Annotated in this window: 54 protein-coding genes, 1 tRNA gene and 1 riboswitch (2 of these 56 running past the window's edge); of the genes, 17 read left to right on the top strand and 38 right to left on the bottom strand. The window is 74.0% G+C overall.

The window, feature by feature from the left end:
* Positions 1-66, top strand: partial view of a PTS transporter subunit EIIC gene (locus ACIOHG_RS20315; protein ID WP_400952426.1) — the 3' portion only. 1,185 nt of this gene lie to the left of the window's left edge; 66 of the gene's 1,251 nt are visible here — the last part of the coding sequence; the start codon falls outside the window, past its left edge; it ends in the stop codon at positions 64-66.
* A 25-nt stretch (positions 67-91) separates the two neighbouring features.
* Here ACIOHG_RS20315 and ACIOHG_RS20310 read toward each other — a convergent pair whose 3' ends face one another.
* Complete coding sequence (locus tag ACIOHG_RS20310; RefSeq protein WP_400952424.1) at positions 92-1,039, bottom strand: LuxR C-terminal-related transcriptional regulator; 948 nt, start codon at positions 1,037-1,039, stop codon at positions 92-94.
* A gap of 194 nt (positions 1,040-1,233) precedes the next feature.
* On the opposite strand from ACIOHG_RS20310, the gene ACIOHG_RS20305 reads away from it, so the two are divergent.
* Positions 1,234-2,151 (top strand): branched-chain amino acid transaminase, encoded by a 918-nt coding sequence (locus tag ACIOHG_RS20305; RefSeq protein WP_400952422.1) that lies wholly within the window; start codon positions 1,234-1,236, stop codon positions 2,149-2,151.
* On the opposite strand, the gene ACIOHG_RS20300 is transcribed toward ACIOHG_RS20305, so the two are convergent.
* The 9 genes from ACIOHG_RS20300 to clpS form a co-directional block, all read right to left on the bottom strand.
* Entirely contained in the window at positions 2,139-2,891 is a 753-nt protein-coding gene (locus ACIOHG_RS20300; RefSeq protein WP_400952420.1) for an MBL fold metallo-hydrolase, read from the bottom strand. The two genes, ACIOHG_RS20305 and ACIOHG_RS20300, sit on opposite strands and share 13 nt — an antisense overlap.
* Before the next feature lie 164 nt (positions 2,892-3,055).
* Positions 3,056-3,244 carry a MarR family transcriptional regulator gene (locus ACIOHG_RS20295; RefSeq protein ID WP_400952417.1) on the bottom strand — a complete coding sequence of 63 codons (189 nt, stop codon included), beginning with the start codon at positions 3,242-3,244 and terminating at the stop codon, positions 3,056-3,058.
* A 219-nt stretch (positions 3,245-3,463) separates the two neighbouring features.
* Positions 3,464-4,432: a PLP-dependent cysteine synthase family protein gene (locus tag ACIOHG_RS20290; RefSeq protein ID WP_400952415.1), complete on the bottom strand. Its 969-nt coding sequence runs from the start codon at positions 4,430-4,432 to the stop codon at positions 3,464-3,466.
* Positions 4,432-4,710 (bottom strand): MoaD/ThiS family protein, encoded by a 279-nt coding sequence (locus ACIOHG_RS20285; protein ID WP_014135950.1) that lies wholly within the window; start codon positions 4,708-4,710, stop codon positions 4,432-4,434. The genes ACIOHG_RS20290 and ACIOHG_RS20285 overlap by 1 nt, the downstream gene beginning before the upstream one ends.
* A 114-nt stretch (positions 4,711-4,824) precedes the next feature.
* Entirely contained in the window at positions 4,825-4,938 is a 114-nt protein-coding gene (locus ACIOHG_RS20280) for a putative leader peptide (protein ID WP_400717638.1), read from the bottom strand.
* Positions 4,939-5,079: 141 nt separating this feature from the next.
* Entirely contained in the window at positions 5,080-5,511 is a 432-nt protein-coding gene (locus ACIOHG_RS20275) for a Mov34/MPN/PAD-1 family protein (RefSeq protein WP_400952413.1), read from the bottom strand.
* 20 nt (positions 5,512-5,531) lie between these two features.
* Positions 5,532-6,983, bottom strand: a complete 1,452-nt coding sequence (locus ACIOHG_RS20270; RefSeq protein ID WP_400952410.1) for an amino acid permease — start codon at positions 6,981-6,983, stop codon at positions 5,532-5,534.
* Between the two features lie 162 nt (positions 6,984-7,145).
* Positions 7,146-7,718, bottom strand: a complete 573-nt coding sequence (locus ACIOHG_RS20265; RefSeq protein WP_400952408.1) for a DUF2017 domain-containing protein — start codon at positions 7,716-7,718, stop codon at positions 7,146-7,148.
* 42 nt (positions 7,719-7,760) lie between these two features.
* Entirely contained in the window at positions 7,761-8,054 is a 294-nt protein-coding gene (gene clpS, locus ACIOHG_RS20260) for an ATP-dependent Clp protease adapter ClpS (protein ID WP_400952405.1), read from the bottom strand.
* 177 nt (positions 8,055-8,231) lie between these two features.
* Between clpS and ACIOHG_RS20255 the strand changes: the two genes are divergently transcribed.
* Positions 8,232-9,545 (top strand): nicotinate phosphoribosyltransferase, encoded by a 1,314-nt coding sequence (locus tag ACIOHG_RS20255; RefSeq protein ID WP_400952403.1) that lies wholly within the window; start codon positions 8,232-8,234, stop codon positions 9,543-9,545.
* A gap of 142 nt (positions 9,546-9,687) precedes the next feature.
* On the top strand, positions 9,688-10,278 hold the full coding sequence (locus tag ACIOHG_RS20250) for an isochorismatase family protein (protein WP_400952402.1): 591 nt from the start codon (positions 9,688-9,690) through the stop codon (positions 10,276-10,278).
* A 22-nt stretch (positions 10,279-10,300) separates the two neighbouring features.
* Here ACIOHG_RS20250 and ACIOHG_RS20245 read toward each other — a convergent pair whose 3' ends face one another.
* Complete coding sequence (locus ACIOHG_RS20245) at positions 10,301-11,329, bottom strand: hypothetical protein (RefSeq protein ID WP_400952400.1); 1,029 nt, start codon at positions 11,327-11,329, stop codon at positions 10,301-10,303.
* A 317-nt stretch (positions 11,330-11,646) separates the two neighbouring features.
* On the opposite strand from ACIOHG_RS20245, the gene ACIOHG_RS20240 reads away from it, so the two are divergent.
* Entirely contained in the window at positions 11,647-12,150 is a 504-nt protein-coding gene (locus tag ACIOHG_RS20240; protein ID WP_400952398.1) for a hypothetical protein, read from the top strand.
* Between the two features lie 187 nt (positions 12,151-12,337).
* On the opposite strand, the gene ACIOHG_RS20235 is transcribed toward ACIOHG_RS20240, so the two are convergent.
* Positions 12,338-13,537: a cation diffusion facilitator family transporter gene (locus tag ACIOHG_RS20235; protein WP_400952395.1), complete on the bottom strand. Its 1,200-nt coding sequence runs from the start codon at positions 13,535-13,537 to the stop codon at positions 12,338-12,340.
* A gap of 240 nt (positions 13,538-13,777) precedes the next feature.
* Between ACIOHG_RS20235 and ACIOHG_RS20230 the strand changes: the two genes are divergently transcribed.
* Together ACIOHG_RS20230 and ACIOHG_RS20225 are read left to right on the top strand one after the other, a co-directional pair.
* Complete coding sequence (locus ACIOHG_RS20230) at positions 13,778-14,230, top strand: hypothetical protein (RefSeq protein WP_400952393.1); 453 nt, start codon at positions 13,778-13,780, stop codon at positions 14,228-14,230.
* Positions 14,231-14,506: 276 nt separating this feature from the next.
* Positions 14,507-15,598: a DUF2332 domain-containing protein gene (locus ACIOHG_RS20225; RefSeq protein ID WP_400952391.1), complete on the top strand. Its 1,092-nt coding sequence runs from the start codon at positions 14,507-14,509 to the stop codon at positions 15,596-15,598.
* Between the two features lie 7 nt (positions 15,599-15,605).
* On the opposite strand, the gene ACIOHG_RS20220 is transcribed toward ACIOHG_RS20225, so the two are convergent.
* On the bottom strand, positions 15,606-16,145 hold the full coding sequence (locus tag ACIOHG_RS20220) for a DinB family protein (protein WP_400952388.1): 540 nt from the start codon (positions 16,143-16,145) through the stop codon (positions 15,606-15,608).
* Positions 16,146-16,342: 197 nt separating this feature from the next.
* Here ACIOHG_RS20220 and ACIOHG_RS20215 point away from each other — a divergent pair, with 197 nt between their 5' ends.
* A complete protein-coding gene (locus ACIOHG_RS20215; protein ID WP_400952386.1) occupies positions 16,343-17,293 on the top strand; it encodes a lytic transglycosylase domain-containing protein in 951 nt (316 codons plus the stop codon).
* Between the two features lie 4 nt (positions 17,294-17,297).
* Here ACIOHG_RS20215 and ACIOHG_RS20210 read toward each other — a convergent pair whose 3' ends face one another.
* From ACIOHG_RS20210 to nfi, 6 genes are all read right to left on the bottom strand, one after another.
* A complete protein-coding gene (locus ACIOHG_RS20210) occupies positions 17,298-17,855 on the bottom strand; it encodes an HIT family protein (protein WP_400952383.1) in 558 nt (185 codons plus the stop codon).
* A gap of 22 nt (positions 17,856-17,877) precedes the next feature.
* On the bottom strand, positions 17,878-18,075 hold the full coding sequence (locus ACIOHG_RS20205) for a hypothetical protein (protein WP_400952381.1): 198 nt from the start codon (positions 18,073-18,075) through the stop codon (positions 17,878-17,880).
* A 170-nt stretch (positions 18,076-18,245) separates the two neighbouring features.
* Entirely contained in the window at positions 18,246-19,637 is a 1,392-nt protein-coding gene (locus tag ACIOHG_RS20200; RefSeq protein WP_400952378.1) for a S8 family serine peptidase, read from the bottom strand.
* Between the two features lie 92 nt (positions 19,638-19,729).
* A complete protein-coding gene (locus tag ACIOHG_RS20195) occupies positions 19,730-21,136 on the bottom strand; it encodes a WXG100 family type VII secretion target (RefSeq protein ID WP_400952376.1) in 1,407 nt (468 codons plus the stop codon).
* Between the two features lie 61 nt (positions 21,137-21,197).
* Entirely contained in the window at positions 21,198-21,647 is a 450-nt protein-coding gene (locus tag ACIOHG_RS20190; RefSeq protein WP_400952373.1) for a hypothetical protein, read from the bottom strand.
* A gap of 140 nt (positions 21,648-21,787) precedes the next feature.
* On the bottom strand, positions 21,788-22,465 hold the full coding sequence (gene nfi, locus ACIOHG_RS20185; protein WP_400952371.1) for a deoxyribonuclease V: 678 nt from the start codon (positions 22,463-22,465) through the stop codon (positions 21,788-21,790).
* Positions 22,466-22,827: 362 nt separating this feature from the next.
* Here nfi and ACIOHG_RS20180 point away from each other — a divergent pair, with 362 nt between their 5' ends.
* Entirely contained in the window at positions 22,828-23,178 is a 351-nt protein-coding gene (locus ACIOHG_RS20180) for a hypothetical protein (protein ID WP_400952368.1), read from the top strand.
* A 93-nt stretch (positions 23,179-23,271) separates the two neighbouring features.
* On the opposite strand, the gene ACIOHG_RS20175 is transcribed toward ACIOHG_RS20180, so the two are convergent.
* Entirely contained in the window at positions 23,272-23,940 is a 669-nt protein-coding gene (locus ACIOHG_RS20175) for an RDD family protein (protein WP_400952366.1), read from the bottom strand.
* Between the two features lie 115 nt (positions 23,941-24,055).
* Entirely contained in the window at positions 24,056-25,927 is a 1,872-nt protein-coding gene (locus ACIOHG_RS20170) for an RDD family protein (RefSeq protein WP_400952363.1), read from the bottom strand.
* 463 nt (positions 25,928-26,390) lie between these two features.
* On the opposite strand from ACIOHG_RS20170, the gene ACIOHG_RS20165 reads away from it, so the two are divergent.
* Positions 26,391-26,810 (top strand): SsgA family sporulation/cell division regulator, encoded by a 420-nt coding sequence (locus ACIOHG_RS20165; RefSeq protein ID WP_014135973.1) that lies wholly within the window; start codon positions 26,391-26,393, stop codon positions 26,808-26,810.
* Positions 26,811-27,075: 265 nt separating this feature from the next.
* On the opposite strand, the gene ACIOHG_RS20160 is transcribed toward ACIOHG_RS20165, so the two are convergent.
* From ACIOHG_RS20160 to ACIOHG_RS20150, 3 genes are all read right to left on the bottom strand, one after another.
* A complete protein-coding gene (locus tag ACIOHG_RS20160) occupies positions 27,076-28,485 on the bottom strand; it encodes a glycosyltransferase 87 family protein (RefSeq protein WP_400952361.1) in 1,410 nt (469 codons plus the stop codon).
* Between the two features lie 324 nt (positions 28,486-28,809).
* The gene (locus ACIOHG_RS20155; protein WP_400952649.1) at positions 28,810-30,183 is read right to left on the bottom strand and encodes a sensor histidine kinase; all 1,374 of its coding nucleotides are present in this window, start codon (positions 30,181-30,183) and stop codon (positions 28,810-28,812) included.
* A gap of 17 nt (positions 30,184-30,200) precedes the next feature.
* A complete protein-coding gene (locus ACIOHG_RS20150; RefSeq protein ID WP_400952358.1) occupies positions 30,201-30,905 on the bottom strand; it encodes a response regulator transcription factor in 705 nt (234 codons plus the stop codon).
* A 178-nt stretch (positions 30,906-31,083) separates the two neighbouring features.
* Between ACIOHG_RS20150 and ACIOHG_RS20145 the strand changes: the two genes are divergently transcribed.
* The gene (locus ACIOHG_RS20145; RefSeq protein WP_400952356.1) at positions 31,084-31,629 is read left to right on the top strand and encodes a hypothetical protein; all 546 of its coding nucleotides are present in this window, start codon (positions 31,084-31,086) and stop codon (positions 31,627-31,629) included.
* Positions 31,630-31,712: 83 nt separating this feature from the next.
* Positions 31,713-32,195: an Lrp/AsnC family transcriptional regulator gene (locus ACIOHG_RS20140; protein WP_400952353.1), complete on the top strand. Its 483-nt coding sequence runs from the start codon at positions 31,713-31,715 to the stop codon at positions 32,193-32,195.
* An 84-nt stretch (positions 32,196-32,279) separates the two neighbouring features.
* Here ACIOHG_RS20140 and ACIOHG_RS20135 read toward each other — a convergent pair whose 3' ends face one another.
* The 5 genes from ACIOHG_RS20135 to ACIOHG_RS20115 form a co-directional block, all read right to left on the bottom strand.
* On the bottom strand, positions 32,280-33,086 hold the full coding sequence (locus tag ACIOHG_RS20135; RefSeq protein ID WP_400952351.1) for a hypothetical protein: 807 nt from the start codon (positions 33,084-33,086) through the stop codon (positions 32,280-32,282).
* A gap of 99 nt (positions 33,087-33,185) precedes the next feature.
* Positions 33,186-33,836, bottom strand: a complete 651-nt coding sequence (locus tag ACIOHG_RS20130; RefSeq protein WP_099899485.1) for an IclR family transcriptional regulator — start codon at positions 33,834-33,836, stop codon at positions 33,186-33,188.
* A 363-nt stretch (positions 33,837-34,199) separates the two neighbouring features.
* A complete protein-coding gene (locus ACIOHG_RS20125) occupies positions 34,200-34,589 on the bottom strand; it encodes a DUF2752 domain-containing protein (protein ID WP_400952647.1) in 390 nt (129 codons plus the stop codon).
* 100 nt (positions 34,590-34,689) lie between these two features.
* Positions 34,690-34,926, bottom strand: a complete 237-nt coding sequence (locus ACIOHG_RS20120) for a TM2 domain-containing protein (protein ID WP_400952348.1) — start codon at positions 34,924-34,926, stop codon at positions 34,690-34,692.
* 188 nt (positions 34,927-35,114) lie between these two features.
* Positions 35,115-36,938 carry a DEAD/DEAH box helicase gene (locus ACIOHG_RS20115; protein ID WP_400952646.1) on the bottom strand — a complete coding sequence of 608 codons (1,824 nt, stop codon included), beginning with the start codon at positions 36,936-36,938 and terminating at the stop codon, positions 35,115-35,117.
* 393 nt (positions 36,939-37,331) lie between these two features.
* Here ACIOHG_RS20115 and ACIOHG_RS20110 point away from each other — a divergent pair, with 393 nt between their 5' ends.
* Positions 37,332-37,778 carry an SsgA family sporulation/cell division regulator gene (locus tag ACIOHG_RS20110; protein ID WP_400952345.1) on the top strand — a complete coding sequence of 149 codons (447 nt, stop codon included), beginning with the start codon at positions 37,332-37,334 and terminating at the stop codon, positions 37,776-37,778.
* A 74-nt stretch (positions 37,779-37,852) separates the two neighbouring features.
* Here ACIOHG_RS20110 and ACIOHG_RS20105 read toward each other — a convergent pair whose 3' ends face one another.
* On the bottom strand, positions 37,853-38,473 hold the full coding sequence (locus tag ACIOHG_RS20105) for a class F sortase (RefSeq protein WP_400952343.1): 621 nt from the start codon (positions 38,471-38,473) through the stop codon (positions 37,853-37,855).
* 90 nt (positions 38,474-38,563) lie between these two features.
* Positions 38,564-41,116 carry a phosphatidylglycerol lysyltransferase domain-containing protein gene (locus ACIOHG_RS20100; protein ID WP_400952340.1) on the bottom strand — a complete coding sequence of 851 codons (2,553 nt, stop codon included), beginning with the start codon at positions 41,114-41,116 and terminating at the stop codon, positions 38,564-38,566.
* A gap of 356 nt (positions 41,117-41,472) precedes the next feature.
* Between ACIOHG_RS20100 and ACIOHG_RS20095 the strand changes: the two genes are divergently transcribed.
* Positions 41,473-42,786 carry a hypothetical protein gene (locus ACIOHG_RS20095; RefSeq protein ID WP_400952338.1) on the top strand — a complete coding sequence of 438 codons (1,314 nt, stop codon included), beginning with the start codon at positions 41,473-41,475 and terminating at the stop codon, positions 42,784-42,786.
* 7 nt (positions 42,787-42,793) lie between these two features.
* On the opposite strand, the gene ACIOHG_RS20090 is transcribed toward ACIOHG_RS20095, so the two are convergent.
* Together ACIOHG_RS20090 and ACIOHG_RS20085 are read right to left on the bottom strand one after the other, a co-directional pair.
* Positions 42,794-44,242, bottom strand: a complete 1,449-nt coding sequence (locus tag ACIOHG_RS20090; protein ID WP_400952335.1) for an MFS transporter — start codon at positions 44,240-44,242, stop codon at positions 42,794-42,796.
* A 116-nt stretch (positions 44,243-44,358) separates the two neighbouring features.
* On the bottom strand, positions 44,359-44,673 hold the full coding sequence (locus ACIOHG_RS20085; RefSeq protein ID WP_400952333.1) for a DMT family transporter: 315 nt from the start codon (positions 44,671-44,673) through the stop codon (positions 44,359-44,361).
* Positions 44,674-44,704: 31 nt separating this feature from the next.
* Positions 44,705-44,771, bottom strand: a riboswitch (guanidine-III (ykkC-III) riboswitch).
* Positions 44,772-45,026: 255 nt separating this feature from the next.
* Between ACIOHG_RS20085 and ACIOHG_RS20080 the strand changes: the two genes are divergently transcribed.
* A tRNA-Cys gene (locus tag ACIOHG_RS20080) sits at positions 45,027-45,101 on the top strand.
* A gap of 183 nt (positions 45,102-45,284) precedes the next feature.
* Here the strand turns inward: ACIOHG_RS20080 and ACIOHG_RS20075 are convergent.
* From ACIOHG_RS20075 to ACIOHG_RS20060, 4 genes are all read right to left on the bottom strand, one after another.
* On the bottom strand, positions 45,285-46,772 hold the full coding sequence (locus tag ACIOHG_RS20075; RefSeq protein WP_400952330.1) for a WXG100 family type VII secretion target: 1,488 nt from the start codon (positions 46,770-46,772) through the stop codon (positions 45,285-45,287).
* A 1-nt stretch (position 46,773) separates the two neighbouring features.
* Positions 46,774-47,103 (bottom strand): hypothetical protein, encoded by a 330-nt coding sequence (locus ACIOHG_RS20070; RefSeq protein WP_400952328.1) that lies wholly within the window; start codon positions 47,101-47,103, stop codon positions 46,774-46,776.
* Positions 47,104-47,230: 127 nt separating this feature from the next.
* Positions 47,231-48,646, bottom strand: coding sequence for a S8 family serine peptidase (locus ACIOHG_RS20065; protein ID WP_400952325.1), 1,416 nt, complete (start codon positions 48,644-48,646; stop codon positions 47,231-47,233).
* Positions 48,647-48,801: 155 nt separating this feature from the next.
* A complete protein-coding gene (locus ACIOHG_RS20060) occupies positions 48,802-50,145 on the bottom strand; it encodes a S8 family serine peptidase (RefSeq protein WP_400952322.1) in 1,344 nt (447 codons plus the stop codon).
* 449 nt (positions 50,146-50,594) lie between these two features.
* On the opposite strand from ACIOHG_RS20060, the gene ACIOHG_RS20055 reads away from it, so the two are divergent.
* Together ACIOHG_RS20055 and ACIOHG_RS20050 are read left to right on the top strand one after the other, a co-directional pair.
* Positions 50,595-51,932, top strand: coding sequence for a hypothetical protein (locus ACIOHG_RS20055; RefSeq protein ID WP_400952320.1), 1,338 nt, complete (start codon positions 50,595-50,597; stop codon positions 51,930-51,932).
* A gap of 55 nt (positions 51,933-51,987) precedes the next feature.
* Positions 51,988-53,550, top strand: a complete 1,563-nt coding sequence (locus ACIOHG_RS20050) for a hypothetical protein (RefSeq protein ID WP_400952318.1) — start codon at positions 51,988-51,990, stop codon at positions 53,548-53,550.
* 66 nt (positions 53,551-53,616) lie between these two features.
* On the opposite strand, the gene ACIOHG_RS20045 is transcribed toward ACIOHG_RS20050, so the two are convergent.
* On the bottom strand, positions 53,617-54,927 hold the 3' portion of the coding sequence (locus tag ACIOHG_RS20045) for a xanthine dehydrogenase family protein molybdopterin-binding subunit (protein ID WP_400952316.1). 1,011 nt of this gene lie beyond the right edge of the window; only the last 1,311 of its 2,322 coding nucleotides appear in the window; its start codon lies off the right edge, out of view — the gene reads right to left on this strand; it ends in the stop codon at positions 53,617-53,619.

Raw genomic sequence — 54,927 nt, 5'->3', positions numbered from 1 at the left:
TTCGTGATCCTGCGCTTCGACCTGAAGACGCCCGGGCGCGAGGACGAGGACCCCGAGGACGGGTAGCGCCCCGCGAGCGCCCGACAGGGCGTCAGATCCAGCCCAGCCGGGCCGCGTGCACGCCCGCCTGGAAGCGGGACCGGGCGCCGAGCGCGGTGGTCAGGTCGGCGACCAGGCGGCGCACCGTGCGGTCGGAGACCTCCAGCTTGCGGCCGATCGCCCGGTCGGTCAGGCCCGCCGCGAGCAGCCGCAGCACCTCGCGGTGGCGGTCGTCGGGCGTGGTGCGGCCGAGCAGTTCGGGCGGGACCCAGCCGGCCGCCCAGAAGTGCTCGAACAGTTCGCGGACCACGCCGACCACCGCCGGGTCGCGGACCACCACGGCGGCGGTGCCGGGCGGCTCGCCGGGCGCGGGCAGCACGGCCAGCCCGGCGTCCACCACGATCAGCCACAGCGGCAGGGTGTGCGCGACCCGGATGCCGGCGCCGGCCGCGGTGAGCTCCTGGACGTGCGCCAGCACCGCGCCCCGGTGCAGGGCCGCGGCGGGGTAGACGGTGCGCAGCGCGACCCGGTGGGCGAGCGCGATCCGCTCCCGGGCCAGCTTCTCGGCCAGGCCCGCCTCGGACCGGTCCTGGCCGGGGCGCAGCGACAGGACCTCGGTGCGGGCGCCGCGGGCGGCGTCCTCCAGCAGGGCGGCGACCCGGTCGGCGCCGCGGACGAGTTCGTGGGCGGTGCCGGTCTGCAGCGGCAGGTAGCGGGTGTGCAGCTGCTCGACGCGTTCGCGGGTGCGGCGGGCCTCGCCGAGCAGGGCGGTGAAGCGGCGGTCGGAGTCGGCGAGCAGCCGGCGGACGGCGGTGTCGATCGGGACGGCGGTGACGCCGCTGGTGGTGGCGGCGGTGGCACGGAGCAGTCCGAGGCCGCGCAGTTCACCCAGGGCCTGCTGGAACTCCCGTTCCCCGCAGCCGAGTTCCTCGCACAGGGAGTCCAGGGACCGGCCGGGTTCGGCGAGCAGGCGGGCGTACAGGGCGGTGCTGGTCTCCACCCTTCGGGAGCCTAGGCCCGGGGCCGGTGGGCGGCGGCGCCTTTTCAGCATCCGAGACGGCTCCGTCATCTGCGGCCGCTCCGGCAACCGGGGGTGTCCGGCATCCGGGACGGGGGTGCCGCTCGCGGCCATGGCCGGATGCGGCGTGGCCCGGGGCCTTCGCCGGGCGGGGCGGGCTGTCCAGGATGGGCGGCATGACGATTCCCGAGTCCTCCGTGATCTGGTTCGACGGCGCGCTGGTGCCCTGGCGGGAGGCGCGCGTGCACGTGCTGTCCCATGCCCTGCACTACGGCACGGGGGTGCTGGAGGGCACCCGGGTGTTCGACACCGCGGCCGGTCCCGCGGTGTTCCGGCTGGACGCGCACCTGGCCAGGCTGGAGCGCAGCGCCCGGATGCTGCGCATCGAACTCCCTTACAAGGCAGATGAGTTGGCCCAGGCAACGGTGGCGCTGGTGGCGGCGAACGGCCACCGGGAGTGCTACCTGCGGCACCTGGCCTTCCTGGGGTACGGCGCGATGGGGCTGGACATGCGGCACTCCCCCACCAGCGTGTCGATCGCCTCCTGGGAGTGGCCGGCCCTGCTGCCGGCGGGGCGCGGGCTGCGGCTGGCGACCAGCAGTTGGCGGCGGACCGACGCCAACGCCGTCCCCCCGGCGGCGAAGGCCACCGGCCCGTACCTGAACTCGGCGCTGGCCCGGCGGGAGGCCACCGACGCGGGCTTCGACGAGGCGCTGCTGCTGGCGCCGGACGGGACGGTGAGCGAGTGCAGCGCGGAGAACGTGTTCGCGGTCCGCGACGGGGTGCTGCGCACGCCGCCGGGCAGTGCGGGCGCACTGGAGGGGATCACCCAGGACACCCTGCTGACGCTGGCCCGGGACCTGGGCGCGGAGGTCCGGGTGGAGCCGCTGCTGCGGTCGGACCTGTACGCGGCGGACGAGGTGTTCCTGTCCGGGACGGCCGCCGGGGTGGTGCCGGTGGCCTCCCTGGACAACCGGGAACTACCGTCTGCCGAGGGCGAGTTGACGAAGCGTCTGGCCGCCGCGTACCGGGCCGCGGTGAGCGGGGCGGACGCCCGGTACCGGCACTGGCTGACGCCGGTTCAGAGTTCGTAGACGGCCCCGGCGCGGGCCAGGTCGACCGGGCCGGCGAAGGTCTCGGCGGCGTCCCGGCGGTTGCGCTCGCGCTCGGTCCACGGCGGGATGTGGGTGAGCACCAGGCGGCCCACCCCGGCGGCGGTGGCGTGCTCGCCGGCCTGGCGGCCGTTGAGGTGGATGGAGTCGAAGGTCTCCTTGCCGTCGGTGTACGCCGCCTCGCACAGGAACAGGTCGGCGCCGCGGGCGAGTTCGACCAGTTCGGGGCAGACGCCGGTGTCGCCGGAGTAGACCAGGCTGCGGCCGCCGTGCTCGATCCGGAAGCCGTAGGCCTCGCAGTCCAGGTGGTTGACCCGGGCGGCGGTGACGGTGAACGGGCCGAGGCCGAGGCGGGCGCCGTCGGAGAGGTCGCGGAAGTCGAAGACCTCGGTCATGCCGGGCTTCTCCGGCATGTCGTAGGCGCGGGCGAGCCGGTCGGCGGTGCCGGCCGGGCCGTGCACGGGCAGCGGGTCGGGGCAGCCCTCGACCCGGTAGTTGCGGGCCACCCAGTAGGCGCACAGGTCGACGCAGTGGTCGGCGTGCAGGTGGCTGAGCAGGATCGCGTCGACGTCGTACAGGCCGGTGTACTTCTGCAGGGCGCCGAGCGCGCCGTTGCCGAGGTCGACGACCAGGCGGTAGCCCTCGGCCTCCACCAGGTAGCTCGAGCACGGGGAGTCCACGGCCGGGAAGCTCCCCGAGCACCCCACCACGGTCAGTTTCATGCCGAGTCCTTCCCGCCCCGTCGGGCCCCATCGCCCGCGGCCGCCCCGCCGGGCCGGTGCGGCGCGGCGGGTTCCATGAGTGTCGAGGGTAAGGGCCGGACGGCACTTTGCCCCCTCTCCCGTGCCGGGCTGTGGGCGGAATCACCAGGACGGGGCGGGGGCGCTCAGCGGTGCCCGGGGCGGGCCCTGGCCCAGTCCTCGATGGTCTCGGGGTACCAGCGGGGGTGGCCGGCGGCGTCCACCCGGTCGGGTTCCGGCAGCAGTCCGTGCCGCTTGTAGTTGCGGACCGTCTCGGCCCGCACGTTGATGTGCCGGGCGATCTCGACGTAGGACCAGAGCTCTCGGCCGGGCATGGCGCCCTCCTCCGGGATTGAGCGGCGAACCAGTGGTGCGCCGCCCAGCCTGCCGGGGCCCGGGGGGCCGCCCGTCCGCGACCGTCCGCGGTGACGGTTCCGTGACGAACCGGTCGCCGGGGACGGACAAATGACGACATGTCACAGCGGGACGATGATCCGACAGGCACGGCGGCGCGGCCCCCGCGAGGGGTGCCGCGCCGCAGTCGAGGGGGTTGCTCAGGCCCAGAGCTGGCCCTGCAGAGCCTCGACCGCCGCCTCGGTGGTCTCGGCGGTGTAGATGCCGGTGGACAGGTACTTCCAGCCGCCGTCGGCGACCACGAACACCACGTCGGCCCGCTCGCCGGCCTTCGCGGCCTTGCGGGCCACCCCGATCGCGGCGTGCGCCACCGCGCCGGTGGAGACGCCCGCGAAGATGCCCTCCAGCTGCAGCAGTTCACGGGTGCGGGTGACGGCGTCGGCGGAGCCGACCGAGAAGCGGGTGGTGAGCACCTCGGCGTCGTACAGCTCCGGGACGAAGCCCTCGTCCAGGTTGCGCAGGCCGTACACCAGGTCGTCGTAGCGCGGCTCGGCGGCGACGATCTGCACGCCGGGGACCTTCTCGCGCAGGAAGCGGCCGATGCCCATCAGGGTGCCGGTGGTGCCCAGGCCCGCCACGAAGTGGGTGACGGTGGGCAGGTCGGCGAGGATCTCCGGGCCGGTGGTGGCGTAGTGCGCGCCGGCGTTGTCGGGGTTGCCGTACTGGTAGAGCATCACCCAGTCGGGGTGCTCGGCGGCGATCTCCTTGGCGATCCGCACCGCGGTGTTGGAGCCGCCCGCGGCGGGCGAGGGGATGATCTCCGCGCCCCACATCTTCAGCAGCTCGCGCCGCTCCTCGCTGGTGTTCTCCGGCATCACGCACACCATCCGGTAGCCCTTGAGCTTGGCCGCCATGGCGAGCGAGATGCCGGTGTTGCCGCTGGTCGGCTCCAGGATGGTGCAGCCCGGGGTGAGCCGGCCGGCCGCCTCGGCGCGCTCGATCATCCGCAGCGCCGGACGGTCCTTGACCGAGCCGGTCGGGTTGCGGTCCTCCAGCTTGGCCCAGAGCGTGACCAGGCCGTCCTCGTTCCCGGGCACGGCCGCCGACAGCCGCGGCAGCCGCACCAAGGGCGTGTTGCCGATGGCCTCGATCGGGCTGTCGTAGCGCATTACTTCATCCCGCCGGCCACGGCCGGGAGGATGGTGACGCTGTCGCCGTCGGAGAGCGCGGTGGAGATGCCGTCCAGGAAGCGGACGTCCTCGTCGTTCAGGTAGACGTTGACGAAGCGGCGCAGCTCGCCGCCGTCCAGCAGCCGGGCGGCGATGCCGGGGTGGCGCGAGTCGAGGTCGGTGAAGAGCTCCCCGAGGTCGGCGCCGTTGCCGTCGACGGCCTTGGCGCCGTCGGTGTAGGTGCGGAGGATGGTCGGGATGCGGACCTCGATGGCCATGGCTGCGCTCCTGTGGAGTGGTTTCGGGATGCCGGGCCGGGCGGGGCGCGGCAGGGGAAGGAACCCCGGGGCGCCGGGGCGGGGTGCTGCTCGGGTGGGGCCGGCCGTCGCCGGTCAGCGCGCGGCGGCGCCGGGACAGATCGCGCTGGCGAGCCGGCACAGGTCGACGTGCAGGCGCGCCACGAGGCGGGTGCCTGGGGCCTGATTGCTCACATCGACGGAACGCATGGACTCATCGTATAGATTCCCCGCCCCGCTTTGACATGCTTGTCTCGACATCCGGTCCGGAGTGTTCCGAGGGGTGGGAAAACGCCTCGGCCCGCCGCGGCGGGCGCGCGGCGGGCCGACCCGTCGGTCCGGGGGCGGGGCTCAGTCCTGGTAGCCCTCGACCACCTCGACGTCTTCCTCCGTGATCACGCCGTCCACGATGCGGAACGAGCGGAACTGGTAGGGGTCCTGCTCGCCATTGCCCTCGGCGGTGGAGACCAGCACGTAGTGGGCGAACGGCTCGGAGGCGTAGCTGACGTCGGTGCGGGACGGGTACGCCTCGGTGGCGGTGTGCGAGTGGTAGACCACCACCGGCTCCTCGTCCCGGTCGTCCATCTCGCGGTAGAGCTTCAGCAGGTCGCCGGAGTCGAACTCGTAGAAGGTGGGCGAGCGGGCCGCGTTGAGCATCGGGACGAACCGCTCGGGGCGCCCGGTACCGGCCGGTCCGGCGACCACGCCGCACGCCTCGTCCGGGTGGTCGGCGCGGGCGTGGGCGACGATCCGGTCGCGCAGTTCTCGGGTGATGGTCAGCATGCGGCCAGGATAGCGAGGGCTCAACTGCCGCCCCCCGCGTGGAGGTGGGCGTGCGGGTCGCCGTGCACGGCGCCCGGATCGCGGCGGCTGAGCACCGCGTAGCCGACCGCCAGGGCGACCGCCCAGCCGGGGAAGACGTACAGCGAGATCCGGGCGTCCGGGTCGAAGGCGATCAGCACCGCGACCAGCACCAGGAAGGCCAGCGCCAGCCAGCGGCTCCAGTTGCCGCCGGGCGCGCGGAAGGTGGGCGCGGGCAGCCGGCCGGCCTTCCAGGCGGTCCGGTAGCGGATCTGGCTGGCCAGGATGACGCCCCAGGTCCACAGGCCGCAGACGGTGGCGATCGAGGTGATGTACTGGAACGCCCGTTCCGGGACGAGGTAGTTGAGCAGCACGCCGGCGCCCATCAGCAGGCAGGAGACGGTGATCGCGGCGGCGGGGGTGCGGTGCGAGTTGAGCCGGGTGAGCCGCCCGGGGGCCTGCCGGCGCAGCGCCAGGTCGCGCAGCATCCGGCCGGTGGAGTACATGCCGGAGTTGCAGGAGGAGAGCGCGGCGGTGAGCACCACGAAGTTGATGATGCCGGCCGCCGCCGGGATGCCGATCTTCCCGAAGGCGGCGACGAACGGGCTGACGCCGGGCTGGAACTCGGTCCACGGCACCAGCGACAGGATGATCAGCAGGGCGCCGATGTAGAACAGCGCGATCCGCAGCGGCAGGGTGTTGATGGCCCGCGGCAGGGTCTTCTCCGGGTTCTCGCTCTCGCCCGCGGTGACGCCGACCAGTTCCACGCCGAGGTAGGCGAACATGACGATCTGCAGGGTCATCACGGTGGCGCCGATCCCCTTGGGGAAGAAGCCGCCGTCCTGCCACAGGTGGGTGATCGAGGCGGTGTCGCCGGCGTCCGAGAAGCCGAGGGTGAGCACGCCGACGCCGATCAGGATCATGCCGAGGATGGCGGTGACCTTGACCATCGAGAACCAGAACTCGATCTCGCCGAACAGCTTCACCGAGATCAGGTTGGCCGCGTAGAGCAGCAGGAGGAAGGCGAGCGCGGTGATCCACTGCGGGATGTCGGGGGCCCAGAACCGGACGTAGACCGCGGCGGCGGTGGTCTCGGCCATGCCGGTGACCACCCAGAACAGCCAGTACGTCCAGCCGGTGGCGAAGCCGGCGAACGGGCCGAGGAACTCCCGGGCGTACTCGGCGAAGCTGCCCGACACCGGGCGGTAGGTGAGCAGTTCGCCGAGCGCCCGCATGATCACGAAGATCACCACGCCGGCCACCGCGTAGCTGAGCAGCAGGCTCGGCCCGGCCTTGGAGATCGCGGTGCCGGCGCCGAGGAACAGGCCGGTGCCGATCGCGCCGCCGATGGCGATCATCTGGATCTGCCGGCTGCCCAGGCCGCGCTCGTAGCCCTCCTCGTCGGGCACCGGGTCGGTGCTGTCGCCCGTGGTGCCGCCCGTCGCCTGCGTCATCCGCTCCGCCTCGCCTCCAGGTCCGCGCCGACCGGTCGGCCGGCGGGCCCCGTCTTCCCGGGGAGGCAGCAGTGAACCACGCGAAAGCCCCGGAACGCCTCAGATCTGAACGTCGCCAGAGGAATCGGACAATATGAACGAAACCGGCAGCTCGGCGGGCGGTCAGTCCGCGACCGCCTCCAGCAGGCTCTCCTGCATCGCGCCCAGCCACAGGTAGGCGATCACCAGCGGCTTGCGCGGGTCGCTCTCCGGCAGCTCGTAGAGGTCCTGCTCGTCGTCGGTGACCTCCAGCCGGGTGCCGAGGGCCAGCCGCAGGTCGTTCAGCGCGCCCAGCCAGTGCGGGAACTCCTTCACGCCGACCTCGACCACCCCGCCGGCCCCGCCCAGCGCGTCCAGCGCCCGGACCACGGCGAGCGCGTCGTCCCGCTTGCGGGCCCGCAGGTCCAGCTCGGTGTAGCGGCGGAACTCGGCGGACCGCTCGGCGGTGCGCGGGTCCTCGGCCGCGCCCGGGCCGCCGTACGCGTCCGGGAACAGGCGCAGCAGCGCGGGGTCCTCGGGGGCCTCGCTCGGGCCCTCGGCGAACAGCGCGGCCAGCGGGTCCTCGCTCACCCCGCCCGGCGGCGGGCCGATCAGCTCCAGCAGCTGCACTTCCAGCGAGCGCAGGATGGACGCCTCGAACTCGTCCAGCGCGATCGCCGCGCCGCCGCTTCCGACACTCTCGAACAAACCGGCCATGTGTTTCGGATCAGTCCCTCGTGGTGGGTGGGTGACGGGCCGTCAGTCGTGCTGCAGGGTGGCCCACAGGCCGTAGCCGTGCATCGCCTGCACGTCGCGCTCCATCTCCTCGCGGGTGCCGCTGGAGACCACCGCCCGCCCCTTGGTGTGCACGTCCATCATGAGCTGGCGCGCCTTGTCCTTCGGGTAGCCGAAGTAGCTCTGGAAGACGTGCTGCACGTAGCTCATCAGGTTGACCGGGTCGTTGTGGACGATGGTGACCCAGGGGGTGTCCGGCTCCACGACCGGAAGCCCCTCCACCTCCGGGCGCTCGACCTCCACCGGCGCGACACTCACAGTCCGTCTCTCCTCGTCGACCTCGGCACTCCCCCGCCTCCCATGCTTCCATCCGAGGGACGCCGGAGCGAATCAGGGTCGCCGGAGCACCCGCCGGGACGGTCCGGCGCGATACTCGGGGAACGTCCGGCGAGAGAAATCGTCAAACTGACGCTAAGTGGTAGTAGCATCATCCTCATGGACGCCATCACCGCGCACCGCAGCTCCGCGCTGCTCACCGACCGCTACGAGCTCACCATGCTGCAGGCCGCGCTGCGCAGCGGCGCCGCCCACCGCCGATCCGTGTTCGAGGTGTTCACCCGCCGCCTGCCCGACGGCCGCCGCTACGGCGTGCTGGCCGGCACCGGCCGGGTGCTGGACGCCGTCGAGAACTTCCGCTTCACCACCCCGCAGCTGGACTGGCTGGCCGACCAGCGGGTGGTCGACGAGGACACCCTGCGCTTCCTCGCCGACTACCGCTTCACCGGCGACGTGCACGGCTACCCGGAGGGCGAGGTGTACTTCCCCGGCTCGCCGCTGCTGACCGTCGAGGGCAGCTTCGCCGAGGCGGTGATCCTGGAGACGGTGATCCTGTCGATCCTCAACTTCGACTCGGCGATCGCCGCCGCCGCCTCCCGGATGACCGCCGCCGCCGGCGACCGCCCGGTGATCGAGATGGGCGCCCGGCGCGCCCACGAGCAGGCCGCCGTCGCCGCCGCCCGGGCCGCCTACCTGGCCGGCTTCTCCGCCACCTCGGACCTGGAGGCCGGCTTCACCCACGGCATCCCCACCACCGGCACCGCCGCGCACGCCTTCACCCTGCTGCACGACAGCGAGAAGGACGCCTTCACCGCGCAGATCGACTCGATGGGCCGCGGCACCACCCTGCTGGTCGACACCTACGACCTGAACGAGGCCGTCCGCACCGCCGTCGAGGTGGCCGGGCCCGAGCTCGGCGCCGTCCGGATCGACTCCGGCGACCTGACCCTGCTGGCCCACCGGGTCCGCCGCCAGCTCGACGAGCTCGGCGCCACCGGCACGAAGATCATCGTCACCTCGGACCTGGACGAGTACGCCATCGCCGCGCTGGCCGCCGCCCCCGTCGACGGCTACGGCGTCGGCACCAGCCTGGTCACCGGCAGCGGCCACCCGACCTGCGCGATGGTCTACAAGCTGGTCGCCCGGGAGTCCGTCCCCGGCGGCGAGCTCGTCCCGGTCGCCAAGCGCTCGGCCGGCGGCAAGAGCAGCGTCGGCGGCCGCAAGTGGGCCGCCCGCCGCCCCGACCGGGACGGCGTCGCCGAGGCCGAGGTGGTCGGGACCGGGCCGGTGCCCGCCGAACTGGAGCCGCACCTGCTGCACGTCCCGCTGATCACCGGCGGCGAGGTGGTCGGCCGCGAGCCGCTGGCCGCCGCCCGCGACCGGCACCTGCGGGCCCGCGCCGCGCTCCCGCTGTCGGCCACCCAGCTCTCCCGCGGCGAGGCGGTCCTCACCACCGAGCGGTACGCGGGCTGAGCCCCGAACGGCGCCCCGGCGCGGGTCCGCGCGCGGCGACCCTTCCGCCGCCGCGCGGCACTGCCTAGAGTGCCAAGCGCCGTACCCGTCCGGGCCCGCCCCGGACCTCCCCGACACCCCGATCCCGAGAGAGAAGCCAGCCATGCACCGGGCCCTGATCGTCGTCGACGTGCAGAACGACTTCTGCGAGGGCGGCAGCCTGCCCGTCGCCGGCGGGGCCGAGGTCGCGGCCGCGATCACCGACCTGATCGCCGACGCCGCCCCCGGCTACGCCCACATCGTCGCCACCCGCGACCACCACATCGACCCGGGCGCGCACTTCGCCGCCGAGCCGGACTACGTGCACTCCTGGCCCGCGCACTGCGTGGCCGGCACCGAGGGCGTGGGCTTCCACCCCAACTTCGCCCCCTCGGTGACCTCCGGCGCCGTCGAGGCGGTGTTCTCCAAGGGCGCGCACGCCGCCGCCTACAGCGGCTTCGAGGGCTTCGACGAGCACGGCGGCACGCTGGCCGCCTGGCTGCGCGAGCGCCGGGTCACCGAGGTCGACGTGGTCGGCATCGCCACCGACCACTGCGTCCGGGCGACCGCCCTGGACGCCGCGCGCGAGGGCTTCGCCACCCGCGTCCTGCTCGACCTGACCGCCGGCGTGGCTCCCGCCACCACCGCGACCGCACTGGCGGACCTGCGCGCGGCCGGCGTCGAACTCACCGGCACCCCGGTCGTCCGGAGTTGACGCACCGTCAACTCCGGTCCGTTCAGCGCTCGGTGGCCAGCAGCTCCACCACGTCCTCGCCGCCGAGCTCGTACGCCCGCGCCAACTCCTCGCCGACCGCCTCCCGTTCGGCGGCGAGGCGGGACGAGCCGACGTACACCACCCGGACGCCCAGGTACTCCATCCGGTGCTGGCCGCCGCGCACCCAGGCGGCCTCGCCCTCGCTGACGCAGCGCAGTTCGGGGTCGACCTCCACCGCGACCGCCGCCTCCGGCCAGTACAGGTCCGGCACCGCGATGTACGTGCCGCCGCGCATCCGCAGCTCGGGGCCGGTCAGCGGCAGCGGCAGCCCCAGCTCCACCACCAGCTCCAGCACCCGGGCCAGCGCCGACTCCCGCTGCCCGGCCAGCAGTTCGTCCACCGCCGCGCGCACCCGCGGCTCCGCCAGCAGTTCCGCCGCGGCCAGCTCGACCAGCAGGTCGGCCACCGGGCAGCCGCCCGCCCGCCCCGCCACCGCCTCGCGCAGCACCGCCCGGAGCAGGCCCGGGCCGACCTGCCCGCTCTCGAAGGCGCCCTGCTCGGTCCACTCGCGGATCGCGTCCGCCACCGCCCGGGCCACCGGGGCGACCGCCAGGCCGTGCACCGACCGGGCCTCCAACTGCCGCTCGGTGCGCCGGATCCGGACCTGCCCGGCGTCCCGCAGCCGGCGCTGCCGGGGCACCAGCACCTCCACCCCGCGGACCGCGGGCAGCCGCGGCATCGACACGAAGCCGTACAGCGCGAGCGCCGCCGCGCCGGTGATCACCGCGCCCTCCCGGCCGCCCTCCGCCCGCCCGTTCTGCGCGGCGTACAGCAGCGCCGCCCACATCCGCTGCTCCGGGGTCGGCGCGCCGTCCTGCAGCAGGTAGACCCGGGGCAGCAGCCGCTGCCAGGGCCCGCCGCTGCGGCAGTGCTCGCTCACCAGGCGGGCCGGCACACCCCGGGCCCGGAGCTGACTGGCCGTCACCACGTTCTGCTGGAGCCGGGCGAGTTCTTCGAGGGAGGCGGGCTGCTGCGGAATCTGGTAGCTCATGGCCCTCACACTCCCCCGCGGGACCGACAGTCGACGCACGACCTGACGACCTGTTACCCAACCGTCGTCAAACCGGGACTGCTCCGCACTAAAGTCCCCATACCCTCACTCATTCGGCGTATCGGGCGTTCACTCCCTTGCCGTAATAGATCGGACTTGTTTTCTAGTATCCGATTTTCATCGGATCGACACAGCATTGCGACCCGACCGAGGCCCGGCCGTTGAACTGCGCGATCACACCCGCCGTGACCGAGCACACACCCAGCGCAACCACCCCTGGCGTCGGGGAGCACCGCGAATTGCCTACCATCGGGCTCATGCCCCGCGACGAGTCATCCACCCAGCGTGCTGCCAGACTGCGCCTCGGCCGCCTGCCCGGATACGTTCGCCAACCGGACCCCGCCCGACGCGGCGGGGAGGACGGACGTGCGTACAAGAAGGGCTGGGAAGTCCGTTTCACGGCGCGCAGCGAGGAAGAGATAACCGAGATCCGCGAACTGGTGGCCGCCGCCGGCTTCGCCCCCGCCCGCCCCTTCTTCAAGGGCCACCAGCTGATCCAGCCCGTCTACGGGATCGCCGCCGTGCAGGCCTACCTGGCCGCCCGCGAGGCCGCCGAGGAGACCGGCCGGGTCCGGGCCGCCGCGAACATCCCCGAGCAGGTCCGGCGCGAACCCGACAGCGTGGCGGCCGCGGCCCGCGCCGCCGAGGGCGCCGCCGCGCGGGCGGCCGCCGAGGCCGTGGCGCGGGCCGCGGCCGAGGCCGCCGCCCGGGTCGGACGGCTCGCGGACCGCTGGCCCGCCGGCGGGCCCGAGGACCGCTGACGCCCGCTCCCCCGCTCCACCCCCACTGACGGCTTTCCGGTGCCCGCCAGGAGGCCCAGGCGCCTCCCTGGCGGGCTTTCTGACGTTGCGTCAGATCTCGGCGCCCGGCGCGCCCGCCGCACCGGCCCGGGCATGGCCGGTGCGGCGGGGCCCACCGGGCCTGCACGGCAACGGTTCTGACGGTCGGTCAGACCGGCTCGGGCGGGGAGTGGTCGACATGCACGGTGGCGGCCAGCAGGCGGGGCACCGCGCGCACCAGGGCCTGCTCGGCGGCCACCGCGATCCGGTGGCCCGCCACCACGGTGAGCGTGCGGTCCACCACCACCTCCGCCTCGGCGCGCAGCGCGTGGCCGATCCAGCGCATCCGGACCGCCCCGACGCCGCGCACCCCGTCCACCGCGGCGAGTTCGCGCTCGGCTGCGGCCACCAGCGCCGGGTCCACCGCGTCCATCAGCCGCCGGCCCACCTCGCGCACCGAGCCGCGCAGCACCAGCAGGATCGCCGCCGTGATCAGCAGCCCGACCACCGGGTCGGCGTACCGCCAGCCCAGCGCGCTGCCGCCGGCGCCGAGCAGCACCGCCAGCGAGGTCAGCCCGTCGGTGCGGGCGTGCAGGCCGTCCGCGACCAGCGCCGCCGACCCGATCCGCCGACCGGTGGCGATCCGGTGGCGGGCCACCCACTCGTTGCCCGCGCACCCCGCGAGGGCCGCCGCGGCCACCGCCCACAGGTGCCCCACCGGCTGCGGGTGCAGCAGCCGGTCCACCGCCGTCCAGGCCGCGACCAGCGAGGACGCCGCCACCGCCAGCACCACCGCGACGCCCGCCAGGTCCTCGGCCCGGCCGTACCCGTAGGTGTAGCTGCGGTTCGCCGCCCGCCGGCCCAGCAGGAACGCCACGCCCAGCGGGACGGCCGTCAGCGCGTCCGCGAAGTTGTGCACGGTGTCGCCGAGCAGCGCGACCGAGCCGGACAGCGCCGCGATCACCGCCTGCGCGGCGGCCGTGGCGCCCAGCACCAACAGCGAGGTCCAGAGCGCGCGCAGGCCCTCGGCGGAGGACTCCAGCTCCGCGTCGATCCGGTCGGCGGCGTCGTGTGTGTGCGGGCGCAGCAGGTGGGCCAGACGGTGCGTGAGACTCCCGGCGCGGCCGTGCTCGTGGTCGTGCTCGTGCTCGTGCTCGTGCTCATGGTGCTGATGGGGCTGGTAGGGCTCGTGGTGGTGGCCGTGCCCGGCGGCCGCTCCGGGGGCGGGGGTGCCGCCGTGCGGGTGGTGGTGCCCGTGGGGCTCGTGGCCGTGCCGGTGCGGCAGGTCAGGTGTGTGATGGTGGTCATGCCCGTGGCCCGGGATTCGCCCGTGGAGGTGAGTCCTGTCGCCAAGTCCTTGTTCACCCATAGGGCTTACGGTGGCACACCGACTGCCTTGCAGCCACTGCCGATGTACCACCTCTGACCAGGTGCGATGCACTCGCAGCTGCATCCGCCGGGCGCGGTTTGCTGACGTGGCGTCACACAACGGCCCGATTCGGGTCCCGCGCCGGGCATCTCAGCAGACTTGTCACCCACAGCACCCGCCCGAGGGCCTACAGTGAGCGCTGACGCTCCCCGTCCGGAATCAGATCGAGAGGCAGCTGAGGTGACTGATCGTCATGTCCCGGCCGCAGGCTCGGCCTTCACCGATCTGTCCGCCGAACTCCCGCACGTGTCGGTCGAGTTCGCCGCCTTCTGCGAGCTGCACGAGCCCCGTTACCGGAGCTACGCCCGGGTCTGGTTCGAGGAGCCCGGGGCCGCCCACCGGGTGGTCCGGCTCGCCCTGCACGCGCTGGCCCGGGTCTGGCCGACCGTGCTGGAGAGCCCCAACCCGGCCGCCGCGGCCTGGCAGATCCTCCGCGACACCGTCACCGAGCAGCACGCGGCGGCCGGCGCCGACGGCCTGCACCCCGAGGTGGACGCCGAGGAGGACCTGGCGATCCTGCACTACGTGGTCGGCCTCGCCACCCCCGAGATCGCCGACGTGGTCGGCGGCGACACCGCCAACATCACCAGCCAGCTGCGGCAGACCCACCGGCGGCGCGTCACCGACCTGTGAGCGCCCGGCGGCCCCGCCGGGGGCCGCTCCACCGCCTCCGGCCCGGCGCGCGTCCGGCTCCGCACGCCCCCGGGTCGCCGCAGCCGCCCTCCACGGCCCTCCACCCGCCCGGGCGCCCGGTCGCGCCCGCGGCGCCCTCGGCCGGGACGGTCGTCCGCAGCCCGGTCCGTGACGACCCGTGAGCGAGATCACCGCGGGGCGGGCTATCGGCACCGGTCGGGGCGGCGAAGGATGGCGTCCAGTCGATCGGTTGATCATCGAGGACGGAGATCACGGATGTCGCTGGACCACGCCGTGGCCATGTTCCACCACCAGGCCGCGGCCTGCGCCGAACTGGGCTCACCGCTGTCCGCCGCGCTGCTGCGCCGGGCCGCCGCGGACCTCGCCGACGGCGGGCCGTGCGCCGCGGCGATCGCCGGCCGCGAGGACGCCCCCGGGCCGGACGCCGTCGCGCTGCGCCTGCTCGGCGCCGTCCACGCCCTGGTGCTGTCCGGCCGGGCCCCGGCGCTCGCCGCGCACTACCCCAGCGTCGGCGGGCAGTTCGACCCCGCCGACCCGGACGCACCCTGGCCGGCCTTCCGGGACGCGGTGGCGGCCCACCTGCCGTTCGTCCGCGAGTGGCTGACCCGGCCGCCGCAGACCAACGAGGTCGGCCGGGCCAACCTGCTGCTCACCGGCCTCGCCTGGGCCCAGCGGCAACTGGCCGCCCCCGGCGCGGAGTCCGCCGCGCTCCCCGTCCGGCTGTACGAACTCGGCTCCAGCGCCGGACTCAACCTGCTCGCGGACCGGTTCCGCTGCACCGCCCCCGGCTTCTCGTACGGCCCGGCGGACTCCCCCGTGGTGCTCGCCGACGCCTGGCGGGACGAGCCGCCCGCCTGGCTGCGCGGGGCGCCCGAGCAGCGGGTGGTGGAGCGGCACGGCTGCGACCCCACGCCGATCGACCCGCGCTCCGCCGAGGGCGCGCTCGCGCTGCGCGCCTACGTGTGGGCCGACCAGCTCCCCCGGGTGGAGCGGCTGAACGGCGCGCTGGAGCTGGCCGCCCGCACCCCCGCCCCGGTCGAGGCGGTCGGCGCGGCCGAGTTCCTGCGCGGGGCCGCCACCGCCGGGGGCACCCTCACCGTGGTCTGGCACTCGATCATGCGGCAGTACGTGCCCGCCGCCGAATGGCGTTCCGTGGAGGGCGAGTTGGCGCGTCTGGCGGCCGCCTCCGACCCGGCCGCGCCGTTCGTCCACCTGGCCCTGGAGCCGCGCCGGGTCGGCGCCGAGCACCGCTTCCTGCTCACCGCCCGGCTGGGCGCGGAGCCGGAGCGGGTGCTCGCCGAGGCCGCCCCGCACGGCCTGCCCGCCTGGCTTCCCGCCGATCTCTGACAGTTCGTCAACTAGCCCCGTGCTGCTTCCCGGTGACGTCGAAGCGGTGGTGCACCGGGTCGTGCAGCAGGTACCGCGCGAAGGAGGCGACGGTGAACCGGGCGCCGTCGCTGCGGGTGCCGGTGCGCTCCTGCTCGGCGGGCGTCACGCCCGCCAGGGCGGCGGCGAACCGCTCGGCCGCGGCGGCGAGTTCGACCGCCACCGCGGCCGGGTCCTGCTCCCCGTAGCGCTCCGCGACGGCGGTCGCGTCCTGGTCCCAGTTGGCGAACACCGGGGCGTCCTCGGTCAGCATCAGCTTCAGCCGCACCTCGCCCAGCCGGAACACGTCCCGAACGTGGCAGGCGTACTCGAGGTCCGACCACACCTCCGGGCCCGGCCGCTCGGCCAGCGCCGCGCGGTCGCCCGCCAGCAGCTCCGTCCAGGCCGCCGCGTTGGCCCGGAGCAGGCCCGGGACCTCGGCGAATGCGACGGCGGGGGTGTCCAGGCCGCAGTCGGCGCAGGGACGTTCGAGGACCCAGGTCCAGTCCTTGGTGTCAGGAGTGATCATGGATTCAGGATGGCGCGGGCCCCCGCCGACCGGCCAGGGGCAGGACCGTCATCCGGCATCGAGATCCCGCCAGCCCGGCCCCGGCGGGTCCGGCGGGGGCCCGCGCGGGCCGGGTCGTTCCTGGGCGTAGCATGCTCCGTACTCGCGGCCGGGCCGGCCCCATCCGGTCCGGGCGCCCGTAGACCCACGGGGGGATCATGACCATCCGCACTCCGGTGCGCACCGCGCTCTGCCTGCTCGCGGCCGCCACCGTCCTGACCCCGGTGGCCGGTTGCGCCGGGAAGCCGAAGCCGTCCGGCGACGGCGCCGCGGCGGCCGCGCCGACCGCCGCCTCCCTGCCGTCCGCCGAGCCGAGCGGCAGCGCCTCGCCCGCCGCGACGCCGTCCGCCGACGCCTCCCCGAGTGCCTCGGCGAGCCCGTCCGCGAAGCCCTCGCGCAGCGTCACGCCGACCCGCGCCGCGACCCGACCGCCGACCGCCGCCCCCGCCCCGGTCGCCAAGGCCGGCCCGGTCGCGCCCCCGCCGCCGGCCGTCCCGCCGCACACCCCGCCGCTGCAGAGCGGCTGCCAGCCGTCCTACACCGGTACCAACCTGCCGAAGGCGGACGTCTCCGCCGCGCTCACCACCGCCGCCGGCACCACCCGCACCTTCACCCTCAGCTCCCCCTCCGGCGGGCGCACCAGCGACACCCTGCCGCCGCTGCCGCTCGCCCTGGTCAAGGCCATCGCCTGGCAGGAGAGCGGCTGGCAGTCGGCGATCAAGGCCTGCGACGGCGGCATCGGCACCATGCAGATCATGCCGGGCACCGCCACCACCATGAACAACAAGTACGGCACCAACTCGGACGTCAACACCCTCGCCGGCAACGTCACGATCGGCACCCAGTACCTGGACTGGCTGGTCGCCTACTACGGCGACTCCTGCTTCGACGGCAAGTACGACCTCTCCCCCGACCCGGTCAGCGGCAAGACCCCGCTGCTCGACCTGGTCATCGCCGCGTACAACGCGGGCGCGGGCAACGTCCACTACACCGTCACCACCGACCCGGCGACCGGCGCCGCCGTCGGCGTCTCGGTGATCCCGAACCCGTCGTACGTCGCCAACGTCAAGGCCCTGATGGGCAAGGCGCCCTGGACGACCGCGAGTTGACCCCTCAGGGGTGCTCCGGGGCCGCCGGGGGTGCGGCCTCCGGAGCGGCTGGGGCGGCCGGGGCGGCCGGGGGTGCGGCCTCCGAAGCGGCCGGGGTGGTCGGGGTGGTCGGGGCGCCCAGGGCGGCGGCGAGCCGGGTGGCGAGTTCGTCCATCCGGTCCGCCGGCACCGCGTCCGCCCCCGCTTTCAGGAGGCCGAACACCCGCGGGCCGCGCAGCTCCACCGGCAGCCCCGCGTCCCGCGGCACCACGTGGAAGTGCACGTGCCGGAACCCCGGCGCCTCGCCGAACTGCGCGACGTACGCCTTCGCGCACCCCGTCACCGCCTCCAGCGCCCGCGCCAGCCGGACCTGCCACACCCCCAGCGACGCCGCCTCGGCGTCCGTCAGCTCCGCCATCGACTCCAGGTGCCGCCGGGGCAGCAGCACCAGCCACCCCGGCAGTGCGCAGTCCACCGCGTGCACGACCCGCCAGTGGGCGTCCGCCGCGATCCGCTCACGGGGCGGCAGCCCCGCGAACCCGGCCTCCCGCGCACACGCGTAGCACTCCTGATCCTCCGTCATACCACCGACCCCACGGCCTCGATCAGCCCGTCTGCCCGGCCGCGTTCACCTTGCACACCACCGACGTCGGCACCAGCCCCGGGAACAGCGCCCCCAGCACCTTCGAGCACGCCGCCGACTGCTCCGCGGTCGTCACCCCCTCCGCCGAGGCCGTCCCCGCCGTCCCGCCGACCGCCGCGACCACCACGACCAGCCCCAGCACCGCACGCTTCCACCGCACCACGAGAACCGCCCTCCGCACCTTTCGACGACGACCGACCCGCCATCTCCTATCCCACCCGCCCCACCCCCCACCAGCACCTACGCCCGTCCGTGGGCGTGTCCCGCCCTCCTGGCACGCGAACGGCCCCCCACGGGCGATCCACCCGTGGGGGGCCGTCAGCCGCCCATCTATCGCTGGTACGGGTTCCCCCCGGCCGGCGGCTGCGGCGGCGGGTACTGCCCCTGCGGCGGGTACTGCTGCTGCGGGTAGCCCGCGGGCGGCTGCTGCTGCGGCTGCCCGTACCCGGGCGGAGGCTGCTGCCCGTACCCGCCCGGCGCCCCGGGGCCACCTGCGGGACCGCCGGGCCCGCCGCCGTTGCCGCCCTTCTTCGAGCGGCGCACCAGCACGACGATCAGCACGACGACGAGCACACCGAGGATGCCCCCGCCGACCGCCACCAGCATGCCGCTACTGCTCCCCGAATCACTGCTCGCCTGCGGCGAGTTGGCCCCACCGGCAGCCGGCGTCTTGGCCGGATCGGCGGCAGCACTCGGCGCCGTCACCCCGTTCGGCTCCGGCCGGTTCAGCAGCGGGTTCTCCTTCGGCCCGTTGTCGACGGCCGGGTTGGCGGCGAGCGAGCCAGCGGCGGAGACGATGCCGTAGCCGTAGTTGTCGTTCGGGAATGTCCCCTTGTCCTTGGGCTGCACGGCGCTCTTGATCATCCGGTTGATGACCTGACCGGCCGACAAATTCGGATACTTGGCGCGGACAAGGGCGGCGATGCCAGAGACAAAGGCCGCCGAGTCGGAGGTACCGCTGCCGGTCCCGTACATGTTGTTCAGGTCCGCATTGCGGATGTTTTCAGCAGGCGCGGCCAGGGTCACCTGAGGCCCAGTATTCGACTTGGGCCACATGTCACCGGTCTCGGTGATACCCGAAGCGACCACGACTCCAGGGAAAGCAGCCGGGTACTCGATCAGGTTGTTACCGAAGTTGCCTGCACCGGCGACCAGGACAACGTCCTTCTGAATGGCGTACTCGACCGCTGTCCGATAGCCGTCGTCTACAGAACTGCCGCCGACGAAGGACATGTTGATCACTTTGGCCCCGTGATCGACGGAGTAGCGAATAGCCTTGCCGACAAGACTGCCGTCGAGAACCTTGCCTTCGATCGTCGTCTTTCCGAGGGCAATTTTCACCGGAAGGATTTTGGCCTTCGGGGCCAGCCCCATCACGCCCGCGTTGTCACCGTGCCCGTGTGCGGCGATGTCGCTCGCCATGGCAGTCCCGTGGGCGCCGTCGGGAACCCGTCCGTCCGTGTTGCCTCCCGAGAAATCGGCTCCGGGAAGAACCTGCCCGACCAGGTCGGGGTGGTTGGGGTCCACGCCGCCGTCGATGACAGCGACGATCACACCGTCACCCTGGCTGATCGGCCAAACCCGCTCGGCCATGCCGTAGTTCTTCAGCACCCACTGCGCGTCGCGGTTGCTGTCCGCGGCGGCGGGCCCGGCGCTGAGGCCCCACAGCAGAGCCCCCGCAGCGAGCGCGGCCAGACCGCGCACGGATCGGCTGGTCGTCAAGCCTCGTCACCCCACTCGTTGAAGCGGCCGTCCCGCAGACCATCGGATCTGCGGGACGGCCGGTCTTGTTCGACTGTTCTACTGGCCGAACGTCATTCCACCACGTTCGGGTTGACGTGGTTCCCGGACGCCCAGGTTTCCTCATCCTCGACGAGGTAGTCGGGGCGGTCCTTGCCCTGCTTCTTGTTCTTCTTGCCCGCCTGGCCGTGGCCGCCCATGCCGCCACCCTGCGCACCGCCCGCCTGGCCGGGACCGCCGGCCTGACCCGCGCCCGCCGCCTGGCCGGGGCGGCTGCGGCCGATGCCCGACCCGCCCTCGCTGAACGCCCGTCCGCCACCGGCGGACTGGGTGGACTCGCCGATCACGCCACCGGCCTTGCCGGTCAGGCCCCGGCCGGCACGTCCACCGGCACCGCCCGCACCGCCGTTGGCACCGGCGCCACCGGCACCCGAACCACGGCCCAGGCCCTCGTTCGCGCCGCCCATGCCACCGGAACCGAACGTCCCGGCCTTGGACACGCTGTTGCCACTGAAGCCCGCGCGGCTGTTGCCGATCCCGGTGCCGCCGACCAGGCCCGTCCCGCCGTGGCCGATCGAACCGGCGCCGGTGCCACCGACCGTGCCGAACCCACCGGTCCCGGTCGGGCCATGCACTCCGCCGGCTCCGCCGGTGCTGCCGATCGTCCCGCCGCCACCGCGCACCAGGGTGCCGCCCTGGACACCGTCGATGCCGGTGCCCGGACTCTTGGGCTGCGGAAGGGCGTTGGCCGTCCCACCCGAGATACCCGCGTCGGTCGGCCGGATCACAGCCTGCTGCGTCTTCGGTGCCTTCGGAGTCGAGCTGCTCACCGACCGCTGCCGGGGGGCCGTCGTCCCGGAGGTACTCATGACCGAGCTGGTCTGCACCAGCCCGGAGCCGATGCCTGCGATCAGGGCGCCCAAGGCAGCTGTGCCACCGTTGTCGGGCGGAGTCAGCTGTCGCGGATCTTCAACGCCGGTACCACCGGGCACCTTCAGGTAATTGGTGGTGGCACGGTAGCTCGCAGCCAGTGTCTGCATCACCGCGACCGCTTCCTGCTTACGCGAGTCGGTGATGGACGTGCGGGTGTCTTCATTGCTGATACCGACTGACTCCTGCGCGGCATCGCTGAACGCGTCACCCGCCTTGTCCCAGAAGCCGGGCTCCTCGGGCATGTCGTGCTTGGCCTTGTCGATTGCCTCGGACATCATCTGCAACGCGCCGGCGGCATCATTCGAGTAGGCGGCCAGGTTGTTGACCGAGCTCGCCAACTCCGTCATGTGCGAGTAGAACGCGTTGCTGGTCGCCCCCTGCCACGAGCCTGTCGTGTCAGCAGCCGCAGTGTTCAGTGCCGTGCGGATCTGCTTCAGTGTCTCGGTGGCACGACGCCAGGGGTCCGCAGCGGCCATGACCGCTCCTGAGTCGAGCGACTGGACCATCGCTCGCAGATCGCCGTGACTCATGTGGCTGAAATCGTTCACGACTGCCTCCTCCGACGGGCAGCGCCGCACCCGCCGCCCAGCGCCTCGGTTTTACGGATCATCACCACTGCGGCCTCGTCGCGTCGGTCACCTTCGCCGGAGCCGTCGTGACACCTGCAGCCTGGTTCTTGACAGTGTTCGCCCGGTCAAGGGATGCCTTGTCCCAAGTCGAGGACCAACCGTCGCCAGCCAGCGTCAGGTGCTTGCTGGTTGCCGCTTCCTGCTCCTCGTAGTTCGTCGCGGTGTGGTCCGCGTTCTGCTGCGCGTAGTCGATCGCCTGTTGGAGCTGATCCAGGAACTGGCTCAGCCCGACACGCATGTCGCTGTACTTTGCGTACAACGCACGTGCATCGGGAAACGTCCCGAAGGCGTTGGCTCCCAGCCCGGTCGAGCCGTAGACCTTCTGGCTGCCCGCGCCCTCCTCGAACTCCTTGAGCAGGTTGCGCACCTGCGCCGCGAACGCGCGCAGGCTGTCGACCTCTACCTGGTAGCCCTTGCCACTCGTGCTCATGTTTTCGTACCTCCCCCGTACCTGCTTGCCCGCTCGACCGCCCGCTCGACCGTCCGGGGCCCGTTGGAAAGTTGGCTCCAACCCATATGTCTAACACATGGAACGGTCCGTCAGAACGGGCACCGGGGGTCGGGGTGGGGTCAGGTGGCGGCGAGGGCCTGGCGGCAGAGGGTGTCGGCGCGGCGGGTGGTTTCGGGGAGGCGGTAGGAGGGGGTGAGGGCGAGGGTGACGGCGGTGGCTTCGGGGAGACCGATGCGGTGGCCGGTGGAGAGGTAGACGGGTTTGACGCCCTGGCGGGTGCGGAGGGCGCGGCCGACGGTTTCGGGGCCGTCGAGGAGGGGGGTCCAGTCGCCGCGGTGGTCGCCGGGGGGCTCGTGGGTGAAAGCGAAGGGGTTCTTGGCGACGCCGAGGGTGGGGAGGCCGGTGTGGACGCCGAGGTGGCTGGCGAGGCCGAGGCGGCGGGGGTGGGCGAGGCCGTAGCCGTCGCAGACGACGAGGTCGGGGGTGCGGGTGAGGCGGGAGAGGGCGTCCAGGACGGCGGGGAGTTCGCGGAAGGCGAGCAGGCCGGGGAGGTAGGGGAAGGCGACCCGGCCGACGGCGGTGGCCTGTTCGACGACGTCGAGGGTGCTGTAGTCGAGGAGGACGGCCGCGGCGGCGACGACGTCGCGTTCGTCGTCGTAGGCGACGTCCACGCCGGCGATCAGGGTGCCGGGGCGGCGCGGGGGTTCGGGCCCCTCGGGGACGACCAGCGGGCGCAGGCGCTCCTGTTCGGCGCGGGCGGCCTCGGCGGTGGCGGGCCAGTCGGCGGGGACGGTCACGGCGGCTCCCGGCGGGATCGGAGACGGGCGGGGACGGCGGGGGACGGGCGGTCGCCGTTCCGGTGCTGTCCGTCCGCACGCTATCGGTCGCGCGGGGAGCGGTGGGCGCGATCCCGCACTGCCGCCGTGTGAGCCCGTGCGCCCCCCCGTGCCCCCGAGTAGGTCAACTCCCTGGGGTTAGGCTGTACTTACCGGACCGGACCCGGGTCGGGACGACCCCGCGCGCGGGCCTCGTGCCGCGCCCGCCGTTCGCTCCGCACCCGTGCCGTACTCGTACCGCACCCGTTCGTCCTGCCTGTTCGTACCGCCCGCTGTTCCGTTCCACCCGCCCGCCGTTCCGCCCGCGCGAAGGGTCGACCGCCATGCCGCGCCTTGCCGCCGTGTCCAGTGCCGCCGCCTCCCGGGTGGCCGCGTCCCGTTCCGCCTGGTCGAGGGGCGGGAACCGGCCCGGGGCCGGGCAGTTGGCCGCGGGGGCGCTGATCGCGGCGGGCGCCGCGGTGGCGCTGCTGGCGGTGTCGGGGGAGACGGGGGTGTGGCGGATCGCGGTGCTGGTGGCCTTCGCCGTCGCGCTCGGGACGCTCTCCACCGTGCTGCTGGCCTCCGTCACGGCCCGCCGCCACTTCTCCTCCCCCGAGCCGCACGCCTTCGCGGGACGCCCGGGCCCCGGCGCGGAGCCCGCCCGGCAGCCCGCGTACGCGCAGCAGTCCCGCTAACGGTCGGCGGAACGACGCACTCCCGGGTCCGCGGCAGGTCGATCGCTGCTGCGGGCCCGGGGCCCAGCACGTCGGCGGGCCGGTGACGGCGCGTCAAGCGGTGGAGACCACCACGGTCTTCGCGCCCTTGTCGTGGATGCACTGGCGGTAGGGCTTGTCGAAGACGCCGAACAGGCCGTCGACGGGCCACCAGAGGCCGCCGCAGCAGACCAGGGCGGGAGCGACGAAGACCGCGGCGCGGGTCCAGGCGGCGCCCGGGGTGGGGGCGGAGCCGTCGGCGAGCATGGCGACCCGGATCTTCATCAGCTTCTTGCCGAGGGTCTGGCCGTCGCGGCTGAGCATCAGGCCCTCGTAGACCAGGTAGAACGCGTAGCCGAGCCAGGCCGAGCCGACCCAGCCGTCCTGCTTGTCGAAGCTGGCGAACGGGAGCAGCAGCACGACGGCGATCGCCTGCACCATGATCCAGTCGACCAGCCGGGCGACGATCCGAGCGCCCCAGCCGCCGAGCGCGGGCATCCCGGGGACCGGGCCCGATCCGGGCGCGCCGTACGGCGAACCGTAGGACGAGCCGTACGGCGGCCGGCCGGGGTCGGCGGGCGGCGGCGGGGCGCCGTAAGGGGAGTCCGGCCCGGGCGGAGCACCGTACTGGCCGCCGTAGCCGGGCGGGGCGTCGTAGGGGCTGCCCGACGACGGGGGCTGCTTGTCGAAGGACGGCTTGTCGCCCTCCCCCGGCTCGTTACCAGAGGGGTCGTAGCTGCTCATACGGCGAGTAGAACATCGCACATACCACGATGTGCGGACATTCGACCGTTTCTGTCCGTTTTGCGGATTTTCGGGTGCGTGCGGGGCGCCGACGGCGCCCTGACGGACCCTCGGCTCAGCCGCGCTCGGCCCTGACCACCCTGGTCCGGGCCAGCCGGTCGTGCCAGCCGCGCCGCGCGGGCCGGTCCAGCAGCGCCGCGAGCGGGCCCAGCAGCAACAGCAGGGTGCCCAGCCCGCGCAGCGGCCAGCGCAGCAGCGAGCGGCCGAACCCGGGCGGACGGCTGCCGCCCGCCGCGACCACCCGGACCCGGGCCAGCCGCTTGCCGAAGGTCTGGCCGGTCCGGGCGATCGGCAGCACCTGGTACAGCAGCCCGAACACCAGCAGCGCGCCCAGCAGGATGCCCAGCCGGCCCAGCACCGCCCCGTCCAGCAGCCAGACCTGGTGCTGACGCCCCGTCACCCGGGCGGCCAGCTCGGCCCGGTCGACCTTCTGCCGGACGTGCTCCGCCGCCGCCCCCACCAGCGGCACCGCGACGGCCGCGCCGACCGCCGCCGTCACGGCACCGTCCACCAGCCACGCCAGCGCCCGGGCCCCGACGCCCGCCGGCCGCGGCGCCGGGACGGGCATCCTCCGGGTCCGCGCCCCGGACCGGGCGGCGGGTGCCGCACCGGTCCGCCCGGCCGACGCCTGCCCCGCCACCGCCGGCGTCTGTCCCCCCACCGACGCCTGTCCCGCCGTCGCGGGGCGGGCCGGGCGCTGCTCCCCCGGCCCGCCCCGCGACCGCCCGCCCGCAGCCGCCCCCGGCCGGGCCTCCACCGCCGGACGGGGCACCCGCACCCGACCCGTGGCGCCGCGCCCCGCCGCCGGCTCCGGGCGCTCCTCCGGGGCTTCGGGGACTTCGGGGGCCGCCGGAGCGGCGGCCGACCCGTCCTCGACCTCGACCTCGACAGCGGGCGTGGGCACAGCCCCGGCCTCCGGTTCGAGCCCCCAGGACACCCAGCGCGGCGCGCCCCCGGTCTCCATCAGGCCGCGCTGCTCCCGCGGGTCCGCCCGCCAGCCGGAGCCGGGGTCGGCCCCGGATTCGGGGCCGGGGTCGAAACCGGGTGCCCCGGCGGTCGGGCGCTCCGTCGCGCCGCCGACCGGCTCGTACAGCGCCGCGGGCCCGGCAGCCAGACCGACCGAGCCGTCGCCGCCGTCCTCCGCGGCGGTGGCCCCGTGCCAGGGCGTGCCACCGAGCGGCTGGGCCGCCCGCGGCACCGAAGGCACGGGCGGCGCGGGGGGCTCCGGCGCGGGCTCGACCGGACCGGGGAGTTCCAGCGGGCGGACCGCCGCGTCCACCTCGTGGACCGGGCCGCGGACCGGGCCGCCGCCCGTCGAACGGCCGCCGCGCGGGGCGGTGGCCGCGCCCTCGGGCAGGCCGGAGCCGAGGTGCAGCGCGGCGGCGGTGGCCCAGGACTCGACCGCGACCGGCTTGAGCCCGTTCCCGGCCACCGCCCAGGGCGCCTGGTCCACGGGGCGCCGCGGCGCCACCCCGCCGCGCGGCCGGACCTCCAGCTCGCCGGACTGGCCGCCGTCGCCCGGTGCCGCCTGCCCGACCGGTGCGCCCGGCGGAGCCGACTGCACCTGCTGGGCCGGGAGGGCGACCTGGTCCTCGGGGTGCACGGGCATGGTGAACACGGCCTGCGCGCCGGTCTCGTCGAGGTAGACCAGGCCGGTGTCGCTCGGGGAGGGGGCGGGGGCGGCGGGAAACAGGCCGGGCGGGAGGTTCCAGGGCGGCGGGCTGAGGTAGCGGGCGACGAAGCGCGGGGGTTCGAGGTGCTCGCCCGGCGCGGGGGCGGAGCGGCTGGTGCCGGGGACCCAGGCGTGGCCGGCCCAGTAGCGGACGAAGCCGGGCACCGAGGGGTCGGGGTAGTAGCCGGGTGCTCCGGCGTCCCCGGCCGCGGTCGCGCCGAGCATCGGGCCTGCGGTGGAGGGCCGGTCCGTCATGGCGTCTTCCTTCGTACCGGCACCGCGGCGGGCGGCTGTCCGGACGTGCGTGGGTGCGGACATGGGAGGAGGCAGCGGGCGGAGAGTCGCCGGGCAGTCACAAAGGGTAGTACCTCGACCGGCTTCCTCCCCCGGGTTCGGCGGAACTCGTGAAACGGACGGAGTCCCGTGGTACGGCAGGGGCGGCAGTCGTCTCCCGCGCCGATCACCGGTCGGCCGGGCCGCCGTCCGGTGCTCCTCTGCGGAACAACCGGGGCGGGGCGGAAAAGGTTCTGCGGAAAGTCGAACGGCCTCGGCCCCGGGCGCGCCGACCCGCCGGGGAGCCGCCGGGGAGCACCGGGGAACGCCGGGCGACGCCGGGAAAAAACTTTCTCGGGAACCCGTGTAAGAGTGCACGGCGCGCCTCCTCTCTCCAGGCGTGGGGCCGATGGGCGGCCCCGCGAAGGCGGAGAGGGTGAGTGCGATGGCGGGTCAGTCGACCGGAGTGGTGGAGCAGGAGCTGGAGCTGAACCTGGTGCTGTCGCCGGAGCGCAGCGTCCCGGTGGCGGCGCGGCTGTCGTACGGCAGCCACGACCCGTTCGCGGTGTACGTGACCTTCCACCTGGACAGCGGGACGCCGGTGACCTGGGTGTTCGCCCGGGAACTGCTGGTGGAGGGGACGTTCCGGCCGTGCGGCCAGGGCGACGTGCGGATCTGGCCGACCCGGTCGGGGCGGCGCAGCGTGCTGTGCATGGCGCTGAGCTCGCCGGCGGGGGACGCGCTGCTGGAGGCGCCGCTGCCGACGGTCGCGGCCTGGCTGGAGCGGGCGCACCGGCTGGTGCCGCCGGGCGCGGAGCTGGAGGCGATGGACCTGGACGGTTCGCTCGCCGAGCTGCTGGCGTGAGCGCCCCCGCTGGGCGGGGGCACGGGAACGGGCGGGGGCACGGGGCGGTCCGGAACACGGGCGCGGGCGCACGGCTGTCGGCGGCGCCGACCAGGCCGCCGGGGCGGCCCCCGGAGCGCCCGCCGTCGGGGCGCCCGGGCCGGCCGGAGCACCGGGCGAACCCGGATCCGGCAGGCACGACAGGCACGGCAGACACGGCGGGCAGAGCAGGCAAGACAGGTGTGACGACGGGTACGACGGCGGGCGCGGCGGCGCGCCCGGGTGGTCAGCGGGCCGCGGGGGCCTTCTGGACGCCGTCGGCCGTGCCGTCGACGGTGGCCCGGGGTGCGGGGACGCGGACCAGCGGGGCGCCGGCGGCCAGGCGGCGGGAGCGGACCCGGAGCGCGGCGACGGCCAGGAAGCACAGGCCCATCAGCGGGTAGATCCCGGCCGGGAACTGGTGCAGGAAGGGCAGGTGGAGGTCGAGGTCGCCCTTGTGCGGCACGATCCACATCGAGAAGGACAGGAAGCCGAGCAGGGTCAGCACGAGGACGGTCCGCCAGCGCAGGTGCCGGACGGCGGCGGGGCGGGAGCGCTCGTGGGCGGCCTCGGCGGCGAGCAGGACCAGGACGGGCACGCACCAGACCCAGTGGTGGGTCCAGCTGATCGGGGAGATCAGCACGGCGGTGACCAGCGCGGCGCAGACGCTCCAGGCCTCGGCGCGCGGGGACCAGCGGGCGCTGCGGTGCGCCCAGACGGCGACGGCGAGTCCGGCGGCGGCGGTCAGCAGGCCGAGCGCGGTGGCGGGCAGGCCGGGGGTCTCGGTGTGCATCAGCCGGGCGACCAGTCCGCGCAGGGACTGGTTGTCGACGATGACGGTGCTGCCGACCCGGCTGGAGTCGAACATGTACGTCGTCCAGAACCCGCGGGTGGCGTCGGGCAGGACCAGCGCGCCGATCAGGAAGGTGCCGAGGAAGGTGGCACCGGCCACCATGGCGGCCCTGATCCGGCCGGTGAGCAGCAGGTAGACGGCGAACAGGCCGGGGGTGAGCTTGATGCCGGCGGCGATGCCGATGGCGACGCCCTTGCTGCGGGCGGAGTCGGGGCGGGTGAGGTCCCAGAGGATCAGGCAGGCCAGCGCGAGGTTGATCTGGCCGTAGCGCAGCGTGGTGAAGACGGGTTCGAGCCAGACGCCGAGTCCGGTGATCAGCACGACGCCGATCGGGCGCAGGTCGCGGCGGGGCCAGCCGACCAGCTTGAAGGACAGGTGGGCGAGGGTGGCCAGCAGCGCCAGGTTGGCGAGGGTGACGGCGATCCGCAGGAACGGCACGCCGAACCAGGTGGTCGGCACGAACAGCATCGCGGCGAACGGCGGGTAGGTGGCGGGCAGGTTCCACTGGGTGACCCGGATCGCGTACAGGTCGTTGCCGTCGGCGACGGCCCGGCCCTCGGCCCGGTAGACGATCATGTCGACCATCGAGGTGTGGACGTAGTGCCGGACGACCGCGTAGACGAGCAGCGACAGCAGGGCGAGTCCGCCGGCCAGCAGCAGCGGCCGCCGGGGGGCGGTGCGCAGTGCGTCGGTGATCGCGGTGGCCTGCCGGGCGGGTGCGGTGAGGGCGCGGCGCCAGCCGGGGACGGGCGGCTGCCCGGCGCCGCCGGGGGGTGTGGCGCGTTCCGCTTGCACCGTGGTCACTGTGTTGCTCCGTCCGCCGTCGACCTGCGCTGGGCCAGCAGTCGACACTACCCGAACGGCCGGATCGCGCCACCGGTCCCGCTCTCCCCGGGCTCTCCCTCCCGGGGGTCGCGGGCCGGGCTCCCGGCTGCGCGCGCCGGGGTGGTGGCCGGCGCGGTGGTCCGTCCGGACCGGACGGTTCGCCCTGAGGAAACGTTGGGCTTCGCTTAGGGCGGGTTTAAGGGTCCCGGAAAGGCTCCCGGAAGGACTCCCGGAAGGGCCGAGCGGCACCGAGCTGTCGCCCCCGCGGTAACAGCTCCGGTGTCGGCCCCGGTATGCGGCCGGTCAGTCCTTGCGGATCAGCCGGCCGGTCCGGCGGCGTTGCTGCCGGGGCAGTTCGACCTCGGTGCGGGTGTTGAGCCGCAGCGTGATCTCGGCGCCGCCGAGGGCGGCGGAGCGGCCGAGGGCGAGGTCGCCGCCGGTGCCCTCGGCGAGTTTGCGGGCGATGTCCAGGCCGAGGCCGGTGGAGCCCTCGCCGCCGTGTCCGGCGCCGCGGCGGATCGCGGTGGCCGGGTCGGCGAAGCCCGGTCCGCCGTCGCCGACCCGGACGGTCACCGCGTCCTCGCCGGCCACCAGGTCGACGGCGAAGGGGGTGCCGACGGCGGTGTGCCGGAAGACGTTGCCGAGCAGCGCGTCGACGGCGGCGGCCAGATCACCGCGCTGGACCGGCACCGGGGCGGCCCCGCGGTCGCCGGTGAGCTGCCAGGGGCGGCCCTCGTCCTCGGCGAGCGCGGACCAGAAGGCGACCCGGTCCTGGACCACCTCGACGGCGTCGCAGCCGAGCACGGTCGGCGGGGCGTCCACCGGGTCGCGGCGGGCGGTGCGGATGATCTGGTCGACCTCGCGCTCCAGTTGGGCGACGGCGTGCCGGGTGGCGTCGGCGGCGTCGCCCCGGCCGAGCGCGGCGGCGTTCAGCCGGAGCACGGTGAGGGGGGTGCGCAGCCGGTGCGACAGGTCGGCGGCGAGTTCCCGTTCGGCGGCGAGCAGGTGCACGACCCGGTCGGCCATGGCGTTGAACGCGTAGGCGGCCTCCCGGAGTTCTTCGGGCGCGCCGGCGGCCTCCCGGCCCTCGACCGGGACCCGGACGGTGAGGTTGCCGGAGCCGAGCGAGCGGGCGGCGGTGGCGAGCCGGCGGGCGGAGCGGATGATCCGGGTGCCCATCCGGTCGGCGACCGCGACCGAGATCGCCACCAGGCCGAGCGCGACGCCGGAGAGCACCAGCCAAGCGGTGCCGACGCCGCGCGAGAGGTCGGCGTCGGGCACGTAGACCTCGACGACGGCGACGCCGCCCCGGTCGACGGCGACGGGTTGGAGCAGCGCGTAGCCGCCGGGCGCCTTGACGGTGCCGGCCCGGCCGCGGCCGGCCGCGGTGTCGAGCTGGTCGGGGTCGACCCGGGTGTTCCCGACCACCTCGCCGTCGGGCAGGTGGACGGCGAGCCGGCCCTTGGCGCCGGCCTCGGTGGTGGCGGCGGCGCGGTCGATGGCGTCCCGGTCGGTGGTGATGGCGAGGGCCGGTCCGAGGGCGGCGGCCTGCCGTTCGGAGGCGGTGAGCACCCGGTCGCGGGCGGTCTGCTGGACGACCAGGCCGAGCGGGACGAGGAAGGCCAGCGCGACCATGACGGTGCCGGCGATGGCGGCCTTGACCATCGCCCAGCGCAGCGAGCGGAGGACGCGTTTCACGGGGTGCCCCCGCCGGGTCCGGAGGGCGCCTCCAGGCGGACGCCGACGCCGCGCACGGTGTGCAGGTAGCGCGGGCTGGAGGCGGTCTCGCCGAGTTTGCGGCGCAGCCAGGACAGGTGGACGTCGATGGTCTGGTCGCCGCCGTAGGTCTGCCGCCACACCTCGGCCAGGATCTCCTTGCGCGGGACGACCACGCCGGGGCGGGCGGCGAGGAAGGCCAGCAGGTCGAACTCGCGGCGGGTGAGGTCGAGGCGCTGCCCGTCCAGCAGGGCCTCGCGGCGCTGCGGGTCGATGGCGAGGCCGCCGACCCGGAGGATCTGGGGGGCCGTCAGGGCGCCGCCGCCGAGCCGGCGCAGGACGGCGGCCATCCGGGCCGTCAGGTGGTCGCCGGAGAAGGGTTTCACCAGGTAGTCGTCCGCACCGTCGTTCAGCAGCCGGACGATCTCCGCCTCGTCGTCCCGCGCGGTGGAGACGATGACGGGCACGTTGGTCAGTCCGCGGATCATCTTGAGCGCCTCGCTGCCGTCCAGATCGGGCAGGCCCAGATCGAGGATCACCAGGTCGCAGCCGACCTGGGCGACTTCGCGCAGCGCCTCCAGGGCGGTGCCCACGGAGCGCACGGCGTGGCCGGTGTCGGCGAGATGGCGGATCAGGGCGGAACGTACAAAGGGGTCGTCCTCGACCACGAGCACTGTTGCCATGGGGCTGCACGGTACGGCATCGGGGCGAAATGGTCTGTACCTCGGGGGGTTCGCGGCGGCCTCCGGCGGGCAGTGGGAGGAGGGTTCGCGGACGGCCGGTTCAGACTCCCACAAGGTTCCCGCGGATCGACCGGGCCGCTCGACCTGCCCGTGACCTTCGTACGGCAGGATGGCCGCGATGCGGAGCGGACTGGTTCAACTGGGTGCCTGGACGGCGGCCACCGGAGCGGCGGTGGCGCTGTCCTGGCTGGGCGTGCACGCGGTGCTCGCCGCGACGGTGTTCGAGCAGCCGACGGTGGCGGCCCTGCCCTCGGCGGCCTCCTCGCGGACGGTGCCGCCGACCGCTCCCCCGACCGCTCCCCCGGCCGAGGGTCCGCCGCCGTCGACCGCCGCGGCGGTGCCGAGCCCGAGTCCGGACCCGGCGCCGGGGGCGGGCGCGGGCGCGCCGACCCGGCCGGTGCCGTCCACCGCCGCGGTGTCGAAGAAGCCCTCGCCGTCGAGCGGCACGGTGCAGAGCTACCTGCTGCCGGGCGGCCGGGTGGCGCTGGACCTGCTGCCGACCGAGGCCCGGCTGGTCTCGGCGACGCCCGAGGTCGGCTGGACGGTGCAGACCTGGCAGGAGGACCAGTGGATGCGGATCGTCTTCTCCCGGGACGACCGCGCCTCGCAGGTCTGGGTGACCTGGAACACCGGCCGGCCGGTGGTGCAGACCGATCCGGGCTGACGGTCCGGGCTGCCGGTCCGGGCGCGGCGGCCGCACAATGTCGGTCGACGCCCGACCGCCCGCAGCACCCCTGGAGCCGCCCCGTGCCCCCGCAGCCCGACGCCATCGACGCGCTGGACGGAAAGCTGATCCGGCTGCTCGCCGAGGAGCCGCGGATCGGCGTGCTGGAGTGCTCGCGCCGCCTGCAGGTGGCCCGCGGCACGGTGCAGGCCCGACTGGACCGGCTGCAGGCGCGCGGGGTGATCGGCGGCTTCGGCCCGCAGGTCGACCCGGCGGCGCTGGGGTACCCGGTGACGGCGTTCGCCACCCTGGAGATCTCGCAGGGGCAGGGCGCGGACGTCCGGGCGCACCTGGCGGCGGTGCCGGAGGTGCTGGAGCTGCACACCATCACCGGGCACGGCGACATGCTGGTGCGGATCGTGGCCCGGTCGAACGCGGACCTGCAGCGGGTGATCGACCGGGTGGTGGGCTTCGACGGGATCGTCCGGGCGTCGACCGCGATCGCGCTGGAGAACCCGGTGCCGTACCGGGTGCTGCCGCTGGTCGAGCAGGCGGCGGGCGGCTGAACCGGCGCCCCGGTGAGCGGTGCTGACGTGCCATCGGCGGTGACGCGCCGTCGGTGATGACGTGCCGTCGGTTGTGACGTCCTGTCAGCAGTGCGGGACGGCGCCGCCGGAGTTCAGCGCCTGGAGTGCGGCGATCGAGTCGGCGAGGGTGTCGACGGGCACCAGGCGCAGGCCCGCGGGGGTGTTGACCTTGCCCTGGGTGCACTCGCTGCGCGGCAGCAGGAACACCGTGGCGCCGTCCCGGGCGGCGGCCTGGGTCTTCAGCGGGACGCCGCCGACCTCGCCGATCCGCCCGTCGGCGGAGACGGTGCCGGTGCCGGCCACGGTCTTCCCGCCGGTGAGCTCACCGCCGCGGCCGTCGCCGGCCAGCTTGTCGACGATCCCGAGCGCCAGCATCTGGCCGCCGCTGGGGCCGCCGATGTCCCCGAGGTCGATGGTGACCTTCACCTGGTCCGGCGAGAGGTGCAGGTAGCCGAGCGCGGCCAGGGTGGCGCTGTCCTGGGACTGCGTCATCTGCTGCTGCGTCACCTTGTTGGCCTGCTTGGGGTCGGACTGCGGGTAGACCTCGTCGGTGGGGACCACGGCCTGCTTGCGGTCGACCCAGGCGTCGAGCGCGTCCCAGAGGCTGTTGCGCTGCTCGGGCGGGGTGGCGTTGATCGTGACCAGCCGCAGCTGCCCGGAGGTGGCGCGCTGCTGGGCTCCCGTGACGGTGATCACCCGGCGGCCCTTGTAGGCGCCGAGCACGTCGGCGGTGTCGCCGGGGGTCTCCAGGGTGAACGGCAGCGGTACGGCCGCGGCCACCGCGAACAGCGCGACCAGCGGCAGCGCGCACAGGCCGAGGACGCGGGCGCGGGTCGAGGTCAGGACCGAGGACGGGGTCTGGGAAGCCACACCCCGCATCCAAACACACCGCGGGGCCCGGCAGGGACGGCCGCGCGGATCACGGCGGACTCACGGCGGATCACGGCCGTCCGGCCGCGCGGCGGGGGTTCAGCGCAGCGCGTCGGCGACCTCGGTGGCGGCCTCCACCACCCGCGGACCGACCCGTTCGGGCACCAGGCCGTTGAGCATCACCACGCCGACGCTGCCCTCGATGCCGCTCAGGCCGATCAGCGCGGCGGCGGCGCCGCTGGCGCCGGACTGCTCCTCGGCCCGGGTGATCACGAAGCCCTGCTCGGGGCGGCGCTGGCCGGGGAAGCTGCGGGCCTCCAGGATGGCCCGGCCGGCCGCGCTCTCGGTGAGCGGGTGGCGCAGGCCGGTGCGGTAGGCGACGTGGAAGTCGGTCCAGGTCGGTTCGACCACGGCGACGGCGAGCGCCTCGTTGCCGTCGACCAGGGTGAGGTGGGCGGTGGCGCCGAGGTCCTCGGCGAGCGAGCGGAGCGCGGGCAGCGCGGCCTCGCGCAGCAGCGGGTGGACCCGGTGGGCCAGGCGCAGCACGCCGAGGCCGACCCGGGCGCGGCCGCCGATGTCGCGGCGGACCAGGCCGTGCTGCTCCAGGGTGGCCAGCAGGCGGTAGACCACGGTGCGGTTGACGGCCAGCCGGGCGGCCAGCTCGGTCACCGTCAGGCCGCGCTCGGAGTCGGCCAGGAGTTTCAGTACCCGGACACCTCTGTCCAGGGTCTGGGATGTCTCAGCAGTCACGGGCGCCAGGTCCTTTCCGCGGCGAGTCCGACCCTACGACACAACTGCCGTGGGCCGCACCGGAATTGATCGCGCACGGGAAGGGGTGGCCGGCGCGGGAGTCCGGCCTCGACGACGTCGGCTCGGCGCAGGCTCCGCGGCACTCGCCCGGGCCGAGGGGTGGGGCCCGGTGAGTGTGGGGAGACGCTAATGAACCAGGGGTGCGCTGCGGAAGTGTTTGTCCAAAATTCGGTCAGCATCGATGAAAAGTCGTGACTAAAAAACGGATAAGCCGCCCATAATCCGCTCCCTCGCCGCACGGGTGTTCGATATTTGACCGCTACCCGGACAGCACCGCCCGGCGCCGGTCGGCACCCGGCGGGATCAGACCAGGTTGCGGCCGATCGTCCAGAGCCCGGCGGCCACCAGCAGCGCCGCCACCGCACGCGGCCCCAGCCGCAGGCGCCAGTGCCGCCCGGCCAGGCCGTGTCGGAGCCGGACGGCGAACCAGAGGGCGACGAACGGGAGGGCCAGCAGCAGGGCGGCGTTGTCGTGCCAGGCCGCGGCCAGGTCGCCGTGCAGCAGGTCGTAGGCCATCCGGGTGCCGCCGCAGCCGGGGCACTGCAGGCCGGTCAGGCGGCGCCAGGGGCAGAACGGCAGAGCCTGCCCGGGCAGGTGCGGGTTCCGGGTCCACAGGTAGGCCGCCCCGGCCGCGCCGGCGGCGAGCAGGCCGAGCGGGTTGGCGGCGGGGTGCCGCAGGAAGGCCGGAAGCAGGCGGGCCGGGAGCGGGCCGACCGGAAAAGGCCGACGGCCGGCGCCCCCGCCGCGGATGTCCGCGGGGCGGGAGGGCCGGCCGTCCGGTTCGGGGCGCACCTCAGGAGCTGAGGACACGGCCCTGGGCGTCGGTGCGGGTGTCGCTGACCAGGAAGATGATGCCGTCGATCAGGGCCCAGACGCCGAGACCACCGCAGGTGAACAGCTGGGCGAGCGCCATGCCGGTGTGGCCGGTGTAGAAGCGGCCGGCGCCGAAGCCGCCGAGGAAGATCTGCAGCAGGCCGGCGACGACCTTCGACTTGTCGGACTGCTGGGGGGCCTGGTTGGGGTACGCCACGGTGGGCTCCTCTTTCGGATGCGGGGCCGGAGCGTCGGACGGGACGGCATCGGCGGGTCTACCGCATGCCGGGGCGCACCAAGCGTGTTGGTCCCCCCAGCACCGGCATGCGGAAGATTAGCGGATCTTCAGACCGCCCGCCCACACACTTTCTTTGCCAAGTCTTGGGAAAAGCTACTGACGATTCGTCAGCTCTTCGCGGCCCACTCGCGGATGCGGACGATCCGGGCCTTCAGCTGGTTCGCGGTGGCCTGGGCGGTGAGCGGGCCGCCGCACTGGCGGCGGAGTTCGTTGTGGATGCTGCCGTGCGGCTGCTCGGTGCGGTGGTGCCAGGCGGCGACCAGCGCGTTCAGTTCCTTGCGCAGCTCGCGCAGCTCCTGGTGGGTGACCACCGGGCGCTCTTCGGCGGGGAGTTCGAGCAGGTCGGCCTCCTCGGCGGGCCTGGCCTTGGAGCGCTGGATCTGCCGGTGCTGACGTTTCTGCAGCAGCATCTGCACCTGGTCGGGTTCGAGCAGGCCCGGGATGCCGAGGTAGTCCTCCTCCTCCTCGCTGCCCGGGTGCGCCTGCATGCCGAACTCCATGGCGTTGTACAGCACCCGGTCGAAGACCGCCTCGCTGCCCAGCGCCTCGTAGGAGAACTCCTCGGTGCCGGTGTCCGCCCCGTCGTTGGCCCGCTCGGCCTCGGCGAGCAGCCGGTCCTCCTCGTCGAACAGGCCCTCGCCCTCCTTCTTGGGGCGGTCCAGGACGTGGTCGCGCTGCAGCTCCATCTCGTTGGCGAAGCCGAGCAGCATCGGGATGGTCGGCAGGAACACCGAGGCGGTCTCGCCGCGCTTGCGGGCGCGCACGAAGCGGCCGACGGCCTGGGCGAAGAACAGCGGGGTGGAGATCGAGGTGGCGTACACGCCGACGCACAGCCGGGGCACGTCGACGCCCTCGGACACCATCCGGACCGCGACCATCCAGCGCGAGGTGCCCTCGGCGTAGTCGGAGATCCGCTGCGAGGCCTCGGCCTCGTCGGAGAGCACCAGGGTGACCTTCTCGCCGGTGATCTCGCGCAGCAGCTTGGCGTAGGCGCGGGCCACCGTCTGGTCGGTGGCGATCACCAGGCCGCCGGCGTCCGGGATGCCCTTGCGGACCTCGGTCAGCCGCCGGTCGGCGGCCTGCAGCACGGCCGGGATCCACTCGCCCTGCGGGGCGAGCGCGGTGCGCCAGGCCTGGGCGATCAGGTCCTTGGTCATCGGCTCGCCGAGCCGGGCCTCCAGTTCGTCGCCGGCCTTGGTGCGCCAGCGCATGTTGCCGGAGTAGCTGAGGAAGATCACCGGGCGGACCACGTGGTCGGCGAGCGCGTGCCCGTAGCCGTAGGTGTAGTCGGCGACCGACTTGCGGATGCCGTCGCTCCCGGCCTCGTACTGGACGAACGGGATCGGGTTGGTGTCGGAGCGGAACGGCGTACCGGTGAGGGCGAGCCGGCGGGTGGCCGGTTCGAACGCCTCGGAGCAGGCCTCGCCCCAGGACTTGGAGTCGCCGGCGTGGTGGATCTCGTCCATGATCACCAGCGTCTTGCGGGCCTCGGTCCGGTTCCGGTGCAGCATCGGGTTGACCCCGACGCCCGCGTACGTGACCACGATGCCCTGGTAGTCCTTGGACAGCGGGCCCGAGGAGTACGCCGGGTCGAGCCGGATCCCTATCCGGGCGGCGGCCTCCGCCCACTGCTTCTTCAGGTGCTCGGTCGGCGCGACCACGGTGACCTGCTGCACCAGGTGGTTGTGCAGCAGGTAGGAGGCCAGGGTCAGGGCGAAGGTGGTCTTTCCGGCGCCCGGGGTGGCGACCGCCAGGAAGTCCCGGGGCTGCTTCTCGATGTACAGGTCCAGCGCCCCCTGCTGCCAGGCCCGCAGGCTGGCGGCGGTGCCCCAGGGGGCCCGGCCGGGGAAGGCCGGGGAGAGGTGCGCGGCGGCGGAGGTGCCGCTCGGGCGGGGGTGAGTGCTGTCGGCGTGCGAGAACAGCGGGGCCATCGAGGAGGAGGCGGCGGTAGTCACGGTCTCCGAACGGGGTCGTCGCAGGTCAGGGCCTGTGCAAGGCCCCGTCCCCGCGGTCTGCGGGCGGTCGTGGAACCTGCCCAGCCTAGCCCCTCCCCGCCCCCGGACGGCGGGCGCGGCACGCCCCCGCCGCTCCGGCCCCGCCCCTCCCGGCGGCACCCCGGACCGACCCCGCAGCACGCCCGGGGGCCGGTCGGACGGCGCGTCGGCGGGCGCCCCGGCGTCCCCGGACGGCCGTTCGGGTGTGACGCGGATCACGCCGCGAATCCGGGCGAGGGCGGTAAGAGCCGGCCCGCCTCGGACTCTCCCTCCCCAGGAGGCGACCCCGGTCACCCCCGTACCAGTACCGCCCCTACGGAAGGTCTCCCCGTGTTCGCAGCGCCCGTGCAGGTCGAGCAGACCACGAACGCCCGACTGATCGTCAGCACCCAGCTCTCCGCCGGGCTCCGCGTGACGCTGCGCTACCGCTCCGACGACCCGCTGGCGGTCCGGATGCTCTTCCCCGCCGAGTACGCCGTGGACGGGGCCGCCGACGAGCAGGTGGTCTCCGCCGAGCCCGAGATCGAGTGGGTGTTCGCCCGCCAGCTGCTGGCCGACGGCCTGGACGTCCCCAGCGGCGAGGGGGACGTGCACCTGCGGCCCACCCACGGGCTGCGGACCCTGGTCGAGCTGCGCTCCCCCGACGGCGTCGCGCTGCTCCGGTTCGACCGGGCCGAGCTGCGCCGCTTCCTGTGGAGCAGCTACCTGGCCGTCCCGGCCGGGCAGGAGCTGGCCGGGCTGGACTACGACCGGGCGCTGGCCGAGTTGCTGGCCTGACCCGCCGCCGAGCTGCTGGCCCGACCCGCCCCCGGGCGGCCGGCCCGACCCGCTGCCGGGCGGGGGTGCCGGGCTCAGGCGGCCGCGGTGCGCACCAGGTGGGCGTAGACCACCACGTTGCCGTCCCAGCCGCCGTCCCGGCTGTAGCCGCCGCCGCAGGTGATCAGCCGGAGCTGGGCGTCCGGGGTGGCCGCGTAGACCTTGGCGTCGGGGAACTCGGCCTTCGGGTAGACCTCCACGCCGTCCACCTGGAACCAGGCGCGGGCCCCGTCGGCCCGGGCGACCTCCAGCTGGTCGCCGCGGCGCAGCGCGCCCAGCCGGTAGAACACCGCCGGGCCGTGCGCGTTGTCGACGTGCCCGGCCAGCACGGCGGCGCCGCCGGAGCCGGGCGCGGTCCCGTCGGCGTACCAGCCGGCCAGGTTGCGGTCCTCCTCCGGCGGCGGCCGGAGCCGGCCCTCGCCGTCCAGGCCGAGCCGGGCCACCGGCGCGTCCACGCCCAGCACCGGGATCCGGACCCGGACCGGCGGGGAGGGCGGCAGCGGCGGCACCGCGGGGCCGACCGGCGTCCCGTCGTAGGCCTGCGCGGCGAGCGGCGCGGGCGGCAGGTCGCCGTCGAGTCCGGAGTGCAGCAGCCCCGCCCCGACCAGGATCGCCGCGGCCGCCGCCACCGCCCCGGACCACGCCCGCTCGCCCACCGCACCCTCCCGCCGCCGCTGCCGACCCCGCCAGTCAAGGCGGCGGCCGGGGGCCCGGCACGCGCTGGCCGCTGTCCGGGTGACGGACCGTCAGCCCACCGGGGCGGGGCGCGGCGGCGCGGGGCGGCCGCGGCGCAGCCGGGGGCGGGTCAGGTAGCCCTCGGCGAGGGCGTTGGCCAGGCCGATCGCGGGCAGTTCGGAGGCCTTCTCGTACAGCACGTAGCGGGGCACCCAGGCGGGCCGGTAGCGGGCGTTGGCCCGGTACAGCGACTCCAGCTGCCACCAGCGGGACAGGAAGCGCAGCACGCCGCGCCACAGCCGCAGCACCGGCCCGGCGCCCAGCCGCTCCTCGAACACCTCGCGGAACATGGCGAAGTTCAGCGACACCCGGACCGCCCCGAACTCCCCGGCGCGCTCCAGCAGTCCGGCGACGGTGTACTCGACCAGCCCGTTGTCGGACTCCCGGTCGCGCCGCATCAGGTCGAGCGAGAGGCCGTCGTCGCCCCACGGGACGAAGGACAGCAGGGCGGCGGTCCGCCCGGCGGCGTCCCGGCACTCGGCGATCAGGCAGTCGCCGTCGGCGGGGTCGCCGAGCCGGCCCAGCGCCATCGAGAAGCCGCGCTCGGTGCGGCCGTGCCGCCAGGCGTCGGCGAGCCGCACCAGGTCGGCGAACTCCGCGGCGGGGATGTCGCGGTGACGGCGGACCAGCACGGTGTACCCGGCCCGGGCGACCCGGTGGCAGGTCTGCCGCAGGCCGCGCATCTCGCGGCCCGCCAGGGTGAAGCCGGGCACCGCGACCACCGCCTCGTCGCCCAGGTGCAGGGCGCGCAGCCCGGCCACCCGGGCGTACACGGTGGCGCCCCGCTCGCCGGCGCCGGTGACGGCGGGGATCCAGGCGTGCCCGCGGGCCGCGCGCAGCCACGCCTCGACGGCCTGCGGCCAGGCTTCGGGGTCGCCGACCGGGTCGCCGGAGGCCAGCGCCACGCCGTTGACCACCCGGTAGGCGACGGCGGCCTTGCCGCTGGGCGAGAAGCACACCGACTTGTCGCGGCGCAGCGCGAAGTAGCCGAGCGAGTCCCGGCCGCCGTGCCGCGCCAGCAGCCGGCGCAGCGCCAGTTCGTCCTCCGGGCTCTGCCACTCGGCGTGCCGCGGCGAGCGCAGCAGGATGCGCAGGGCGAGCAGCAGCAGGGCGGTGCCGAGCAGGTTGGCGGCGACGTCGATCCAGCGCGGCACGTCCACCCCGGGGACCTCGACCGTGCCGGAGAGCGTGACCAGCCGCAGCAGCACGTACCGCGCGGCCTCGCCCCAGCCGGGCCGCGGCGCGGCGCCGGCGGTCCGGACGGCGAGCGCGCCGAGCGCGGTGAGCAGGGCGCCGCCGAGCAGCAGGACGGCGGCGGCGAGCGGCAGGTTGCCGCGGCCGCCGCGGACCCGGAACGCGGCCCGGCCGAACCGGAGGGCGAGCAGCAGGGCCAGGGTGAGCCCGGCGGAGACCCAGTTGAACGGGTGCGCCCGGTACTCGGGGAAGGACAGCGCGAGGGCGTAGACCGCGAGGTGCAGCACCGTCAGGGCGGTGGCGGTGATCCAGGCGGCGCGCTTGCGGCGGCGCAGCATCACGGCGAGCAGCCCGGCCAGCAGGGCGCTGGTGAAACCGGCGGTGACCAGCACGGGGGTGAAGTACTCGCCGCGGTCGACCCGTTCGACCTGGGCGCGGAAGGGGGCGAAGGCCGCGCCGAGCAGGTTGAGCACGGTGGCGATCCGCAGGTACCACTGGGCGAGGGCGGCGCAGCGCAGCCGCCAGGGCGCGGGCGGCCCGGCCTCGACCGGCGGCGCGGCGGGCTCCGCGACGGGCCGTTCGGCGGGCTGTCCGGCGAGCTGTCCGACGGTTTCCGGGGCGGGTTCCGGGTCGGCGTCCGGGCTGCCGGCCAGCAGGTCGTAGGCGGCGGTCTTGGCGGCGACCAGGCGGCGGTGGATGCGGTCCTCGCGGCGTTCGGCGCGGGCCATCCGGCGCGGCCGGGAGCGGTAGCGCCAGCGGGCCCAGGGGCTGGCGGGGCGGGCCAGCCGGACGGCGCCGACCAGGGCGAGCGGCCAGAGCATGATGCCGAGCAGTCCGGTCCAGGTCTTGCCCTTGAGCAGGCTGACCACGACCAGCGCGAGCAGCACGGCGGCGCCGGCCAGGGTGGGCCCGTCGGGGTGCCGGACGAAGCCGCCGAGCGGGAGTTCGCCGACCAGCAGCAGGCCGATCGTGGCGACGGCGAGCATCACGGCGTCCACCGAGGTGCGGCCCTCGGTGGACCAGTAGACGTCCTTGAGGTGCAGCACCAGCGCGAACTCGTCGAGGACCAGGCCCGCGCCGACGCCGAACCCGAAGCCGAGCAGGTTCCACCGGGCCCCGGCGTCGCCGCGGACCGCGAACGCGGCGACGCCGCAGATCAGCAGCAGGGCCTGGCCGAACACCACGTGGTGGATGTGCAGTCCGCCGGGGGTGACGTTGCCGGGCCACCAGCGGACCCGGGCGCGGATCATCCGGGTGCTGAACCGGATGAACAGGAAGGACAGCACGAGTCCGAGCAGCAGCAGGAACAGCGGTTCCCGCCCGGTCTCGACGATCCGGTCCCGGTAGGCCTCCAGCAGCGACTGCCACATGGGCGGGTGCGACCTCCGTGTCGTGGGGCGGGCGGGGCGAGGAGCGGGTGGGGCGAGGGGGCGGGCGGGGCGTGGGGGTGCTTCCGGCGCTCGGACGGGCCCGTGCGGGGAGTGCTCCTGACGCCAAGTCAACTCCCGGTCCGGGGCGACGCTCCGGGCCGGTGCGCCGAACAGGTGAGCGTCCGGGCGTGGCGTCCCCCGGTCATCCGTACCGTGGCCGTGCTTACCGGCGCACGGTGCGGAGGCGTGCCATGCTGGGCCCGGCTCCCCCGGACGACGCATCTCTTCATTTCATCTGATGGACCGTCCATCCGGCCGGTGACTTCCCCTTACTCCCTGGTGAACGGATGTGAGACATGGACGCCCTCTCCCGCAGGACGCTGCTGGCCGCCGGTGCGGCGACCGCCGCCACCCTCGCGGCGGGCTGCGCGAGCTCCTCCGGGAGCGGCGGGGCCGCCCCGCCCGTGCGGGCCGACGGCCTGGCCGCGAGCGGCAGCCCGAGCGCGGTGCCCAAGCCGCCCGCCGCGCTGATCGGCGACGGCTCCACCTCCGACACCGGCCCGCAGCCGAACCAGCCCAAGGCCGAACCGCTGGAGCCCGGGCAGCGCCCGCCGCAGTTCGTGGTGTTCTCCTGGGACGGCGCGGGCGAGCTCGACAACAAGCTGTTCAGCCGGTTCCGGCAGCTCGCCAAGGACCACAACGCCGGCATGACCTTCTTCCTCAGCGGCATCTACACCCTGCCCGAGTCGAAGAAGTCGATGTACCACCCGCCGCAGCACCCCGTCGGCGCCTCCGACATCGGCTACCTGAGCGACCAGCACATCCGCGCCACCATCGAGCAGATCGGCGCGGCCTGGCTGGACGGGCACGAGATCGGCACCCACTTCAACGGGCACTTCTGCGGCGCCAACGGCGGCGGCCGCTGGTCCCCCGAGGACTGGGACAGCGAGATCCAGCAGGCGATGGACTTCGTGATGAACTGGCGGACCAACACCGGCTTCACCGACCTGCCCGCGCTGCCCTTCGACTACCGCAAGGAGCTGATCGGCGCCCGCACCCCCTGCCTGGAGGGCCAGCGCGGACTGCTCCCCACCGCCGTCAAGCGCGGCTGGAAGTACGACAGTTCGGGCCCCGGCGGGCTCCAGATGTGGCCGCAGAAGTTCGCCGGCGGCACGCTGTGGGACCTGCCCCTGCAGTCCATCCCGTTCCCCGGGCACAGCTTCCAGGTGCTCTCGATGGACTACAACATCATGTACAACCAGTCCGGCGACAACACCAAGGGCGACCCCGGCCGGCAGGCGTTCTGGCAGAACCAGGCCCGGGACTCCTACCTGGCCGGCTTCGACCGCGCCTACAACGGCAACCGGGCCCCGTTCATCATCGGCAACCACTTCGAGCAGTGGAACGGCGGCATCTACATGAACGCCGTCGAGGAGACCCTGAAGCAGATCGCCGACAAGCCCGAGGTCCGGATGGTCTCCTTCAAGCAGCTGGTGGAGTGGCTGGAGGTGCAGGACCCGGCGGTGCTCCGCAAGCTCCAGGCGCTCACTCCCGGCCAGGCGCCCGCCGGCGGCTGGGGCAGCTACCTCGGCGGCACCGCCTCGGCACCCGCTTCGCCCGCTGCCTCGGCACCCGCTTCCGCACCGGCCTCGGCGGGCGCCAAGGCCTGACGGTGGGTCAGGCCGTCGGCCGGGCGGCTCCCGCCCGGCCGGCCAGCGCCGCCGCGCCCAGCGCGACCAGCGGCATCACCAGGAACACCGCGCCGAACGCGCCCGCCGGCAGCGCCCGGTCGTGTGCCGCCGCGCCCACCGCGCCACCGCCCAGCGCCGCGAACAGCACCCCGGCCAGGCCGGTCAGCAGCACATTGCCCAACGCGTCGCTGAGCTGCAGCGCCGCCGAGTTGGCGCCGGTCTCCTCCGGCTTCGACAGGCCCATCATCAGCACGCTGATGCTGGCGATCGCCAGGCCCATCCCGACGCCGCCGACGCCCCAGAACACGGCCGGCACCCACACCGGCACCGCCGGGAACAGCACCAGCCCGACCCCGCCGATCGCCACCGCGGTCAGCACCAGCCCGCCCCGGATCAGCGCTCCGCGGTGCCGGTCCGCCCCCGGCCGCCCCTGCAGCCAGGACCCGAGCGCCCAGGACAGCCCGCCCGGCGCCAGCGTCAGACCGGCCGCCGTCACCGACAGGCCCCGCTGGGTCTGCATCATCAGCGGGATGAACAGCTCCGAGGCGAAGAACGCGCCCGCCGCCAGCCCGCGCAGCAGGATCACCGTCGGCAGCCCGCGCACCGCCCGCAGCGTCCCGCTCGGCAGCAGCCGCAGCACCGCCGGACCGAGCAGCGCCGCGCCCGCCGCCAGCGGCAGCAGCGCCCACCCGTCCAGCCGCTGCCCCGCGTACTGCAGCAGCGCCGCGCCGACCGCGGCCATCGCCGCGTCCCGGGTCCGCCGCCGGTCGTACGGCTGACGGGCCGTCGGCGGCCGGTCCCGCTCGGAGCGGCGCAGCGCCGGGCCCATCACCGCCAGCGGCAGCAGCACCAGCACCGGGACGGCGAGGAACACCCAGCGCCAGCCCAGGTGCTGGGTGACGGCGCCGGACACCACCGGCCCGAGGATCGAGGGCAGCACCCAGGCCGCCGAGAACGCGGCGAACACGGCGGGCCGCAGCCGCTCCGGGAACGCCCGGCCGACCACCACGTACAGCGCCACGATCACCAGCCCGCCGCCCAGCCCCTGGGTGGCCCGGCCCGCGACGAACATCCACATGTCCACCGCCGTGCCGGCCGTCACCAGGCCCGCCGCGAACACCGCTATCCCGCTGAACAGCGGCGCCAGCGGGCCGCGCCGGTCGCACCACTGCCCCGACACCACCATCGCGAGCAGGGTGGTGGTGAAGTACGCCGAGAACGCGAACGCGTACAGGCCGAGGCCGTCCAGCTGCTCGGCCGCCGTCGGCATCGCGGTGTTCACCGCCGTCGCCTCGAAGGCCAGCAGCAGCACCACCGACACGATGCCCAGGGTCAGCGCCCGCCAGGGGCCGCTGAGCACCCCGCCGGTGTCCTCGTCCACGGGGGTCCGGTCGGGTGCTGCTACGGCCTGCTCGGCGCGGGAGGTGCTGGTCACCCCGACATGGTAAGTGCCGTTTCCGCCGTTCGATCCTGACCTGCGGGCGGAATCCCGGGACGCCCGTTCACCGTCCGGGGCGGGGCGTCCGGTGCGGGACGTTCAGTGCAGGGCCTTCAGTGCAGGACCTTCAGGCCCACCACGCCGGCCAGGATCAGCACCAGGCAGGTGATCCGGGCCGCGGTCACCGCGTCGCCCGCCGCCAGCATCCCGTACAGTGCGGTGCCGACCGCGCCGATGCCGACCCACACCGCGTACCCCGTCCCCAGCGGGATCGACCGCATCGCGTACGCCAGCCCGCCCATCGACAGCGCCAGCCCGACCGCGAACACCGCCGTCGGCACCGGCCGCGAGAACCCCTTGGACGCCTCCAGCGCGACCGCCCACACGGTCTCCAGCACTCCGGCGACGATCAGTACCACCCAGGCCATGACGGACTCCTCCGCAGTAGTCGAACCACCTACCGCGTCGTCTTGTCCTACCGGGTACGACGCACCTCGTCCGGGACGGGCCGTCCGACGGCCGCCTCGCTTCCGACCGTAGCACGCCGCCGTTCCACCGAATTCCCCGTGGAATATTGACGCGCCCCGCCGAGTTCCCGCTATAGTGAATTCACCGGACAGCCCGAACGGCGAACAGGAGAAGGCGATGAACAGGAAGACGGTGGCCCGCGCGGCGCTCCGCACCTGTGCCCCCTGTCCCGGCTGTCCGTGTTCCCCCTGTTGCGCCTGATTCGCAACTTTCTGCCCCCGCAGGGCCGTTGACCCTGTGCGCACCACTCCACGACCATGTGCCCGAGTGGCTCAGGGAACCGTCTGCAAAACGGTTTACACGGGTTCGATTCCCGTCATGGTCTCCATCAGGAATTCACCGGCCGCCATTTCCACCGGCGCGTCCGGTGAATTCCCATGCCGTTTTTCCTTTTCCCTTCACGCCGTCCGCATCTCCGATTCCCCCTTTCCCGTGAACGGCGACGGGCGCCGGGGACGGTCCTCCAGGACCGCCGCCGACGCCCGTGCTCCTACCGGACCGCTACGTGCTGCTACTCGATGACCGGCGGGTTCGCCGTGCCACCGCGCCAGGTCTCCTCGTCCTCGATCAGGTAGTCGGGACGGTGACCCTCGCCCTTCTTCTTCCTTCCGGCACCACCGGCACCCGGCGCACCGTGCATGCCGCCGGCCCCGGCCTGCCCGGAGCCCCGGCCCTTGCCGATGCCCGAGCCGCCCTCGGTGAACGCCCGGCCGCCGGCGCCGCCCTTCGCGCCGCCGATCGTGCCACCGGCCTTGCGCACCAGGCCGCTGCCGCTCTTGCCGCCCGCGCCCTTGCCGCCACCGGCGCCGCCCATGCCACCACCGTGCATGCCGCCGCCCATGCCACCGGCCGCGCCACGGCCGCCCGCGGCACCCGCACCGGACGCGCCACCGGCACCGCCGATACCACCGCCCGTCCGGCCACCGGAGCCCGAACCGCCGCCGACACCACTGATGCCACCGGACGTCCGGCCACCGCCGGAACGGCCGCCGGGGTATCCGCCCCCGCCGACTCCCGGCAGGTGGACGCCACCGACGCCGCCGATACCACCGCCACCACCGACACCACCACCGCCACCCGGCCCGGGCAGCGTCCCGATCCCCCCGGGACCACCGGTCCCGGGCCCGATCGGCACACCCACCGAAGGCGGTGGGTCGATCCCGTCGATCACCGTCCGCGGAGGCGTGAACGGCGGCAGGTGCCCCGGAGGCCCGGGCGGCGTCACCGGCGGGTTCGGCAACCCGTGGATCGGAGGCTGCACCGGCCCCGGGTGGTTCGGCGGCTGCACCGGAGTGGGCCCGACCTGCGGAGGCGGCGTCGTCTGCTCCGGCGGGAGCTTCGGCGGCAGCATCGGCGGCGGGGGCGTCACCGGCGGCAGGCTGCCCGTCTTGCCCGGTTCGGGCGGCGGCGGGTAGGCCTCTTCAGTGCCCCGGCTCTGCGGGGGGCGAGGCATCTCATTGGCTGCCCTCTGGTAATGCGGTGCCAGGAACTCCATGGTGCCAATGGCGTACTGGTGCTGGATCTCGGTCGCGGACAGCTCGTCGTAGTTCTTGTTGACTGCGGCGAAGCGGTCCATGCCGCTGGCGATGTCCGCCTTGAACTGGGCGTCGGACCGGTCGCCGAGGTCGCTGATGAACTTCATGCCGCTGTCGAAGTGGCTGGGCACGCTGATGTTGCCCATGGTCTCCTTGGCCGCCTGCAGCGCGTCCGCAGCGTGGTACATGGCCCCGGAGGTCTTGTTCGCGTGCTGCGCCGTGTTGCCCAGCGACTCCTGGATCTGCTGGGCCTTCTTCACGAAGCCGTCGGCGGCCGCGCCCTGCCAGTTGGCCGTGGCGTGCTCGATCGCCTGCTGCAGGTCCCGGACGGCAGCCTGCAGATCCGTGGCCGCGTTGCCCCAGTGGTCGGCGGCGGTCCTGAGGTTCTCGGGCCGCGCGTTGGACAGCATCCCCTTGAGCGGGATCAGCGCTTGGCGCTCGTACTCGGGAAAACGCTCCGGCATGTCAGCTCGCTCCCTGCGCGTATCGGGCCATCGCGGCCGAGGTGTCCGCCTCCTGGCCCTTGTAGGCGTCCGTGACCCGCTGTGCCTTGTCCCCGAACTCGTTGATCAGCGAGTTGAGATCGGAGATCGTGCTGGTCAACCATCCCTGCATCCGGCTGTGGGCCTCGTGCAGGGTAGTGGCGTGACTGAAGTTCACCCCGAAGTCCCCGGGCGGCACATCGGTGCCGTAGGCACTCTTGTCCGCGGTCTGAGCCATGTTCTGCTGGATCGCCCGCAGTCGTTTCACGACTGCCTCCAGCTCGTCTGTGTTGACGCGGTATCCGTCGGCCACGCGGCCCTCTCCTCCCCCTGGAGTGTCGTTTGCTTCCCCGTGCGCTTGCCCATCCAACAGGCAGCAGATCTCAGCTAGTTGGAGCGTTCCATCGTATCGCCAACCTGCTCCCCTTACCCATAGGCCGTCACCGCTGCGGCTGATTGCCACCGGGGCCGTACGGGCCCTGGTAGGGGTTCTGCTGCGGCGGAGGCTGGTTGTTGCCGTAGGGCTGCTGCGGGGGCTGCCCGTACGGCTGCTGCGGCGGGTAGCCCGGCGGCGGGCCCTGCTGCCCGTACGGCTGCTGCTGCCCCGGCCAGGCCGGCGGCGCCCCATAGGGCGGCTGGCCCTGCGGCGGCATCGGGGCCGGTCCGCGACGGCGCGACCGGGCCACGACGATCACCAGGACCACCAGCAGGACCACGACGACACCCACAACCGCGAGGATCGCCACCGGACTCAGGCCCGAGTCGCTCTTCACCGCTCCGGGATTCGCAGGCAGACCGGCGTCCGAATCCGAACCGCCACTCGTACCGCCCCCCGAGGACGGCGCCGACGTGGAACCGCTCCCCGTACCGGTGGCCGTCGTCGCTCCGAGCGGCCCCTGCGCCGGTCCCGTCGGGATGTCCTTGGTCAGCGCGTCGTACGGGGAAAGCACCCCGTATCCGTAGTGCGCGTCGGGAAGGTTCCCCACGCCCGCCGGAGCCTTCGCCGACTTCACCAGCCGGTTCGCCACCTGACCGGCCGTCAACTTCGGGAACTTCGACCGCACCAGCGCAGCCGCACCGGATACGAATGCCGATGCGTCCGAGGTTCCATCGCCCTTGCAGTATTGGGCGCTGGAGCATGATCCGGGTGCGACGATTCCCACGCCCGGGGCGGCGATCAGCGCTTGGGGACCGTAGTTCGACTTGGCCCAGATCGCGCCGGTCTTGTCGACCGCTCCGACCGCGAGTACTCCGGGCTCGTTGGCTGGGCTTTCCACGGTTCCCAGGCCGTCGTTGCCCGTGGACGCGACGATCAGCACATCGTGCTGGGCCGCATAGGCGACCGCCTTGGTCAACTCGCGGTCCCACCCTGGTGCGCCATCCATGCCCTGCGAAATATTGATGACCTTGGCTCCGTGGTCGACCGCCCAGCGGATGCCCTCGGGGATGACGCCCGTGCCGTCCTCGGTCGCCTTGTACACCGGCAGGATCTTCGCGCTCGGGGCGATGCCCATCACGCCGTCCCCGTCACCGTGGCCGTGCCCCGCGATGATGCCCGCCATCGCCGTTCCATGGGCTCCGAGAGGGTTCGTGTTGCGGCCCTTGCCGCTCTTGTCGAACCCTGCGAGCACCGAACCCGCGAGATCGGGGTGCGAGGCATCGACCCCGTCATCGATCACCGCGACGATCACCCCGTCGCCCTTGCTGACCGTCCAGGCACGGTCCAGCCCCAGGAAACTGTTCGCCCACTGGTCGTCCCGGACCTGGTCCGCCGAGGCGGTCGGCGCGACGGAGAGGAGCAGCGCGCCCGTCAGTGCCGTCGCACCGAGTGCGCGCACGGCTTTGGTCAACGTCATCAGTACCCCGTCAGTCGATTGACAGCCCGTTCGTTCTCGTTCACGCCCCCGGAACCCAGGACCGTCCGATCGTATCGTCCGTCACCGTCCCTCTTGCAGACCCCTCGTGACGGGGCCGCTACATTTTCCGGAGCTGTGCCCCGCCCGCCCGGATGTCAGCGCGGAGGCTGACGGCCGTACGAGTCCTGGTGATAGGGGTTCGGCTGCTGCGGGTACCCGGGCGACGGCGGGACCTGATACGGCTGCTGGGCCTGCGGCCATCCCTGCGGGCCGGGGCCGTACTGAGGCTGTCCCGGGGGCGGCGGCCCCGGGCGGCGACGGCTGCGAACCGCCAGCACCACGATGGCGACCACCAGGAGGACCAGACCACCGCCGACGGCGGCCACCAGGCCCACGTTGACGCCGGAGTCCGCCGAGCCGGTGTCGGGCACCGCGTGGAGGTCGGGCAGATCGCTGGCCGGAGTGGTTCCGCCCGCGCCGTTCGCGCCTGCGGTCGGGGAGGACTTCGGCGTGGCAGCGGCAGCCCCACCGAGCGGCCCTTGCGCGGGACCGGTCGGGATCTCCTTGGTCAGCGCGTCGTACGGCGAGACGATCCCGTACCCGTACCGCGCATCCGGCAGCTTGGCGCCCTTCAGGGAGGCCGGCGTCTGCGCGGACTTGACGAGCCGGTTGGCGATCTGGCCGGCTGTCAGGCTCGGGTACTTCGCGCGGAGCAGGGCCGCGGTGCCGGAGACGAACGCCGTGGCCTCGGACGTGCCGTCGCCGATGCAGTACTTCCCGTTCGCGCAGGCGATGACGATGTCGGCGCCGGGCGCCGCGATCCCGACCTCGGGGCCGGAGTTCGAGCGCCCCCAGACGGTGCCGTTCTTGTCGACCGCGCTCACCGCGAGCACGCCGGGCTCATTGCCGGGGCTGCCCACGGTCTTGAGCGACTCGTTGCCCGAGGCGGCCACCAGCAGGACATCGTGCTTGGCGGCGTAGGCAACTGCCTCGGTCAGTGCGGGCCTGGCCCCGGGACGGGAGTCGGTACCCACCGAGAGGTTGATGACCTTGGCCCCGTGGTCGACCGCCCAGCGGATGCCCTCGGGGACAGCACTGGTGTTGTCCGACTTTCCCATGTAGACGGGCAGGATCTTCGCGGCGGGTGCGAGGCCGATGACGCCGTCACCGCTCCCGTGGCCGTGGGCGGCGATGATGCCGGCCATCGAGGTGCCGTGGTCGTCCGTGGGACGGGTGTTGAGTCCCTGGCCGCCCGGATCGTAGCCGTCCAGCACCGATCCCGCGAGATCAGGGTGCGAGGCATCGACGCCGGAGTCGATCACCGCGACGATCACTCCATCGCCCTTGCTGACCGACCAGGTTTTTTCCAAGTCGAAGGCCGGGATTGCCCACTGCCCGTCCCGGACCTGGTCCGCCGAGGCGGTCGGCGTGGCGGCGAAGAACAACGCGCCTGCCAGGGCCATCGCGGCCCAGGATCGTACGGCCCCGTTCTTCGACATGGAGCTCCCCGTCCTTGGTGTCGGCTGCCCGTTCCGCTCGCACATGCCCCCGGAGCGCCGGGCCCGACGATCGTATCGGCGCGGACGGGAGGCCGGAGGGGGAAGTCCGCATCCGTACCGCCCCGGTGGGGCTGCGGGAACGGGCGGGAGGGGCGGTCGGGGGCTGTGCTATGAATGGCCCGTCGTTCGTCCAGGGGGGTCCCACGTTGTCGTATCCGCCGCAGCCCGGCGCGCCCGCGCCGGGCGCTCAGCCGTACCCGGGGCAGCCCGGGACGCCGGCGCCGCCGTACCAGCAGGGGGCCTTTCCGCCGCCGTTCCAGCAGCCGCACCAGCCTCAGCCGTACCAGCAACAGCCTTACCCGGCACAGCAGTTCCCGCCGCAGCCGGGTCCGTACGGGGCGGCGGGGTGGGGCGGTCCGCCGGTGCCGCCGCCGGTGCGGCGGAGCCGGGTGGGGCGGACGCTGGGCTGCCTGGGGGTGGCGCTGGTGCTGCTGCTGGGGGCCGCGGCGGGCGGCGTCGCGCTGCTGCACGCGAACCGGAAGCGGCCGCCCGCGATCGCGAGCCTCACGGCCGAGACCGGCAAGTGGCAGAAGGTCGCGGACGGCCTGACCAAGGCGCTGGCGGCGAAGGACGAGGAGGCGTTCGTCAGGCCCTTCGCGGCCGGCCCGACCAAGGAGAAGCAGCGGCTGGTCTTCCGCAACCTGCTGAAGATCCCGTGGGAGACGGCGAGCTGGTCGACGCCGATAGCGCCGATCGACGGCCAGCTCCGGGTGGACTTCACGCACCAGGTGAAGGGCGTCGACAACCTGCCGATCCGGGAGCAGTACGGCTGGCAGGTGCTGCCGGTCGACTCGGGGACCGAGGTGGTGACCGAGGTCAGCGGGGTCAAGGACAGCAGGGGAAAGAACGACGGCTTCGGCTACTATCCGGCGCCCTGGGACCTGTACGACGACCTGTCGGTGCAGGTCCGCGACCACCTGGTGGCGATGTCCGACAAGGGGCAGGCCGCCGAGCTGAACCGGGACGTGGACATCCTGGCCCGGGCGGCGAAGGACGACCTGTCGGCCTGGCAGAAGTCCGGTCCCGCGCCGACCGCCGACCGCCGGGCGGCGAGCGGGTTCTTCGTGGTGCTGGAGAAGAACCGGGACGTCTACAACAAGCTGTACAAGGGCGACGGCAAGCTGAACGACAGCCTGGAGGCCGGCGTCAACATGCCGATGGAGGCGGCGGATTCCACGAAGGCCGGGCCGGACGGCGTCCTGATCGGCGGCAGCCGGATCGTGATGGACACCACCGGCAGCCGGTTCACCAGCAGCCAGTGGCAGGACGGCGTGACGGACATCGGCCGGCACGAGATGGCGCACGCCATCGTCGCCCCGCTGATGGCCGCCCGCGGGAACTTCGACGGGACGGGGAACCCGCGTGACTGGGTGTCCGAGGGCTTCGCCGAGTACATGGCGCTGCGCGGCAAGGACTCGCTGGCCCGGGACGAGATGGCCGCGGACCTGAAGGAGGTCTCCTTCAACGGCCAACTCCCCGGGGACGGGCCCGAGTTCTACTCCAGCGACGGCGACCGGCGGTCGGCGAACTACACCCTGGCCGGTGACGCGATGCGGTTCATGGCCTCGAAGTACGGCGACGCCAAGGTCTGCGCGTTCGTGGCCGCGCAGTACGCGCAGCCGAAGGGGTACGAGCAGCAGATCGCCGAGGCGACCGGCCAGCCCCTGGCCCAGTTCCAGTCGGCCTGGGCCGCGCACGTCCGCTCGGCGGTCCCCGGCAAGCGCTAGCCGCCGGGCCGCTCGCACACACATGGCGCGTCGATCATCCAGGGGGAGTCTTCCGTTGACGTATCCACCGCAGCCTGGCGCGCCCGCGCCGGGCCCGCACCCGCAGCACCCGCCGTACCCGCAGCACCCGTACCCCTACCAGCAGCAACAGCCGCACCCGCAGCAGCCGTACGGACAGCCGTACGGCCAACAGCCCTACCCGCCGCAGCAGTTCGCGCCGCCGCAGCCGACACCGCCGCCACAGCCGCAGCCACCGCAGCCGCCCCGCCCGCGCCGGACCGGTCGGCGGATCGCCCTCACGGTGACGGCGGTGTTCGCGGTGCTGGTGCTGGGCTTCGCCGGGCTGGTGTGGAACAACCTCCAGCGCCAGCACGCGTACGCGGAGGCGAACCAGCCCACCAAGAAGTGGGAGGCGCTGGTCGACGGCATGACGCAGGCGATGGCGTCGAAGGACGAGGAGGCGTTCCTCAAGCCGTTCGCGGCCGGCCCGACCCGGGAGAAGCAGCGGCAGGTCTTCCGCAACCTGGTCAAGGTGCCCTGGCAGACGGCGCAGTGGAAGCTGCAGGCCGGCGACGCGGTGCAGGGCCTGCTGCCGGTGGCGTTCGTGCACCAGGTGAAGGGCGTGGACAACCGGCCGATCGCCGAGACGTACGCGTGGACGGTGACCGGTGCGCCGGGGCCGGGCGCGGTCACCGGGGTCGGCGGCGACAAGGACATCACCGGCAAGACCTCGGCGGTCAGTTACTACCCGGGGCCGTGGGACGTGTACGAGGATCTGGCGGTCGAGGTCCGGGACCACCTAGTGGTGGTGTCCGAGCAGAAGCAGTCCGCCGAGCTGAAGCGGGACGTCGACCTGCTCCGGCAGGCCGCGCAGGACGACCTGGCGGCGTGGCAGCAGAACAAGCCGCCCACCGACGGGGTCCGCACCGGCGGTCAGGGGTTCTTCGTGGTGCTGGAGAAGAACCGGGACGTCTACAACCGGCTGTACGCGGGCGAGGGCCGGGAGAACGACCGCCTGGAGGCGGGCGTCAACCTGGCGGTGGAGGCCGAGGACTCCGACCGGGCCGGCCAGGGCAAGGTGCTGATCGGCGGGAGCCGGATCGTGATGGACACCTCGCTGGAGCGGTTCACCAGCCCGGACCGCTGGCAGGAGGGCGTGACGGACATCGGCCGGCACGAGATGGGGCACGCCATCACGGCGACCCTGACCACCGACTTCGACCTGGGGCTGGCGGAGAAGAGCGCGATCCGGATGTGGGTCGTCGAGGGCTTCGCCGACTACCTGGCGCTGCGCGGCAAGGACGCGAAAGCCCGCAACGACCTGGCGTACAAGGTGCGCGACGCCCGCTTCACCGGCGCCCTGCCGCCGGCCCTCGCGCAGGAGTTCTACGCCTCCGACCCCAAGGCCCGGAGCGCCAACTACGCGCTGTCCGCCGACGCGCTGCGCTGGATGGCGGCCACCTACGGGGAGCAGAAGACGCTGGCGTTCGTCGCCGCGCACTACGGCAGTCCCAGCGCCTACCCGCAGCAGATCAAGGCCGCGACCGGCCTGGAGCCGGAGCAGTTCGAGCAGACCTGGGCGGCGCACGTCCGCAGCACCCTGCCGGTCAAGCGCTGACCGCGGCGGGTCGCCCCGCCCGACGGCCCGCCAGACCCTGATGGCCAATCAGAACCCGACGGAGCGTCAGGCGGGGACGACCGCGTCCTCCGGCAGGATCGGCAGCCGGCCGACGGGCAGCCCGGTGGCGGCCCGGACGGCGGCGGCGACCGCTGCGGGGGCGACCACGGCGGGCACCGCGCTGACGGCCTTGGCGCCGAACGGGGCGACCACGTCGCGCTCCTCCAGCAGCGCGGCGATCCGCACCGCGGGGGTGTCGAGGGCGGTGGGCAGCCGGTAGCCGGTGAGCGAGGCGTTGACGGGGACGCCGCCCTCGGTGCGCAGGTTCTCCAGCAGGGCGAGTCCGACGCCCTGGGCGACGGCGCCCTCGATCCGGTCCTCGATCTGCCGCGGGTTCAGGGCCCGGCCGACGTCCTGCGCCACCGTCACGTCGACCACCCGGACGGCGCCGAGCTCGATGTCCACGTCGACGACGGCGCGCATCGCGCAGAACGCGATCGAGACGAAGGCGTCGCCCTGCCCGTTCTCCGGGTCGAGCGGCTCGGTGGGGTGCGGCCGGCACTGCGCGGTGGCCCACAGCTCGCGGCCCTCCAGCGCCTCGCCGACCGGCATGCCGAGCACCCCGTCGTACGAGGTGATCTTGCCCTCGCTGATGGTGAGCAGCTCGACGGACATCCCGAAGTCGGCGGCGATCGGCTGCAGCATCTGGTGCCGGACCATCAGCGCGGCCCGCTCGACGGCGCCGCCGGAGACCCAGGTGTGCCGGCCGCGGGCGGACGGGCCGGCCCCGGCCTGGTCGGAGTCGACGGGCGCGATGTAGACCTCGCTGACGCCGAGCACCGACTGGACGATCTGCCGGGCCAGGGTGGCGAAGCCCTGGCCGGAGTCGACGGCCGCGCAGATCACGGTGGCGTGGTCGCCGGAGACCCGGACGGTGGCGGTGGCGACCTCGTCCTCGCCCTCGGCGCCGAGCATGTGCACCATGCCGACGGCGTAGCCGATGCCGCGCCGGACCGCGCCGGGGTCGCCCGCGCCGCCGGGGCCGCCGGGCAGCAGCCAGTCGGCCTCGGGGTCGTCGACCGGGAGCGCGGGCAGCGGGGAGTCGGCGAGCGCGTCGAGCAGCCCGGCGACGGGGGCGGGGCAGGTGACGGCCTGTCCGGTGGGCAGCGGGTCGCCGGTGGTCATCGCGTTGCGGCGGCGGATCTCGACCGGGTCGATGCCGAGCTGCTGGGCGAGCTGGTCGAGCTGCGACTCGTGGGCGAAGCAGGTCTGCAGGGCGCCCTCGCCGCGCATCCGGCCGGCCGGCGGGTTGTTGGTGCGCACCGCCCAGGCGTCGACGAACACGTTGGGGCAGGTGTAGGGGCCGACCGAGAAGGC

The organism is Kitasatospora sp. NPDC088134, assembly GCF_044741705.1.
Taxonomy (GTDB): Bacteria; Actinomycetota; Actinomycetes; order Streptomycetales; family Streptomycetaceae; genus Kitasatospora.
This window is presented reverse-complemented; position numbering and strand designations above follow the sequence as displayed.

What these genes read in the sequence shown, in the direction of transcription:
- ACIOHG_RS20060 (WP_400952322.1), bottom strand. Translation starts at nt 50,145, where the DNA reads ATGTCGAAGAACGGGGCCGTACGATCCTGGGCCGCGATGGCCCTGGCA.
- ACIOHG_RS20240 (WP_400952398.1), top strand. Translation starts at nt 11,647, where the DNA reads ATGCCCCGCGACGAGTCATCCACCCAGCGTGCTGCCAGACTGCGCCTC.
- ACIOHG_RS20210 (WP_400952383.1), bottom strand. Translation starts at nt 17,855, where the DNA reads ATGACGGAGGATCAGGAGTGCTACGCGTGTGCGCGGGAGGCCGGGTTC.
- ACIOHG_RS20305 (WP_400952422.1), top strand. Translation starts at nt 1,234, where the DNA reads ATGACGATTCCCGAGTCCTCCGTGATCTGGTTCGACGGCGCGCTGGTG.
- ACIOHG_RS20065 (WP_400952325.1), bottom strand. Translation starts at nt 48,646, where the DNA reads ATGACGTTGACCAAAGCCGTGCGCGCACTCGGTGCGACGGCACTGACG.
- ACIOHG_RS20255 (WP_400952403.1), top strand. Translation starts at nt 8,232, where the DNA reads ATGGACGCCATCACCGCGCACCGCAGCTCCGCGCTGCTCACCGACCGC.
- ACIOHG_RS20220 (WP_400952388.1), bottom strand. Translation starts at nt 16,145, where the DNA reads ATGATCACTCCTGACACCAAGGACTGGACCTGGGTCCTCGAACGTCCC.
- ACIOHG_RS20215 (WP_400952386.1), top strand. Translation starts at nt 16,343, where the DNA reads ATGACCATCCGCACTCCGGTGCGCACCGCGCTCTGCCTGCTCGCGGCC.
- ACIOHG_RS20265 (WP_400952408.1), bottom strand. Translation starts at nt 7,718, where the DNA reads ATGGCCGGTTTGTTCGAGAGTGTCGGAAGCGGCGGCGCGGCGATCGCG.
- ACIOHG_RS20285 (WP_014135950.1), bottom strand. Translation starts at nt 4,710, where the DNA reads ATGGCCATCGAGGTCCGCATCCCGACCATCCTCCGCACCTACACCGAC.
- ACIOHG_RS20280 (WP_400717638.1), bottom strand. Translation starts at nt 4,938, where the DNA reads ATGCGTTCCGTCGATGTGAGCAATCAGGCCCCAGGCACCCGCCTCGTG.
- ACIOHG_RS20170 (WP_400952363.1), bottom strand. Translation starts at nt 25,927, where the DNA reads ATGACGGACCGGCCCTCCACCGCAGGCCCGATGCTCGGCGCGACCGCG.
- ACIOHG_RS20180 (WP_400952368.1), top strand. Translation starts at nt 22,828, where the DNA reads ATGCCGCGCCTTGCCGCCGTGTCCAGTGCCGCCGCCTCCCGGGTGGCC.
- ACIOHG_RS20145 (WP_400952356.1), top strand. Translation starts at nt 31,084, where the DNA reads ATGCGGAGCGGACTGGTTCAACTGGGTGCCTGGACGGCGGCCACCGGA.
- ACIOHG_RS20095 (WP_400952338.1), top strand. Translation starts at nt 41,473, where the DNA reads ATGGACGCCCTCTCCCGCAGGACGCTGCTGGCCGCCGGTGCGGCGACC.
- ACIOHG_RS20100 (WP_400952340.1), bottom strand. Translation starts at nt 41,116, where the DNA reads ATGTGGCAGTCGCTGCTGGAGGCCTACCGGGACCGGATCGTCGAGACC.
- ACIOHG_RS20235 (WP_400952395.1), bottom strand. Translation starts at nt 13,537, where the DNA reads ATGGGTGAACAAGGACTTGGCGACAGGACTCACCTCCACGGGCGAATC.
- ACIOHG_RS20275 (WP_400952413.1), bottom strand. Translation starts at nt 5,511, where the DNA reads ATGCTGACCATCACCCGAGAACTGCGCGACCGGATCGTCGCCCACGCC.
- ACIOHG_RS20300 (WP_400952420.1), bottom strand. Translation starts at nt 2,891, where the DNA reads ATGAAACTGACCGTGGTGGGGTGCTCGGGGAGCTTCCCGGCCGTGGAC.
- ACIOHG_RS20295 (WP_400952417.1), bottom strand. Translation starts at nt 3,244, where the DNA reads ATGCCCGGCCGAGAGCTCTGGTCCTACGTCGAGATCGCCCGGCACATC.
- ACIOHG_RS20115 (WP_400952646.1), bottom strand. Translation starts at nt 36,938, where the DNA reads ATGGCCCCGCTGTTCTCGCACGCCGACAGCACTCACCCCCGCCCGAGC.
- ACIOHG_RS20270 (WP_400952410.1), bottom strand. Translation starts at nt 6,983, where the DNA reads ATGACGCAGGCGACGGGCGGCACCACGGGCGACAGCACCGACCCGGTG.
- ACIOHG_RS20250 (WP_400952402.1), top strand. Translation starts at nt 9,688, where the DNA reads ATGCACCGGGCCCTGATCGTCGTCGACGTGCAGAACGACTTCTGCGAG.
- ACIOHG_RS20085 (WP_400952333.1), bottom strand. Translation starts at nt 44,673, where the DNA reads ATGGCCTGGGTGGTACTGATCGTCGCCGGAGTGCTGGAGACCGTGTGG.
- ACIOHG_RS20225 (WP_400952391.1), top strand. Translation starts at nt 14,507, where the DNA reads ATGTCGCTGGACCACGCCGTGGCCATGTTCCACCACCAGGCCGCGGCC.
- ACIOHG_RS20290 (WP_400952415.1), bottom strand. Translation starts at nt 4,432, where the DNA reads ATGCGCTACGACAGCCCGATCGAGGCCATCGGCAACACGCCCTTGGTG.
- ACIOHG_RS20165 (WP_014135973.1), top strand. Translation starts at nt 26,391, where the DNA reads ATGGCGGGTCAGTCGACCGGAGTGGTGGAGCAGGAGCTGGAGCTGAAC.
- ACIOHG_RS20190 (WP_400952373.1), bottom strand. Translation starts at nt 21,647, where the DNA reads ATGAGCACGAGTGGCAAGGGCTACCAGGTAGAGGTCGACAGCCTGCGC.
- ACIOHG_RS20150 (WP_400952358.1), bottom strand. Translation starts at nt 30,905, where the DNA reads ATGGCAACAGTGCTCGTGGTCGAGGACGACCCCTTTGTACGTTCCGCC.
- ACIOHG_RS20175 (WP_400952366.1), bottom strand. Translation starts at nt 23,940, where the DNA reads ATGAGCAGCTACGACCCCTCTGGTAACGAGCCGGGGGAGGGCGACAAG.
- ACIOHG_RS20245 (WP_400952400.1), bottom strand. Translation starts at nt 11,329, where the DNA reads ATGAGCTACCAGATTCCGCAGCAGCCCGCCTCCCTCGAAGAACTCGCC.
- ACIOHG_RS20075 (WP_400952330.1), bottom strand. Translation starts at nt 46,772, where the DNA reads ATGCCGGAGCGTTTTCCCGAGTACGAGCGCCAAGCGCTGATCCCGCTC.